The following is a 55,637-nucleotide window of genomic DNA, read 5'->3' as shown; positions in this document are numbered from 1 at the left end:
CCATGGGCGGGCGCGGGTCCTGGAACCAGTCCTTGGCATAGGCATTCACCAAGGCAGAAATGGCCACCAGCACCAGCAGGCGGTAGAACACGGTCTTGCTGGCACTCCAGTAGCCGATGGCCATGAAGAACATGATGAAGGTGGCTTAGCCGAGCCACGACAGGCCGAAGGCGAGCTGGGTCAGCAGCTCGGTGCGGTAGGGGACGATCCAGGCGACGTCGTGCCAAAGGTTCATGCTTGCTCCTCTATTTGTAGCTGTCTACGCAATATCCACAAGGGCTATCGCTTGATTTCGTCGATGACGGTGGCGCGCTCGAACAGCTCGGTGGCGTTCTTGGCGACCTGTAGGGTATCAAAGTAGGCGTAGGCACCCACGGTAGCGGCGCCCAGGAAGGGTACGAAGCGCGAGGCACTGCGCTTGAGCAGCGTCTTGGACAGTGCCAGGCCCAGCTGCTGGGTGATGCTCTGCAGCATCTTGTAGGTGGTTTGCTGCACCACGGCGCGCTCACCCACGCGCACGATCACGTCGCGGAACAGCTGCGCGGCCACGTGCTTGAACAGGCAATACAGCATCTGTTCACGGCCCAGCTGGCTCTTCTTGCCGTATACCGATGCAATGTCGGCCACCATCTGGGCCTGCACCTTCCACACGCCCAGCAACTCGGGCAGTACGGTCAGCCAGCCCAGGATGCCGGGCGGCAAGGCCATGGAGGCTGCAATCAGGCTGGTCTTGCGCGCGGCATCGCGGGCGATCGCCTGCGCACGCACAGCGGGGAGCTCCACGGGCTGCTCCGTGCTCTCGGGTATGGCCACCACCAGGTCCAAGATGGCGCTCTGCACTTTTCCGAGTTCGTCAGCCGGTGAATTCACCATGGGTTGTCCTTGTCCACAGGAATAGGTGGGGGTCGTGCTTGAGCGTGGGCAGTCGCTTTTGCAGCACGCGGAACACTTCGACGTCGAATGGGCGCTGCGCGGCCCGTTCGGTGTGCAGGTCCAGTTGCTGCAGTTCTTCCTCGCTCTGTGCACTGCCCAACCAGCGCCACTGGTCAAACACGTGCACGGCACTGCGTTCGCTGCCCGGGTGGTATTCGCGGATGGCCAGCGGTGCCGACAGCGGCCAGGCGGGCAGGGTAGCCAGGGTGAACTCCAAGGTGGCGCGCTCGCGCTTGAGCAGCCGGTTGTGGTGGGGCTGCAGTTGGGCCACCAGGCGGTTGCGCTCGATCAAGGCCCCCAGTTCACCGGCGGTCGGGTGTGCGTCGATGGTGACGGTCTGATCCGTCAGTTCACGGTCCTTGGCTACCGTCTTGGCGCTTTGGATGTGCTTGAGCACGCGCTGGCGCAGGTGGGCTGCCTTGCCTACATAGATGGCTTGGCCTTGAGCATTGCGCAGCACGTAGGCCCCGGGCCCTTCGGGAAGGTCGGTCAGCGGGGTCTGCAGGTGGGCAGGCAGGTAGCCGTTGCCTTGCAGCAGACTTTGGGCTGCCGCTTGCACGGCTTGCGCTCCGAGTTCGCGGGTGGCAATGTCCAGCCAGGCCAGCACGGCGTCCACGTCGCCCATGGCGCGGTGCCGGGCTTCGTTGAGCAGCCCGTGGCGCTGGCTCAGTGCATCCAGGCCATGCCCCTTGAAATGCGGGTACAGCCTGCGTGACAGGCGCACCGTGCACAGGGTCTGCACGTTGAGCAGGGCGCCGGCGCGTTCCATTTCCTTGGCGAGAAAGCCATGGTCGAAGCGTACGTTGTGCGCCACCAGCACGGCGCCGTGCAGGAGTTCCTGCACCCGAGGCAGCAGTTCGGCAAATGGGGGGGCGTCCGCCACCATGGCGTCACTGATGCCGGTGAGCGATTCGATGAAGGGCGGTATGGGCTTTCCCGGGTTGACCAGGCTGCTCCAGCGCTGTGTTGGTGTGCCGTCCTCGACCCGCACCATGGCTATTTCGGTGATGCGGTCGTGTTCGGCACTGCCCCCGGTGGTTTCCAGGTCGAGCATCACATAGCACGGCAGCATGGCGGGTGCGTCAGACAAGGTCGATGGTATGAAAGCGGAATTGGCCGCTCTGGCGGTCGGCAAAGTAGCGCTGAAGGGTTTGCTTGACGGTCTGGAATGCGATCTCGTCCCAGGGAATCTCGTCTTCATGAAAAAGCCGCGCTTCCAGCGTTTCCGAGCCGGGGTCGAACTGCTCGCTGGTCAGCCGCGCCCGGTAGAACAGGTGCACCTGCCCGACCACGGGCACGTTGATGAGCGAGAACAGGTCTTCCAGTTCGAACTGGGCACCGGCTTCCTCCACCGTTTCCCGGGCGGCGCCAGCGGCCGTGGTTTCACCCAGTTCCATGAATCCGGCCGGCAAGGTCCATTTGCCCCAGCGGGGTTCGATGTTGCGCTTGCAGAGCAGCACCCGGTCATCGAAGTAGGGCACCGTGCCCACCACATTGAGCGGGTTTTCGTAATGGATGGTCACGCAGGATGGACAGACGGCGCGCTCCTTGGTGTCGCCATCGTCGGGCAGGCGGTACACCACGGCCGTTCCGCATTCGCGGCAATGGCGGATGGGCTTGCGGTGCATGGTCTGGCCCTTTCAGGGAGTTGCCGGGTCGATGCGCACCGCGAGTGCGGGCAGGCCTTCGACCTGTGCCAACAGGGTGTCGCCGGGCTGCACGGCCGCGACACCGGCAGGCGTGCCGGTAAAGATGAGGTCGCCCGGCTGCAGGGCCCAGGCCTTCGAGATTTCTGCGATGGTCTCGGCCAGGTTGTAGATCATGTCGCTGATCCTGCCGCTCTGGCGCAGCGTGCCGTTGACGTGCAGGGTAATGGCGGCATCACCGAGTCCGGGCACCTGTTCGGCGGGTACCAGGGGACCGATGGGGGCGCTGTGGTCAAAACCCTTGGCAATGCACCAGGGGCGCCCCTGTTTCTTGGCCTCGGCCTGCAGGTCCCGTCGGGTCATGTCCAGCCCCACGGCGTAGGCCGCGATGTGGGATGCTGCATCCGCCACGGCAATGTTGGCGCCACCCTTGCCGATGGCGACCACGAGTTCGACTTCATGGTGCAGGTTGGCCGTCAGGCTCGGGTACGGCATGGCGGCCGGATGTTCCGCATTGCCGGGCAGCACCGCATCGGCGGGCTTCATGAAGAAGAAGGGCGCTTCCCGGCCACTGTGGCCCATTTCCTGGGCGTGCTCGGCGTAGTTGCGCCCCACGCAGTAGATGCGACGCACCGGAAACAATGCGGTGGTGCCGGCGATCGGCAGCGAGGGAATCGGCGTGGGAGGGATCAGGTAGTTCATGGCGAGCCTTCAGGCAGACTTGGTGACGAGTTCGAAGTGCTCGACCACTGGAGGTGCGGCAAAGAATGGTCCCACGATGGAACGCCATTGGGTGAATGCGTCGGACTGGCGAAAGCCCACGGTGTGGTCCTCCAGGGTGTCCCAGAAGATCTGCAGGATGTAGCGCTCACTGCTTTCGATGCCGCGGTTCACCTTGTAGCCCTGAAACCCTTTGGCTTTTGCGATGACCGTGGTCAGTCCGCGGGCAATGGCTTCTTCAAACGCGGCGTTCTGGCCGGGGTGGATGCGGATGTCGGCCAATTCGAGAATCATGGGGGCTCCTCTGCGGGGTAAAACGGGTTGGTGTCAATGGTAGCGGCTTGGCGTCATGGTTTTGTCGTGAGGCTGGTTTATCCTTCCTGCATGCACGTGTGTTCCCTGACCGAAGAAGCCATCCTGCGCCCCCAGTGGCCGGTGCCTGCAAACGTCCGCGCCGTGTTCACCACGCGCCAGGGGGGCTGCTCACCGGCACCCTACGAAAGTCTCAACCTCGGTACCCACGTGGGTGACGATCCTGCAGCGGTGGCCGCCAACCGCACCGCCCTGCGGCAGTGGGTGGGGTTGGCGCCAAATTACCTGGAGCAGGTCCATGGAACGGCGGTGCTGGAGTTGGTCGAGCCGCTGAACTTAGTGCCCTGTGCCGATGGCAGTGCCAGCGCAGCGGCCGGTGTGGTGTGCACCGTGATGGTGGCGGACTGCCTGCCCATACTCCTCAGTGACAGCCGGGGGCGTTGGGTCGCCGCGTTGCATGCGGGCTGGCGCGGTTTGCTCGGTACGGCCGGGGTGGGAGTCGTGGAGCAGGGTGTGGCTGCGTTTTCCACCTTTTTTCAGGCTGAATCCCGCCACGATGCTGCGTATCAAGCTTCTGAATTAATAGCGTGGCTGGGGCCGTGCATTGGCCCTGCGGCCTTCGAGGTCGGCGACGAAGTGCGCGCTGCGTTTGTGGCGAGCGATGCCGGAGCGGCCGCCTGCTTTGTTGCGCACCACGGCAAGTGGTTGTCAGACTTGCCTGCGCTGGCCAGAAGGCGACTCGCTGCCTGCGGTGTTACACGGGTCTATGGCAATGACGGTTCATTGCCGTGGTGTACGGTCAGCAACCCCGGTCGCTTCTTCAGCCACCGGCGCGACCGGGTCAGTGGTCGCATGGCCGCCTGCATCTGGCTCGATGCTGGCTTGTGAGAGGTACTGGGCCCGCTCGGCCGCTTCGCGTTCGCGCAAGGCGCGCTTGCGCGCCGGTGTGCCCATGAAGTACAGCATGAGCCCGATAGGTAGAAGCCCGTACAGCACGAAGGTGATGATGGCGCCCAGAATGGTGCCGTTGGTGTTGGTGGCTTCGGCGAAGGCCATGAGCAAGGCCACATACAACCAGCCGATGGGAAGGATGTACATCGTTGGTAACTTCTGTCAGGTTGGTGAGAGGTGAATGCAGTGATACTACGACTATTGTTCAGTACGCAGATTTGTGAGGTGGTGGTGTGAGTCAGTCTCCCAATGAATTCTGGGCCCAGGCAACGCAACAATTCCAGGACAGTCTTTCCACCGGGTGGACCAAGGCCTTGCAGTCCTTCCAGACCATGGACTTCGGTGGCGCCGCAGCGGGCAGCCAGCAGACTGTGCCGAACATTCAGTTCAATGCCAAGAAGCTCGAGACCTTGCAGAAGCAGTACATGACCGAGGCTATGGAGCTGTTCGGGCGGGGCATGCAAGGCCCCAATGTCGGCAATGACAAGCGCTTCGCCGATCCGGCCTGGGCGTCGAACCCGTTGGCCGCCTACAGCGCGGCCGTCTACCTGCTCAACTCGCGTACCCTCATGGGCCTGGCCGATGCCGTGGAGGCCGATGCCAAGACCCGCAACCGCATCCGCTTCGCCGTGGAGCAATGGTCCGCTGCCGCGGCCCCCAGCAACTTCCTGGCCTTGAATGCCGAGGCCCAGAAGAAGGCCATCGACACCAAGGGGGAGAGCATTGCCAAGGGGGTGCAGAACCTGGTGCATGACATCGCCCAGGGGCATGTGTCCATGACCGACGAGAGCCTGTTCGAAGTCGGCAAGAACGTGGCGACCACGGAAGGCTCCGTGGTGTTCGAGAACGAACTGTTCCAGCTCATCGAGTACAAGCCGCTCACGCCCAAGGTCTATGCCACACCGTTCCTGATGGTGCCGCCATGCATCAACAAGTTCTACATCCTGGATCTGCAGCCCGACAATTCCCTGGTGCGCTATGCCATCTCGCAAGGGCACCACACCTTCATCGTGAGCTGGCGCAACCCCGATGCGAGCCTGTCGCACAAGACCTGGGACGACTACATTGAGGACGCCGTCATCCAGGCCATCGCTGTCACGCGCGAGATCACCGGCGCACCGCAGGTGAATGCCCTGGGCTTCTGCGTCGGCGGCACCATGCTGGGTACGGCCCTGGCCGTGCTGGCGGCCCGCGGCGAGAAGCCGGTCAAGAGCGCGACCTTCCTCACCACTTTCCTGGATTTTTCCGACACCGGCATTCTGGATGTGTTCATCGACGAAGCCTTCGTGAAATACCGCGAGCAGGAGATGGGGAACGGGGGGCTCATGAAGGGGCAGGACCTCGCGTCCACGTTCAGCTTCCTGCGTCCGAACGACCTGGTCTGGAACTACGTGGTGGGCAACTACCTCAAGGGGGAGACGCCACCGCCGTTCGACCTGCTCTACTGGAACTCGGACTGCACCAACCTGCCGGGCCCGTACTACGCCTGGTACATCCGAAACACCTACCTCGAAAACAACCTCATCAAGCCCGGCCGTGCCACGGTGTGCGGTGTGCCCCTGGATCTGGGCAAGGTCGATACCCCCGTCTACATCTACGGCTCGCGTGAAGACCACATTGTTCCCATCGATGGCTCCTATGCTTCCACCCAGGTGCTCAAGGGCAAGAAGCGCTTTGTCATGGGCGCCTCCGGTCATATCGCCGGTGTGATCAACCCACCCGCCAAGAAGAAACGCAGCCACTGGATCCGTGCCGATGGCAAGTTGCCCAAGACCCACGCGCAGTGGATGGAAGGTGCCGTGGAGCATCCGGGCAGCTGGTGGACCGACTGGTCGGACTGGCTGCAGACCCATGCCGGCGCCCAGGTGCCAGCGCCCAAGCGCTATGGCAGGGGCAAGTACAAAGTCATCGAGGCCGCCCCCGGCCGCTATGTAAAGGCCAAGGCCTGATTCATTACCCTTTCCCGTGTTAGGAGACATTTCCATGGAAGACATCGTCATCGTTGCGGCGGCACGCACCGCTGTGGGCAAATTCGGCGGCACGCTCGCCAAGACACCGGCCCCCGAGCTGGGCGCAGCGGTCATCAAGAACCTGCTGGAGCGCACCAAGCTCGGTGCCGACCAGGTGGGTGAAGTCATTCTCGGACAGGTGCTGACCGCCGGAAGCGGCCAGAACCCCGCCCGCCAGGCCCTGCTCAAGAGCGGCATTGCCAAGGAAACGCCAGCATTGACGATTAATGCCGTGTGCGGCTCGGGCCTCAAGGCGGTCATGTTGGCGGCCCAGTCGGTCGCCTGGGGCGATAGCGAGATCGTGATTGCGGGTGGCCAGGAAAACATGAGTGCCTCGCCGCACGTACTGCTGGGCAGCCGTGACGGCATGCGCATGGGCGAGTGGAAGATGGCTGACACCATGATCGTCGATGGCCTGTGGGACGTATACAACCAATACCACATGGGCATTACCGCCGAAAACGTGGCCAAGGCACAGGGCATTACCCGCGAGATGCAGGACGCCCTGGCGCTGGCCAGCCAGCAAAAGGCTGCCGCGGCACAGGATGCGGGCAAGTTCGTCGACGAGATCGTGCCATTCAGCATTGCGCAGAAGAAGGGCGATCCGATCGTCTTTGCTGCCGACGAGTTCATCAACCGCAAATCGAACGCCGAAGCATTGGCCGGGCTGCGCCCCGCGTTCGACAAGGCAGGCAGCGTGACCGCCGGTAACGCGTCGGGCATCAACGACGGCGCGGCTGCCGTGATGGTCATGACGGCCAAAAAGGCTGCCGCCCTGGGCCTGACACCGCTGGGTCGCATCGCCAGTTTCGGCACCACCGGGCTGGATCCGGCCCTGATGGGCCTGGGCCCGGTTTCTGCCACGCAACGGGCCTTGGCGCGTGCGGGCTGGAAGGCGTCCGATGTCGACCTGTTCGAGCTCAACGAAGCCTTTGCAGCCCAGGCCTGCGCCGTGAACAAGCTGCTGGACATCGACCCCGCCAAGGTCAACGTCAATGGCGGCGCCATTGCCATCGGTCACCCCATCGGCGCCTCGGGCTGCCGCGTGCTGGTGACGCTGCTGCACGAGATGCAGCGCCGCGGTGCAAAGAAGGGCGTTGCCTCGCTGTGCATCGGTGGCGGCATGGGCGTGGCCCTGACCATCGAGCGCTGAACCGAAATACGGGGAATTGGCCGCCTGCCCCCGTACAGCAAGCGCAGGCAGCTATACAAACTGTAGCAACAACCCAAGAGGAGCAAGTAATGAGTCAACGTGTCGCGTATGTCACCGGAGGAATGGGCGGAATTGGGACCGCCATCTGCCAGCGTTTGCACAAGGATGGTTTCAAGGTCATTGCTGGCTGCGGCCCGACCCGCGACTTCACCAAGTGGCTGGATGAGCAAAAGGCCCTGGGTTACACCTTCTACGCATCGGTGGGCAATGTGGGGGACTGGGATTCCACCGTGGAAGCGTTTGCCAAGGCCAAGGCCGAGCATGGCACCATCGATGTGCTGGTCAACAACGCCGGCATCACCAAGGACCGCATGTTCCTGAAGATGAGCAAGGAAGACTGGGATGCCGTCATCGGTACCAACCTCACCTCCATGTTCAACGTCACCAAGCAAGTCGTGGCCGATATGGTGGAAAAGGGCTGGGGCCGCATCATCAACATCTCGTCGGTGAACGGTGCCAAGGGCCAGGCCGGGCAGACCAACTACTCGGCAGCCAAGGCCGGCATGCACGGTTTCTCCATGGCCCTGGCCCAGGAACTGGCCACCAAGGGCGTGACGGTAAACACCGTGAGCCCTGGCTACATCGGTACCGACATGGTCAAGGCCATTCGTGCCGACGTGCTGGAGAAGATTGTCGGTACCGTGCCGGTCAAGCGTCTCGGTGAGCCGAGCGAAATTGCCTCCATCATCGCCTGGCTGGCGTCGGACGAAGGTGGCTACGCCACGGGCGCCGAGTTTGCCGTCAACGGCGGTTTGCACATGAGCTGATGCTCAGGTGGCCATGCGCAATGGCGCATGGACATGCCTGCTCCAAAGACCCCGGTTTGCCCAGGCTGCCGGGGTCTTTTGCATGGTCGGGCCGGCGACATACCGGGGGTGGTACGCTAGGAATATGCGAGCGCAGCAAAGCCTTGCAATTCGTGGTAATTTCGGCCAGTATCACCACTTGGATGTGTGACGGTCACCAGGGAGCCGGGTCCAGTCAGGGCCCAGTATTGAATGCACAAAGACGTTTTTCCATCCGTTGATATCGACGACCTGCGCTTGGGTATGTTTGTCATGCTCGATATCGGCTGGTTGTCACACCCCTTTCCCACCAATCGGTTCAAGCTTTCCCAGACGCACCAGATCGAGACACTGCGTCGACTGGGATTGCGCAAGGTTCAGATCGACCCTTCCCGCAGCGACGTCGGCGATGCAACGCCCGCTGGCGTGTCTGCGTCCGCCGCGCTGGCCAGTGCGCAGGCCGCGGCGCAGGCTGCGGCAGCACAGTTGGCCGCCGAGCGGGCGGCGCGTCAGGCCCTGGAGCGTGCCGAGCGGGCACAGTTGCTCGCGGCGCAGCAGAAGAACCTGCAGGCGTGCGAAAAGCGTTTTCAGGAGAGCAGCCGGGTCTACCGAAAAGTCGCTGACATCAGCGCGGCCAAGCCCAAGGAAGCTGCGGAACAGACCCAGGTGCTGGTGGCGGGATTGCTTGCAGACATGGCTGGCGCTGGGGAGCTCTCCATCCGTCTGCTTTCCGAGTCGGCCGGGGAGAAGTCCGCGCAGCATCCGGTCAATGTCACGATCGTGTCCTTGCTGCTGGCCCGTGCCATGGGTATGCCCCTGGCCGACCAGCAGGAACTGGGGGTTGCAGCCTTCCTGCATGACATAGGCAAGCTGCAGATTCCAGAGCGTGTGCGTTGGCCAGTGGATGGCTTCAACGCCACGGAAACCCGCATGTACCAGGAACATGTGGCCTGCAGCGTGCAGGCGGCAAAGCTCATGGGGCTGTCCGGTGCTGCCACACTCGCCATTGCACAACACCACGAGGGGCACGACGGGGGCGGATTTCCGAAACGCAGCAAAGGCGATGAAATCGGTGCCCTCGGACGCATCCTGTCGGTGGTTAACCGTTACGACAGCCTCGTCAACCCCGTGCGGCCAGCAGCGGCACTGACGCCGCACGAAGCGTTGGCGGCGATATTCAGCCAGTTCAAATCCCAGTGCGAGCCTACGGTGCTGTCTGCATTCATTCGGATGATGGGTATCTACCCCCCGGGCTCGGTGGTTCAGTTGTCGGATGACCGCTATGCCATGGTGGTAGCAGTCAATTCCAGTCGCCCACTCAAACCCAGCCTGGTCATCCATGATCCGCGAGTTCCCCGGCACGAAGCCTTGATGGTCGATCTGGAAAAGCTCCCCGACATCAGCATACGCCGCAGCATTCGGCCGCAGCTGTTGCCAGCAGAGGCACTGGACTACCTTGCGCCGCGCCTGCGTGTGAACTACTTCTTTGAAGGTGCAAGCGAGTTGCCGACACCCGCAGAGGATAGTGCGGCATGAAGGACATGCTGCAGTCCTGGCTCTCTGCATTGACCGATGCAGCTTGGCTGGTCGACCCGCATACCCTGCGAGTGGTCGTGGCCAACCAGGCAGCATCCCAGTTGCTGGGTATCGGGCCCGAGGAACTGATCGATCGTCCCGCGATCGAGCTCATGGCCTCTCCCGAGGATATGTACTACTGGGAGGATGTTGCGGCGGGTCACGCTGAAGGCATTCACTCCCAGACCCTGGTGCGTTCCATCCAAGGCGTGGGCATTGCGGTTGAGCGCAAGGTCAGCCGGGTATGGCTGGACGCAGGGACCCCGTTTTTCCTTGTGGTGTTGCGTGACATGCGCTCGCAGCTCGCGCGTGAGGCGCTGCTTGAAGAACGATTGGATGACCTGCGCGCGACGCTGGAATCCAGTCACGACGCGCTGCTGGTGCTCGACCTGCACGGGGGCGTCAAGCATTTCAACCATCGCTTTGCCCAGATGTGGCAGCTTCCCGATGCGATGCTGGACGACGCCAAGCTCGCGGCATTGGGTACCCATCTCGAGTCATGGATGTCTGATCCCGATGCGTACCGCGCCCGGTGGCAAGTGATTGCACAGTTGCCGGAGCAGGCTGCATCGGATCATCTCTACCTGCGTGACGGGCGTATCGTGGAGCGACGGGTGGTACCGAAGTTCAGCCGTGGACGCGTGATGGGGCGCGTGTGTTCCTACCGCGATGTCACTGCCCAGGTCGATGCCGAGCGACGACTGCAACTGGCTGCCAAGGTGTTCGATTGCAGCCCGGATGCGATTTTCATTACCGACGCAGGGCATCGCCTGGTCCAGGTTAACCCGGAGTGCGAACGGCTGGTCGGGAGTCCCCTTTCGGAGTTGATCGGGCGCGAAGCCACGTCACTGTTTTCCGACCCATTGCGGCCCGATTATTTTGTCGGCGTAGCGCGCGCCCTGGACGAAGAAGGTATCTGGAGTGGCGAACTGGTGCATGAGCGACAGGGTCGTCGGTTCCATGTGCAGGTGTCGTGGGTGGCGTTGCGCGATGAGCACGGACACCTGGTCCATACCGTCGGCTTCGTGCAGGACCTCACCGCCCGGGTCGAGGCAGAAAAGCGTATCGACGTGCTGGCCAGCACCGATCTGCTGACCGGACTGCCCAACCGTCTGATGCTGGCGCAGCGGGCCGAACTGATGCTGGGGCTGAGCCAACGCCAGGGCATGCCCTGTGGGGTGCTGTTTGTCGACCTTGACCGATTCAAGAGCATCAACGAGTCTTTCGGACATGCCCTTGGTGACCGGGTCCTGGTGGAAGTGGCACAGCGCATCCGGCTATGTCTGCGCGAAGTGGATACGCTCTCCAGGCTCGGTGCCGACGAATTCGTGGTGTTCCTGCAGGAAGCAGACGCGTTTGGGGCAGAGATTGCCGCACGGCGCATCATTGCCGCATTGGGGCAGCCGTTTGAAGTGCAGGACATGGACTTCTCGCTGGGTTGCAGCATCGGCATCGCGCTCTATCCCGACGACGGACGTACCGTGGATGAACTCATCCAGTGTGCCGACACCGCCATGCAGGGTGTCAAGGAGCGTGGCCGGGGCTCGCTGCGCTTTTACCAGCCGCAGATGAACGTGGACTGGCTCTCGCGCATCCGCATGGAGCATGCCATGCGGCAGGGGCTGGAACGGCAGTTGTTCAGGCTCGTGTACCAGCCCCAGATATCCTTGGAAACCGGGCAGTTGGTCGGGGCCGAAGCGTTGTTGCGGTGGCACGACCCGGAACTGGGGCAGGTGCCGCCGTCGACCTTCATTCCCTTGGCGGAGGAGTCCGGCTTCATCATCAACCTGGGCAACTGGGTGTTGGGGGAGGCGGTACGCCAGGCAACGCTGTGGCAAAAGCAGGGCATGCCGGTGGTGGTTTCCGTGAACGTGTCGGCCTTGCAGTTCCACCAGGCCGAATTCGTGGAGCGGGTGGCCGACTCAATCCGTGGTGTCGGGCTGGATCCGGCCTTGCTCGAACTGGAGCTCACCGAATCCATCCTGGTCAAGGACGCCGAGGAGGCGCTCGCCAAGCTCGACGCGCTGGCTGCCTTGGGCCTGAGCCTGGCCATCGACGATTTCGGTACTGGTTACTCGAGCCTGGCTTACCTGAAGAAGTTTCCTATCTCCAAACTCAAGATTGACCGAGCCTTTGTCATGGGGCTGCCCGAGGACGAAAGCGACAAGGCCATTGTCAGCGCCACCGTGGCGATGGCGCGGGCTCTGAAGCTCGCAGTGGTGGCAGAAGGCGTGGAAACGGACGCGCAGCGCAGCTACCTGCACAGTGTGCAGTGCGCCAGCTTCCAGGGCTACCTGTGCTCGCCAGGCCTGGATGCCGATAAGTTCACCGAACTCGTTTCAAGGCTGCCAGGCAACGGCTGACAGCGCCCTGGCGCGTCAGCCGTGCAGACCCTTGTAGCCCATGTACAGGGCCAGTCCGTAGAGCAGGACAGCAAACACCTTCTTGAGCTTCGCCACCGGCAGGCGGTGGGCCGTCTTTGCGCCCAGTGGAGCCGTCAGAACGCTGGCTGTGGCAATCGCGGCCAATCCGGGTAGCCAGACATAGCCCAGCGAGCCCACCGGCAGCCCGCCAACCCCTTGGCCGCTGGCGATGAAGCCGGCGCTATTGGCCAGCGCAATCGGGAACCCCAAGGCCGCGCTGGTGGCTACGGCATTGATGACCGGCACGTTGTGCGCCACCATGAACGGTACGCTGATAAAACCGCCACCCGCCCCCACGAGACCGGACAGGAAGCCGATGCCGCTGCCCCAGCCCAACTGCCCTGCGGTGCCTGGCATCTGGCGCGAAGGTTTGGGCTTCTTGTCGAGGAACATCTGGGTGGCCGAAAAGCCCACGAAGACTGCAAAGAACAGGGCCAGCGCCGTGCCCTTGAGTATGCTGAACACGCCCACGCTGGCCAGCATGGCGCCCAGCACGATGCCGGGGGCCAGGCGCCGAACGATGTCCCATCGGACACCACCGCGCTGATGGTGGGCCCGCACGCTCGAAATGCTGGTGAACACGATGGTCGCCATGGAAGTGGCAATGGCCATCTTGACGGCGAGGTCGGCAGGCACACCGCGGGCGGAAAGGATGGCGGTGAGGAACGGGCCCAGGAGCATGCCCCCGCCAATGCCCAGCATGCCAGCAAGGAAACCAGTGACCAGGCCCAGCGAGACCAGTTCAATGAGCAAAGAGGGTTCGAGCATGGCGGAGCGGGGGAGAGCGGGCTACGTAGGTGCTGCCCGGTGTGAAAGAGGGTGTCTGCGAGCGCCACCGGGCCGCATCCTGAACCGGAGTTCAGGTGGGCGAGGTCAACTGCACATTGGGTCCATCTAACGCGAGACGGTCACGCTTGCACAGTGATGTTCCAAGCCCGGGCGCTATGCGCATTGGTTCAAGGAAATATAAAGCCCGGCAGCATCGCAGACAGGCGTGATTCTACGCCTGTGCGGCCAGCTCAGAGCAATTGCCCGTCCTCACCCAGTGCAGCGTCCAGGCGCTCGAGCAGCGAGGTCAGCAACATCGACGACTCCGCCGGTGTAACGGTCGTCGAGGGCACGGCAGCCATGCTGGAGGTAGATGGCGTGGGGGCAGGCACGGGGTCGAGATCGAAGGCCAGGTTCAATGCAGCCAAGACAGCGATGCGGTCGCGTGCACGCACCTTGCCTGCGTCGCGGATCTTGCACATGGCGGTGTCGACGCGCTCGACGGCATCGAGCAGGCGACTTTCGCCACCTTCGGGGCAGCCCAGCAGGTAGCTTTGCCCCATGATTTGTACTTCGAGTTGCTTCATGGCGATGGCGTGGTCGAAGATTCAGGCAGCCGTTGGATCAGGGCGTCCACCCGCGCACGGGCAGCCTGCAAGCGCGAGCGCAGCGAGTCGCGCTCGTGCGTGAGTGCCGCTACCTGCTCGTTGAGCAGGGCGTTGGTGCGCCGCAGTTCCTCGTAGCGCAGCAGCAGGCGCTCGACGCGCTCGGCGACCTGGTCGATTTGGCTTGGATTCGACATAAGCCTGCCATTGTAGGGTTTGTGCAAGCGCCATCGGCGTAGAATCGCCCCCGTTGGTGCTCGCGGTGTGGTTCACACGCCGCAGTTCAACGGGAAGCAGGAGGGTATGCCCCACTCAGGGGAGTACCTAACCTGCGCTGCCCCCGCAACGGTAAGTGGACGAGCCAGCCGGCTCCGCTTCCATCACAGCCACTGGGTGTTTGAACACATGCCCGGGAAGGCGATGGAGGTTGATTCCACCAGCCCGGATACCGGCCAACACGGTGGTAGTGCGCCTGGCGTACTGCCGTTTTGCCCAAGGCTGTCGGGGACGACGGCGCGGGTGTTTAGCCAGTCTTTCTTCTCTATGAAAAGCTCATTGAGCGTGGCGCGTTGGAGCGCTGTGTCCTTGGCCGTGGGTACCTTGTGCCCGGCTTTTTCCCAAACTACCTTGCCGGAGGTGGTGATCACCGCGACCCGATTTGAGGAGCCGGCCAAGGGAGCCCCCTATGCGGTCAGTGTCATCACGGCTGACGATTTGCGAGCCAGCGGTGCGAGCTCGGTCAGCGAAGCGCTGGCCCGGATGCTGGGTGTACCTGGGCGGCTCGATACATCCGGAGGGGGCAACTACACCATGGATCTGCGGGGTTTTGGCTCAACTGCCGATCGAAATCAAGTGGTGGTGGTGGATGGGCGGCGCCTCAAGGACGACGATTTGTCGGCGACCAATCTGTCCGTGATTCCGATTGAAACCGTCGAGCGGATTGAAGTGCTTCGGGGCAGCGGAACGGTCCAGTACGGTGAAGGTGCGACGGGCGGTGTCATTGTCATCACGACCAAGTCAGGCAAGGGTCTACAGCAACAAAACTCCGCTACCGTGGGGGCAACGGTTGGATCCTTCGACACGCGGGAAGTGCGCACCTCTGCGGTACTGGCCAGTGGCGGTTTTCTTGTAGACGTCGCTGCCAAGGATTTCAAAACCAACGGCCATCGTCAGAATTTCGCCTCGACGGTGAACAATTTGTCCTCGACGCTGCAGTGGAGTGGGGATGATCTGCGAGTAGGGCTGTCTACGGGCCGTCAGCTGATGCAGAGCGGCTGGCCAGGATCGTTGACCGCGGCACAGTACGCCGCAGATCCGTCCCAGGCATCTTCCCTGATCAACTTCGGTACTGCCAAAACCGAATATGCGGGGGTGTTTGCCCAGTACCTAGTCGGCGACTGGGAGTTTGGTTGGGATACGAATTCGCGCAGCAAGGTTTCCCGCAGCCGAACCTGGGGCATTGACGTCAGCGCCATGAACACAAACGTGCGGGCGCGGCACGAATACACGACGGATGCGGTGTCCAATGCGTTCACCGTGGGTGTCGACACCATGCAATGGTCTGGTCAGGACATCAACGCCGTCCTGTCTGACAGCCAATCGTCGGCCCTGTATCTGACTGACGACGTTACGCTGTCACCGACAAAGACGCGATTCAGCGTGGGCGTGCGCACAGAAGCTGATACCAAGAAGCGTTCTTCCTCCAACGTAAGGGTTGACGAACGACCATTGGCTTGGCATGCGGGTGTCAATCAGGAGTTGGCGCCTTCTTGGGCGGTGTATGGGCGGGTCGGTTCCAGTTACCGGCTGCCGACGGCCGATGAGTTCACCTACGTGCTCTCGGGTGTCGTGCTGCAGATGCAGACATCCAAAGATTTTGAGACCGGTTTGCGTTGGATGGAAGGCGCCGACAAGGTTGAGATTCGCTACTACCGAAATGAACTGACCAATGAGTTGGGGTTCGATCCCGTGGTCAACGGTGGGAATGGAGCGAACGTCAACTTTGATCCATCCCGGCGCCAGGGTATTGAACTGGAAGTCCGTCGTGCGATGACAAAAACGTTGGATGCTCGCGCGAACGTCGCCTGGCGTGAAGCCAAATACGTTGCTGGCACCTACGCAGGCAATGATGTTGCTCTGGTGCCGCGACAGACCGCTTCATTCGGTGCCAACTGGCGACCGGCCGCTGGGCATTCTGTGGATGGTGTGCTTACTTGGGTGTCCAGCCAAAGCCCAACCTTCACCAACCAATGTGAAATGCCCGCGTATACGACCATGGATGCGCGCTATGCCTACCAGACGACTCGTTGGGAACTTGCGTTGGGTGTCAAGAACCTTGCGGATGCAAAGTACTACACGCAGGCATTTCGCTGTACTGGCGGTGTGACAGCATCCATCTATCCGGAAGCGGGTCGGGCTTTTACCGCGTCTGCACAATGGCGTTTCTGAAGAGGATAGGCTAGAGACGAAAGGATACGCACCGGAAAATGACCACCTCCTGCCCCGCCATCCTCATTGCCGCCCCGGCCTCCGGCCAGGGCAAGACGACCATCACCTCGGCGCTGGCGCGCCTGCACACGCGCCTGGGGCGCAAGGTGCGGGTGTTCAAGTGTGGGCCGGACTTTCTGGACCCGTACTGGCACCAGTTGGCCAGCGGCGCACCGGTGTACCAGATGGACCTGTGGATGACGGGCGAGGCCGACTGCCGCGCCCGTCTGCATGCCGCGGCGCAGGAGGCGGACCTGATCATCGTGGAGGGTGTGATGGGCCTGTTCGACGGTGAACCCAGCGCAGCCGACCTGGCGCAGCGCTTTGGTCTTCCGGTGCTGGCGGTGGTCGACGCGTCCAGCATGGCGGGCACTTTCGGCGCCTTGGCCTTTGGTCTGCAGCACTACCGCCCCGACATGCCTTGGGCTGGGGTGCTGGCCAACCGGGTCGCCAGCGAGCGCCATGCCGCCATGCTGGCCCGAAGCGTGCGTGACCCTGCTCACTACCTGGGGGCCGTGATGCGTGATGCGGGCATGACGCTGCCGGAACGCCACCTGGGTCTGACGGTGGCGAGTGAAGTGGGGGACGCGATGGCGCGCCTGGATGCGGCGGCCGATGCCTTGGCCTCCACGCCGCTGGGGCGGATGACGCTGGATGATCTGCAGCGGTGGGCCGTGGACTTTGCTGCGCCCGAAGTCTCGGCAGAAGGATGGGGGGCCGGGCTTTTTGCGCAGGTAAAGGAGGAGCCCGCAACGCGGGCGGGGGACACGGAGCAAAGAGCCCGGTCTCCCAGCCGTTTCATAGGTTTGCAAGGCAAGACCATTGCCGTGGCCCGTGACGCCGCCTTCTGTTTCCTCTACGCCGCCAACCTCGACACCTTGCGTGCGCTGGGTGCCGAGCTGGTGTTCTTCTCGCCTTTGGCGGACGCGGCATTGCCCGCGTGTGATGCGGTCTGGATTCCCGGTGGTTACCCGGAATTGCACGCGCAGAGCTTGGCCACCAACACCGGCCTGCGCGACAGCCTCGCCGCCCATGTGGCCGCAGGCAAGCCCGTGTGGGCCGAGTGCGGCGGCATGATGGCCTTGTTTGACACCCTGACGCTGGTGGACGGCGAACGCGTGCCGATGTGGGGCCTGCTGTCTGGCGAGGTCACCATGCACAAGCGCCTGGCGGCCCTGGGGCCGCAGCAACTGGCACTGGCCAGTGGCACCCTGCGCGGGCACACCTTCCACTACTCCACCACGGCAAGCCCCTTGCCGCCGGTGGGCCGCACCGCGCGGCCCGACACCGATCCGCTGCCCGACGCTGGCGAAGCGCTGTGGCAGCAGGGGGCGGTGCGCGCCAGCTACTTCCATGCCTGGTTTCCGTCTTGCCCGCAGGCGGTGGTGGAACTGTTTACCGCGACCGCTGGAGGCACCCCATGAACCACGACTGGCGAGCCGCCCCGCAGGGTCCGCAGCGCATTGTCTGCATGACCGAGGAAACCACCGAGTGGCTGTACTTGCTGGGGCAGGAGCAGCGCATCGTCGGCATTTCGGGTTACACCGTGCGTCCGCGCCGTGCCCGCGAAGAAAAACCCAAGATCAGCGCCTTTACCAGCGCCAAGATCGACAAGATTCTGGACCTGCAGCCCGACTGCGTGCTGGGCTTTTCGGACATGCAGGCCGACATTGCTTCCGAGCTGGTGCGCCGGGGCGTGCAGGTCACCATCTTCAACCAGCGCAGCGTGGCCGAGATCTTTTCCACGCTGGCCCAGATTGCTGCCATGGTGGGGCAGTCGGCGCAGGGCGCGCAGCACATCGCGGCGTGGCAGGCCCAGTTGCAGGCCATGGAAGCGGCCGTAGCCCAGCGCGTGGCCGCCGGTGCGCGCCGCCCCAAGGTGTATTTCGAAGAGTGGGACGAACCGCCTATCAGTGCCATCCGCTGGGTGTCTGAACTGCTGGGCATTGCGGGTGGTGACGACTGCTTTCCCGAGCTGGCACGAGAGCGTGCGGGCAAGCAGCGCATCATTGCCGACAGCGCGGAAATCGTGCGCCGCAACCCCGACATCCTTATCGGCTCCTGGTGCGGCAAGAAGTTCCGCGCCGAGAACGTGGCGGCGCGCGCAGGCTGGCAGGCGGTGAACGCGGTGCGCCACGGCCAGCTGTTCGAGATCAAGTCCTGCGACATCCTGCAGCCCGGCCCGGCCACGCTCACGGATGGGGTGGCGCAGCTGCATGCCATCGTCACGCGCTGGATGGAAGCCGACCAACGCGGAGAGTTCGCATGACGATCAGCACCATTGCCAGGAGTGAACTGATCCTGGGTGGCCAGAAAAGCGGCAAGTCGCGCCGGGCCGAGTTGCTGGCGCGCCAGTGGCTGGAGCAGGGCGCCGACCACCGCGCCGTGCTCATTGCGACCGGACAAGCCTGGGACGACGAAATGCGCTCGCGCATCGCGCGCCACCAGGCTGACCGCGCCGATCGCGTGCCGGGCATGGCCACGGTGGAAGAGCCCTTGGCGCTGGCGCAGGCCATTGCGCAGCACAGCACCCCCCAGACCTTGCTGGTCGTGGATTGCCTCACGCTGTGGCTCACCAACCTGCTCATGCCCGCCGATGGACAGCCAAATGTGCGTTTGGCCCGCATGGAAACTGCGCAGACAGGTTCTCTTTTGGTAGCAATTGAAAATGCCCCCGGCCCTGTGGTGCTGGTCGGCAACGAGATTGGTCTGGGGGTGATTCCGCTGGGCGCCGAGGTGCGGGCTTTTGTGGACGCGCTGGGCCAGCTCAACCAACGGGTGGCGCAGGTGTGCCAGCGCGTGACCCTGATGGCAGCTGGGTTGCCACTGACCTTGAAGGATGCTCCATGAAACGAATGCAATGGATGCTGGCGGTGCTGCTGTGTTGCATGGCCAGTGCGGCAACGGCGCTGCAGGTCACCGACGACCGGGGCGTGACTGTGACCCTGCCCGGGGTGCCGCAGCGCATTGTCAGTCTGCTGCCCTCGCTCACCGAGACCGTGTGCGAACTGGGTTACTGCAACCGCCTGGTGGGGGTGGACCGTTATTCCACCTTCCCCGTCGAGTTGCACAATCTGCCGCAGGTCGGGGGCGGCATCGACCCGAATGTCGAAATGGTGCTTGCCCTGCGGCCCGACGTGGTGCTCATGGCGAAGTCCTCGCCTGCGGTGGCGCGCCTGGAGTCTTTGGGGCTCAAGGTGCTGGCGCTCGAGCCCAAGACCCATGCCGACGTGCAGCGCGTGATGCTCAGGATCGGCCAGTTGCTGCAGGTCCAGGATGCCCAGCGCATCTGGCGCGCCATCGATGCCGGGGTATCGGCGGCGGCCCAGTCCTTGCCAGCCAGCGTGCGCGGCACCCGGGTCTACTTCGAGGTCAACCCCGGCCCCTATGCGGCCAGTGAAGCGTCCTTCATTGGCGAGACGCTGACGCGACTGGGGGTCAAGAACATCGTTCCGGCATCGCTGGGGCCCTTCCCCAAGCTCAATCCCGAATACGTTGTGCGGGCCAACCCGGACATCATCCTGATTGGCCAGAGCAGCGCGGCCTCGCTGGCTACGCGCCCGGGCTGGACGGGCATGCGGGCCATGCGAGAGCAGCGCATCTGCGACTTCGCTCCGGACGAAGCCAATGTACTGGTGCGGCCCGGGCCGCGCATGGCCGAGGCGGCGCGCATCATGGCGCGCTGCCTGGAGGCCAAGGCCCCGCGCACGTCGGCGGGCGTATCGGGGGCGAAGCCTTGAACGACCCGCGCGCATTCTGGCTCGGTGGTGCGGGCCTGGCAGTTGCCCTGGCACTGCTGGCTGTGGGCGTGTGTGTGGGAAGCACCGGTTGGGAAAACCTGATCGGCCCGCTGCTGCAACCCGACCGTCACCCGGACATGGCCGCCATGGCGCAGCAGATCGTCTGGGAAATCCGCCTGCCGCGCACCCTGGGCGCCTGGGCGGCCGGGGCCTTGCTGGGCCTGGCCGGGGCTGTGGCGCAGGGCCTGTTCCGCAATCCGTTGGCCGACCCGTATCTGCTGGGCAGCGCCTCAGGCGCGTCGCTGGGTGTGGCCCTGGCGCTGGCGGCGTTGGGCGGTGGCGCCGGCATGCTCGGGGGCGGCAGCATGATGAACGGGGCCGTGGCCGTGAGCCTGTTTTCCAGCAGCGTCTGGGTGCGCCTGGGGCTGACTGGGGCTGCCTTTGCCGGTGCCGTGCTGGCGGTGCTGCTCACCTTGCTGCTCTCGCGCGGCGTGGGCCACACCCTGCGCCTGCTGCTCGCGGGCGTGGTGGTGGGCGTGGTGCTGGGCGCCATGACGCATCTGGTGCTGCTGGTCTCGCCCGATTCGCTGCAGGCCATGCAGGCCTTCATGCTGGGCTCCACCGCGTTCGTGGGCTGGACGGCGGCCTCGCTCATGGCCGGCGTGTGGCTGCTGTGTGTGCTGGCCGCCTGGCTGCTGGCGCGTGTGCTCGACGGGCTGAGCCTGGGCGACGCCACCGCTGTGAGCCTGGGGCTGCCGGTGGCGCCCATGCGCGCGGCGCTGGTGGCGGTGCTGGCCCTGGCCACCGGCACGGCGGTGGCGCAGACCGGGCTCATCGCCTTTGTCGGCCTGGCGGCACCGCACCTGGTGCGTTCCCTGGTCAAGACCACCCACGCGCAGCTGATGCTGCTCTCCAGCCTGGTGGGCGGCGTGCTGCTCATGGCGGCCGACACCCTGGCGCGCTCGATCCTCGCGCCGCAGGAGCTGCCAGTGGGCGTGCTCACCGCGGTGCTCGGTGGCGGCTACCTGCTCTGGCTGATGCACCGGGGCGGTGTCCAAGGTCGGGGGCATGCATGATGCTTGCTATGAATAACGTAGCTGTATACGCGAATTCTGTAAGGGCTAGCCTCGGAATTGGCGCTGCAAAGCGCGAGGTATTGCACGGTGTGTCGCTGGACCTCGCGGCGGGGCAGTGGACCAGCATCGTCGGCCCCAATGGCGCGGGCAAGTCCACCCTGCTCAAGTGCCTGGCGGGCGTGCTGCCCTACAGCGGTACGGTGCAACTGCTGGGGCAGGACCTGCACGCATTGCCTGCGCGCGAACGCGCCCGCACCCTGGCCTGGCTGGGCCAGAACGAATCGTCCGCCGACGACCTGACAGTGTGGGATGTGGCCATGCTCGGTCGCCTGCCGCACCAGCCCTGGCTGGCCGCACCCAGTGCTGCTGACCACGCCGCCGTAGAGCAGGCCCTGCGTTCCACCCAGGCCTGGGATTGGCGCTGCCGCACCCTTGGGCAACTTAGCGGTGGCGAGCGCCAGCGCGTGCTGCTGGCGCGTGCATTGGCCGTGCAGGCCCAGGTGCTGCTCATGGACGAGCCCTTGGCCAACCTGGATCCGCCGCACCAGGCCGACTGGTTGGCCGTGGTGCAGGGCCTGGTGGTGCAGGGCGTCACCGTGGTGAGTGTGCTGCACGAGATCGGCATGGCCCTGCACGCCGACCGTGTGGTCGTCATGGCCGAAGGTCAGTTGGTGCACCACGGTGCCAGCGGCGACCCTGCTACCCATGAAGCGCTGGTGCGCGTGTTTGACGGGCGCATCGCGATCCACGCCCTGGCCGGGCAGTGGGTGGCGTTGCCAGTCACCGCGCCAGGGCCCCAGACCCACTCCCAGGAATCCGAATGAACGTCGATACTCCCAAGCCCTCCATCAACCCCTTCAAGCACTACGCGCTGGTGTGCACCGGTCCGCGCTGCGGTGCAGACGGCGCGGCGCAGGCGCTGTACGACAGCCTGTGGGGCAAGCTCAAGGCGGCGGGCATCCATGAGGGGGCGCACCGCACCAAGTTCAACGCGGTGGGCTGCTTCGGTGCCTGCAAGGGCGGGCCCATCTTGTGCGTGCAGCCGGACAACACCTGGTACTACAACGTCACGCCGGCCAACCTGGACCGCATCATCGAAGAGCACCTGATCGGCGGCCAGCCGGTGCAGGAACTGGTGTTTCACCAGGGCGGTGAGGCCTGCGCCGCCCAGGAACCCCGGTAGACCAAGCCAAGAGAACACCATGCAGATCGAAACACCTCCCAGCGAAAAGCCCTACGAGAAGCCCGAGGGCGAGCGCCGTGGCATCGTCATCGTGAACACCGGCGACGGCAAGGGCAAGAGCACCGCCGCCTTTGGCCTGGCGCTGCGTGCCCATGGACGCGGCAAGAAGGTAAAGATCTTCCAGTTCATGAAGGTGCCTTCGGCGCGCTTTGGCGAGCACCGCATGTTCGAGCAGTTGGGCATTCCCATCGAAGGGCTGGGCGACGGCTTCAGTTGGAAGAGCCAGGACCTGGAGCACAGCGCCCAGCTGGCCCGCAACGGCTGGGAGAAGGCCAAGGCCGCCATCCTCAGTGGCGACTATTTCATGGTAACGCTCGACGAGGTGACCTACCCGCTGATCTACGGCTGGCTGCCGCTGGACGATGTGTTGCAGACCCTGCGCACACGTCCCCGCGAAGTGCACGTGGTGCTGACCGGGCGGCGCTGCCCGCCCGAACTGGTGGAGCTGGCCGACACCGTGACCGAGATGCAGATGGTCAAGCACGCCTTCAAGGCCGGCATTCCCGCCCAGCGCGGTATCGAAGACTGAGCCGTGGCCATGGGCTGGGCACTCTCCCTGCATGCCGCCCCGTTGGGCGCGGCCATCGTGGGCGTGTCCCTGCTGCTGGCCCTGGCAGTGGATCGTTGGTGGGGGGAGCCACCGGTGCGCTGGCACCCCGTGGTGTGGATGGGCAACTTTCTCGGCCGCTCGGGCGGCTGGCTGCAAGGCCATGCCCTGCAGGATCCGATAAAGCGCGACTACAAGGCGTTTTGGCTTGCAGCCCTCGTATGGATTGCGGGGGCAGCTCTTTTTTCCATAGCGGGCTGGTGGCTGCAACAGGGGCTGTTGGCACTGCCGTGGTGGCTCGCCGCGCTGGGCCTGGGCCTGCTGCTCAAGCCCATGCTCGCCTGGGCCCTGCTGCGCCAGGAGGTGCAGGCGGTGGAGTCGGCGCTGGGCGAGTCGCTGGAGGCGGGGCGCGAGCGCCTGCGCACCCTGGTGAGCCGCGACGTCAGTCAGCTGGACGCCACCACGGTGCGCGAAAGCGCCATCGAGACCCTGGCCGAGAACCTCAACGACTCGGTGGTGGCACCCGTCTTCTGGTTTGTGCTGCTGGGCCTGCCGGGTGCGGTGCTGTTTCGCTTTGCCAACACGGCGGACGCCATGTGGGGCTACCCCGGCATCTACCACGGCAAGAACTGGGCCTGGGCCGGCAAATGGGCGGCGCGGGCCGACGATGTGCTGGGCTGGGTGCCGGCGCGCATCACGGCCCTGTTGCTGATGCTGGTGGGGCGGGGCAGGGGGCTGAGGCAACTGCGTGCCGAGGCCGCTCGCCCCCCCTCGCCCAACAGCGGCTGGCCCATGGCGGCCATGGCCCTGGTACTGGGTGTGCGGCTCGCCAAGCCCGGCGGCTACGTGCTGCATGCAAGCGGGCGCTCGGCCCAGGCTGCAGACACCGCACAAGCCTTGGCGTATGCATCAAAATCGGTGCTGGCCCTTATGGTAATTGCGCAGGCAGCTATGGTTTGTATAGCGGTTAGGGGTGGCTCGTGAGTTCCACTGCGGGGCAGCGGGTCCACGGCGGCACGGATGGGCTGGGCGCAGCGCCATACGACTTTTCCACCAACAGCCATCCCGCCGGGCCGTGCCCACAGGCCTTGGCTGCCGTGCAGGCGGCCGATGCCACACGCTACCCCGACCCGGCCTACACCCGACTGCGGGCCGCGCTGGTGGCCTTCCATGGCGTGGTGCCCGGGCGCATCGTACTGGCCAGCAGTGCCAGTGAGTTCATCTTCCGCCTCAGTGCCTGGGTGGCACGCCAGGGCGGGCGGCATGTGCATGTGCCAGCCCACGCCTATGGCGACTACCTGCACGGCGCGCAGGCCTGGGGGCTGGAGCCGGTGGCCTCGCCGGACGCTGCCGACCTGGTGTGGGCCTGCGAGCCATCGAGCCCGCTGGGGCAGGCGCATACGGATTGGCCACGTCGCCTGGACCACCCGCAGGCACCGCTGTTGGCCCTGGACTGTGCGTACGCTCCCCTGCGGCTGCAGGGCCAGCCCACCTTGGGCACCGCACAGCTGGAGCGCGTGTGGCGGCTGTACTCGCCCAACAAGTCGCTGGGCCTCACCGGCGTGCGGGCGGCCTATGCCGTGGCGCCTGCCGATGCGCAGCCAGCCGCTGCCGCGCTCGATGCCCTGGCCCCCAGCTGGGTGATCGGTGCCCATGGCGAGGCCATGCTGCGGGCCTGGACCGAGCCCGGGGTACAGCAGTGGCTGCAGGCCAGCCTGGACCCGCTGCGCCAGTGGAAAGCCCGACAACTGGAGCTGTTGCAAGGCCTGGGCTGGGACTGCCAGCCCAGCGATTCCCACTACTTCTGCGCACGAACGCCCCAGGCTCTGGACCTGGGGGCGCTGCGCGCTGCGGGCATCAAGCTGCGCGACGCCACTTCCTTTGGGCTACCCGGCTGGTACCGGCTGGGTACGCTCCCACCGCAGGCGCAAGACGCCCTGGCCGCTGCATGGCGGGCCCAAGGCGGCGACAATACGCACCCCCCAGTTCCCGTTTGAGTGCGTGCATGACCTACAGCGTCAAGGAAATCTTCTATACCCTGCAAGGTGAAGGCCACCATGCGGGGCGCCCGGCCGTGTTCTGCCGTTTCGCCGGCTGCAACCTCTGGAGCGGGGTGGAAGAGGGCCGCGCCAGCGCGGTGTGCCAGTTCTGCGATACCGACTTCGTGGGTACCGATGGTGAAGGCGGCGGCAAGTTTGCCGATGCCGCCAGCCTCGCTGCGCGCATCAACGCCCTGTGGCCCGCCGATTACCCCGCGCAGAAGTACGTGGTGTGCACCGGTGGCGAGCCGCTGCTGCAGTTGGACGAACCCTTGATCGACGCCCTGCATGCGGCCGGGTTTACCGTGGCCATCGAGACCAACGGCACCATTGCGGTGCCAGCGGGCGTGGACTGGGTGTGCGTGAGCCCTAAAATGGGGGCTGATCTCGTCGTGCGCAAGGGCAATGAAATCAAGGTCGTGATCCCGCAGCCGGGGCAGCCCTTGGAAGACTATGCCGCGCTGGACTTTGAACACCATTTCGTGCAGGCCATGGATGGGCCGCTGCAGGCGACCAACCTCAAGTTGGCGATTGACTACTGCAAGGCGCATCCGCAGTGGAATTTGTCGGTGCAAACCCACAAACTGCTCCAAATTCCCTGATGCCAAACACCAGGACCGCAACATGCTGACCATTACCCGCAAGATGGAATTCGATGCCGGGCATCGCATTCCCGACCACGCCAGCCAGTGCCGCAACCTGCACGGCCACCGCTACACCCTGCTTGTCACCCTGACCGGCGATGTGGTGCAGAAGGACGGCGAGTCCGACAACGGCATGATCATGGACTTCGGTGACATCAAGGCCCTGGCCAAGGAACACCTGGTCGACCTCTGGGACCACGCCTTCATCGTCTACGAGAACGACACCGCCGTACGCGCCTTCCTGGACAGCATGCCCAACCACAAGACCGTGGTCATCGACCGCGTGCCCACGGTGGAAAACCTGGCGCAGAAGGCGTTCGACATCCTCAAGGACGTGTACCACGACCGTTTTGGCCGGCACCTGTCGCTCACCAAGGTCACCCTGTACGAGACCCCCAACTGCTGGGCCGAGATCGACGGCTGATGCTTGCCAAGTGCGTGATGGTGCTGGGCACCACCAGTGGCGCGGGAAAAAGCTGGCTGACCACGGCCCTGTGCCGCTACTACGCACGCCAGGGGCTCAAGGTGGCGCCGTTCAAGGCGCAGAACATGAGCAACAACGCCCGGGTAGTGGCGTCCGAAAACGGCCAAGGCGAGATCGGTTCCGCCCAGTATTTCCAGGCCCTGGCCGCTGGCGCCGTTCCCGACGTGCGCATGAACCCGCTGCTGCTCAAGCCTGAAGCCGACACCCACAGCCAGGTGGTGCTCATGGGGCAGGTGAGCGAGCAGCTCTCGCGCATGCCCTGGCGGGGGCGCAGCGCGCACGTTTGGCCGCAGATCGGCGCCGCATTGGACGCCTTGCGAGCCGAGAACGATGTGGTGGTGATCGAGGGTGCCGGTTCCCCGGCCGAAATCAACCTGCACGCCAGTGACATCGTCAACATGCGCGTGGCGCTGCATGGCGATGCCGCCTGCCTGCTGGTGACCGACATCGACCGTGGTGGTGCCTTTGCCCACCTGTACGGTACCTGGGCGCTGTTGCCTGAGGATGAGCAGCGGCTATTCAAAGGCTTTGTGCTCAACAAGTTCCGGGGCGACGCCACGCTGCTGGCCCCGGCGCCGCAGATGCTGCAGGACCTGACCGGCGTACCCACCGTGGCCACGCTGCCCATGTGGTGGCACCACGGGCTGCCCGAAGAAGACGGTGTGTTCGATGACCGCAGCGTATCCGCTGGGCGCGTGACGCGCACGGTGGCGGTGGTGGCCTACCCGCGCATCAGCAACCTCGACGAATTCCAGCCACTCAAGAACATTCCCGGCGTACGCCTGCAGTGGGTGCGCAGCCCCAAGGAACTGGCAGGCTTGTCCCAGGACGACTGGATCATTCTGCCGGGCTCCAAAGCCACGGCGGCCGACCTCGCCTGGCTACGCAGCCAAGGGCTGGACGCTGCCATCGCCCAGCATGCGACGCAGGGTGGGGCGGTATTGGGCATTTGCGGCGGATTGCAGATGCTGGGGCAGGAACTACGTGACCCGCATGGTATCGACGGCAATGCGGTGGGCTTGGCGCTGCTGCCGCTGGTGACCGAGTTTGCGCAGGACAAGACGGTGTGCCACACCAAGACGGTTTTCTCCGCACAGTGGCCGCAAGGTGGTGCACGCTGGTCCGCGCTGGCAGCTACGCCCGTGGCGGGCTACGAAATCCACCACGGTCAGACCCGCTCTGTGGACACGAGCGCCCATACGGTGCTGCCCGACGACCTGGGCTGGTGCAACGATGCGGGCAACGTGCTGGGCGTCTATCTGCACGGCCTGTTCGAAGAACCCGCTGTGCTGCAAGCGCTTTTCGGTGCCGATGCGCCCACGCTGGACCGCGTATTCGATGGTCTGGCGGACTACATCGGAACCCACTTCACACCGGGCTTTCTGGACAGCTTGGTGCGCTGAATCGGCGCGGAACTGCAGGCGAGGGCGCTGGTATCATCGCCAGCTTCAGGTGCCCGCTGGTTACGGCCGCGGGAGAATCGGGAAGACGGTGCAAATCCGTTGCGTGCCCAACGCTGTAAGGACGATGCCCACCACGTAAACCACTGGCTGCCAGGCCGGGAAGGTGTGGGAAGGCAGATGACTCCAAGCCAGAAGACCGGCCTGATGCTTTTCTTGGTGCTGCAAGGCCGGGCAGCGCTCCAGGACACGCTTAGCGTGTCCTCAACCATTCATGCACAGGGGACTGCCTTGAATACATCACTTCCTGTCCTGTCGGACATCGCTACGCCTGCTCTCACCACCGCACTGCAGGACAAACTCAACAACAAGACCAAGCCGCTGGGCTCGCTCGGCCGCATCGAAGAGCTGGCGCTGCAGATCGGTCAGATTCTTGGTACAGAAGCCCCCGTGCTGGACCAGCCGCAGATGGTGGTGTTTGCAGCTGACCACGGGCTGGCCGCACGCGGCGTATCGGCCTTTCCGAGCGACGTGACCTGGCAGATGGTCGAAAACTTCCTCGCGGGCGGCGCAGCCGTGAGCGTGCTGGCACGCCAGCATGGGCTGGCGTTGACCGTGGTCGACTGCGGCGTCAAGCACGACTTCCTGGCTGGCTTGCCTGCGGGCAGTACGCGCCCAGGCTTGCAGGTGCGCAAGGCCGCTTCGGGCACGGCGGACTCCAGCCAAGGCCCGGCCATGACCCGCACCGAATGCGAGGCGGCGCTGGCCCATGGCATGGACCTGGTGCGCGGCCTGCCAGGCAATGCCTTGCTGTTGGGTGAAATGGGCATTGGCAACACGTCGGCCGCTTCGCTGCTGCTGGCCAAGCTCACTGGGCTGGGCATCGTGCAATGCACCGGCGCCGGTACCGGGCTCGATGCCCCGGCGGTAAAACGTAAGGCCGCCATCCTGCAGGAAGTTCTGGACCGCCACGCCGACCAGCGCGAGCCACTGGACGTTCTGGCAGCGGTGGGTGGTCTGGAAATTGCCACGATGGTCGGCGCCGTGCTGCAGGCCGCACACGAGCGCCGCGTGGTGCTGGTGGACGGCTTCATTGCCACCAGCGCTGTGCTCGTGGCCCACGCGCTGCAGCCGCTGGTGCTGCAGCGCTGCGTGTTTGCCCACCGCTCGGGCGAGCGTGGCCACGAGTTCATGCTGCAGCACCTGGGCGTGTGTCCGCTGCTGGACCTGGGCCTGCGCCTGGGCGAAGGCTCGGGCGCAGCACTGGCCTGGCCGCTCCTGCAGTCGGCGTGCGCCGTTCTGCGCGAGATGGCCAGCTTTGCCTCGGCCGGGGTGTCGGACAAGTCGGGCGAGGTGCCCACCGAAGCGCCCGCGCAGGCCTGATGCAGCCCATTCGCCATTACCTGCTGGCTGTCCAGTTCTTTACCCGCATCCCGGTGACGGGGCGCCTGGCTGAATGGGTGGGCTACAGCCCCGCCATGCTGCGGGCCAGTGCTGCGCACCTGCCGGGCATTGGTGTGCTGGTGGGTGGGCTGGTGGCGCTGCTGTCCTGGGGCATGCTGCAGGCCCTGCCCCCGGGCCCATTCAGCCCGCTGGTGGTGGCGGTGCTGGGTACCGTGTTCACGGTGCTGCTCACCGGCGGCTTCCATGAAGACGGGCTGGCCGATGTGGCCGATGGCCTGGGCGGCAGCTACGACCGCAACCGCGCGCTGGAGATCATGAAGGACTCGCGCGTCGGGGCCTTTGGTGCCATGGCGCTGGTGCTGGCACTGCTCTCCAAGGTGAGCTTGCTGGCGCTGCTGGGCAGCCACGGGGCGAGCTTGATGGCGCTGGCCTTGCTGGCCGCCCACGCGGTGTCTCGCACCTGGCCGCTGCTGGTCATCCGCCTGCTGCCGCATGTGGGCGATGTGGCTGGCTCCAAGTCCAAGCCGCTGGCCGACCAGATCAGCCTGGGCGCGCTCGCGGCCGGTTTTCTATGGTGTTTTTGCCTTGTTGCCGGCGTATTCATTGCGTGGCCAGCTATGGTTTCAGTAGCATCTGCGGGATGCGTGCTGGGTAGCGCAGTAGCGGGCTCGGCACTGGCAGCGGCGGCCATGGCCTGGCGCCTGCAGCGTCGTTTGCAGGGCTTCACGGGGGATGGTCTGGGGGCCACCCAGCAACTCGGTGAAATCGGCTTCTATCTGGGCTTGGCCTTGGCGCTATGAGCGTAGCGCCGGGCCGCCCCAAGCACACTCGCACCGCAGTGCGCAGCACGGAGGTTTTCCAGTGAAGCTGTGGCTGCTGCGCCATGCGCGCCCTCTGGTGGACAGCGGCGTGTGCTACGGCGCCCTGGACGTGGCCGCTGACGCGCAAGCCACGTTGGAAGCCGCCCAGCAGGCGGCTACGGCGCTGCCCGCAGACCTGCTGGTCTGGTACTCGCCGCTACAAAGATGTGAGCGGCTTGCGCATGTTCTGCAAGGACTGCGGCCTGATTTGACCATGCAGTCCGAGCCACGCCTGCGCGAGATGGACTTCGGAAGCTGGGAAGGCGTGCGGTGGGGCGCGATCGGCCTCGAGGCCATGGATGCCTGGACGCAGGATTTCGGCAACTACCGTTGTGGTGGCGCTGAGTCTGCCAACGCCATGCTTGCCCGGGTGGGGCAGGCGCTGGAGGACTTTGGCCGTCAGCTGGCAGCCTTGCAGTGCGACCAGGGTCTGTGGATCACCCATGCGGGCGTGGCACGCTGTGTACAGCTGTGGACGAAGGGGCTACGCCAGCTTGAATCGGCCGCCCAGTGGCCCAAGGATGCCCTGGCCTGGGGCGCCCTACACCAGGTTCATGTCCACGAATGACTCGGGGTCGGGCCGGGTGGCCTGCAGGTCGGCAACGTCAAGTGCCAACGTATCGACCAGCACAGCCGGTAGCTCAGATACTGGATCCGGCGTTTCCGGTGGCATATCGGCCAGCATCGATGCCAGGTGAATGATGGCGGCCAAGGTGGAAAACGGGCGCGCAGCGATGGGTTGGCCCAGGTGCGAGAAAGCCGCCACCACTTCGTCGGGGAAGTCCCAGCGGCGTGCCACTTCGGCCATGAGCTGGCCTTCGTCGAACCCGAGGACGGTGCGTTCCCGCAGCCAGCGTTCGCCTGGCAGGGAAGGCGGGTTTTCTATCTGATCGACCAACTGCGGGGAGCTCAGGGCGATGACCAGTTCGCCCAATCGGTGCATCATGCCCGCCATCCAGGCCTGGGCTTCGTCCTGGTGCAGCTTGTGGGCCAGCCATGCCGCATACCCGGCGCTGACCATGCTGTGGCGCCAGAACACCAGGCGATTGAGATTGCTTGGCAGTTTGAAGGTCTGCGTCATGCAGATCGACAGCGCTCGTGCTCGGATGTGCGACATGCCGACCACCTGGACGGCGTTGTCCAGGGTACTGACCGAGCGAGAGAGGCCAAACATGGCGCTGTTGGCCATGCGCAGCAGGGTTGCAGTGAGGGCAGGGTCCTTGGCAATGATGTCGCGAACCGTCACGATATCGGCATCATCGTCCTTTAAAGTGCGCATTAGCGCTTGGGCAGCTTCTGGCATGGCGGGAAGCTTGAGGGCGCGCAGGAATTCGGACGGAGAGGCCATGGTGTTAGCGTAACGCAATCTCAGGGTTTTGGCGAATGCGAAAGCTTAAATCGGCATAGCGAAGCCACCGCGCAGGCATTGCATTTTGGAGTGCTTGCCTTACAAACGTAGCGTCCGTGCAGGATGAGCCAGTGGTGGGCATGCTGCAGGTAGGCGGGAGGAACCTGCTTGAGCAGCTTTTTCTCCACTTCCAGCGGCGTTTTGCCCGGGGCCAGGCCGGTGCGGTTGGCAACACGGAATACGTGGGTGTCCACCGCCAGCGTGGGCTCACCGAATGCAATGTTCAGCACCACGTTGGCCGTTTTGCGCCCGACGCCGGGCAACGCCTCCAGGGCCTCGCGGTCGTTGGGTACCTGGCCACCATGTTCCCGAACCAGGATTTCACAGGTCTTGAGCAGGTTCTTGGCCTTGGTGCGGTAGAGGCCGATGGTCTTGATATGTTCTTCCAGCTGTTCCAGACCCATGTCCAGCAGCGCCTGCGGTGTGTTGGCTTTGGCGAATAGCACCCGGGTTGCCTTGTTCACGCCCACGTCGGTGGCCTGGGCCGACAGCAGGACGGCGGCCAGCAGCTCGAAGTCGCTGCTGTATTCCAGTTCGCTGCGAGGGTGCGGGTTGGCCGCCTGGAGGGTGGCAAAGAACTGTTCAATGGCTGGTTTTTTCATCAGGTGCTGGCGGCGATGACGGCTGGAATTCTCGAATCCTTCGGCGACAATCCATGCTATCCGCTTTTTGCTGCGGTGCACGCGGGCGCCACAAGCGCCCCGTTTCGATTACCTGCATCCATCCCTCACACAACCATGCAATTTGCCGACCGCCTCAACAACGTAGAAACCTCCGCCATCCGCGAACTGTTCAAGCTGCTGGGCAAGCCCGGCATCATCAGCTTTGCCGGCGGTTTCCCCGACCCGGCCCTGTTTGACGCCGAGGGCATTGCCCTGGCCAGTGACGCGGTTCTCAAGGGAGCCCCCGGCGCCGTGCTGCAGTACGGCGCGACCGAAGGCTACCAGCCATTGCGTGAGGCGCTGGTAGGGTTCATGGGCGCCAAGGGCGCCACTGTTGCTTCCGACGGCCTGATCGTCACCACCGGCTCCCAGCAGGCGCTGGACCTGATCGGCAAGACCATGATTTCACCGGGCGACAAGGTCATCGTCGAGGCACCGACCTTCCTGGCCACCATCCAGTGTTTCCGCCTGTACGGCGCCCAACTCATCAGCGCACCGGTCGATGCCAATGGAGTGGACGTGGACAAGCTCGAAGCACTGATTGCCGAGCACAAGCCGAAGCTTGTGTACCTGATCCCGACCTTCGGCAACCCCAGCGGTGCCACCCTGAGCCTGGAGCGCCGCAAACGCGTGTTGGAACTGGCTGCCAAGACCCAGACCCTGGTGGTGGAAGACGACCCCTATGGCGAACTGTATTTCGACCAGGCGCCGCCTGCCAGCCTGCTGGCCCTGAGTGACCAGGTTCCCGGCAGTCGCGAGTGGCTGGCCCATTGCGGCTCGTTCAGCAAGATCCTGTCGCCGGGGCTGCGTGTGGGTTGGCTCATTGCCCCCACCGCATTGCTGGCCAAGGCCACCATGTGCAAGCAGTTCAGCGATGCGCACACCAGCAACCTCACCCAGGCCATTGCCGCCCAGTACCTCTCCATGAACCGGTTGGCCGGTGCACTGGCGGTCGTGCGCCGCACCTACGCCGAACGCGCCAGCGTCATGGCCGAGGCGTTGCGTCGTGAACTGGGTGATGCGATTGCCTTCAACCAGCCTCAGGGCGGCATGTTCTTCTGGGCGCGGCTCACGGGGGCGCATGGCCGGCAGAGCGACGCCAACGTGTTTGCCAAGGCTGCCATCGACAAGTTGGTGGCCTTTGTGCCCGGCGCGCCGTTCTTTGCCAACAACCCCGATGTCTCGACGCTGCGACTGAGCTTTGCCACCGCGGACAAGGACAAGATCAACGAAGGCATTGCGCGCATGGCGCAGGCACTCTGAACCCTCGCTATCGGGGAAACCCCTAGAAGGTCAGGCTTCTAGAGGGTTTCCACCAATCGGGTCTTTCCCATGGAAAAACCCCCATTCCTGTCTGATCATTCCTGCGTTTATCGCAGTAAATGAATTCATGACGTCCCCTGCCACTCCTGTCGCGTCTGCACACCAAGGCCCCGGCTGGGCCTTGTTCATGCGGCGCTGCACCGATTACCTGTCTTCTGATTTTCTGGGCGGTCCGCGCCCCTGGAAGTTCTCGTGGGTGATCAACTTCCAGAAGGGTGGCACCTTCGTCTTCCTGGGCTTGCTCATGGCGCTGTACGGCAATACGTCGACGGCAGCGTGGGTCTATCTGGCCCTGCATGGCACCTATGGACTGGTCTGGTTGCTCAAGGACTTTGCCTTTCCCGACCCCAACTGGCAAAAGCGCATCACCATTGGGGGCGGCATCAACGCCTTCCTGTTCGTACTGGGCCCGTACTGGCTGTTTGGCTGGTTGCTGATTTCGGGCACATCGCAGCCGCGCTATCCGCTGCCTGAATACGCCTGGTATTGCCTGTGCATCAGCCTGTGCATGTTCGGCAGCGTGCTCATGATTGCGGCGGATGCCCAGAAGTACTTCACGCTGCGGGTCAAGCGCGGCCTGATCACCGATGGGGTGCACCGCTACATTCGCCACCCCAACTACCTGGGCGAAATGATGATCTACGGCAGCTTTGCCCTGATGGCCTGGCATTGGCTGCCGGTGCTGGTACTGGCGTGGGTGTGGGGCTGCCTGTTTGCCGTGAACATGGTCCTCAAGGAGGCCAGCATGTCGCGTTATGCCGAGTGGGCGGCCTACAAGCGGCGCAGTTGGTGGCTGGTGCCCTTCGTGCTGTAAGGAGTTGTCTATGCCCGTCAAGGTGAAGATCGATTTCGTGTCCGATGTGGTGTGCCCGTGGTGTGCCATCGGCCTGAGCTCGCTGCTGCAGGCCATGCGCGCAGTGGAGGAGGAGATTCAGGTCGACCTGCACTTCCAGCCGTTTGAATTGCATCCCGACATGGGGCCTGAAGGCGCGGACATCAACGAGTACCTTGCAGCCAAGTACGGCATGAATGCGGAACAGCTGGAGCAATCCCGCCGCACCATTGAAGAGCGCGGTGCAGCCGTGGGCTTTACGTTCCGTCTGAACCAGCGCTCGCGTACCTGGAATACCTTCGATGCACACCGCCTGCTGCACTGGGCCGGGTTGCAGGGGCACCAGCTGGCGCTCAAGCGCTTGCTGCTCGGGGCTTATTTCAGCGAAGGCAAGAACCCCAGCGACGCGGATACCCTGGTGGCGCTGTGCGTGCAGGCCGGCCTGGATGCCACCTTGGCGCGCCAGGTGCTGGAGCAGGGCACTTACGGCAAGGAAGTGCGGGCCATCGAGCAGTACTACCAGCAGCGCGGTATCCACTCGGTGCCGGCCATCGTCATCAACGACCGCCACCTGATCTCCGGTGGTCAGCCGCCTGAAGTGTTCGAGCAGGCCCTGCGCCATATCGCTTTGCGCGAACAGGAACACGCTCCCAGTGGAGCTTGAGTCAGCCTCACTGCTGTTGCAGCGTCGGCGTTGGCTGGCTTTGGCGGCAGCATCGGCGGCGGGTGGGGTGTTTCCCTCAAAGGCATGGTCCCAACCCCGCTGGCGCAGTGACCCGTTTGCCCTGGGCGTGGCCAGTGGCAACCCGGCGGCAGACTCGGTCGTGCTGTGGACGCGTATTGCACCGCAGGCCCTGCCTGCCGATGCCGGCAACGGCGTGGTGGTGCAGTGGGAGCTGGCTGACGATGCGGCTTTTTCCCGCATCCGCCAGCGTGGCAATACCCAGGCCCTGGCGGAACTGGGTTGGAGCGTGCACGTGGAGCCCGCAGGGCTGGAACCGAACCGCCACTACTTCTACCGCTTTCATGCTGCCGGTGCCACCTCGACGGTAGGGCGCACGCGCACGCTGCCCGCCAGCACCCAGTTGCAGCCACTCACCCTGGCCTACGCTTCCTGCCAGAAATGGGAAGACGGCTACTTCACGGCCTGGCGCCATCTGCGCCAGGATGCCCCCGACGTGGTGCTGTTCCTGGGCGACTACATCTACGAATACCCGGGTACCAGCAGCAAGCTGCGCACACCGGGTGGCGGTTGGGTGCTCACCCTGCAGCAGTACCGGGCGCGCTACGCCCTGTACAAGACCGACCCGGACCTGCAGGCCATGCACGCCGCCTGCCCCTGGGTGCTGACCTGGGACGACCACGAGGTACAGAACGACTATGCGGGCGTGAACCCTGGCGACGGCGTGCCGCCCGGTGGTTGGGATGCGCTGGGCTTCCTGGGCCGCCGTGCTGCCGCCTACCAGGCCTACTACGAGAACATGCCGCTGCGTGCCTCGGTGCTGACCAAGGCGGTCGCCGGGCTGGCGCAAGGGGCAGAGATGCGCATCTATGGGCGGCTGGACTGGGGACGCTTGGCTTCGCTCTATTTGCTCGACACCCGCCAGTACAAGGATGCCCAGGCCTGCACCAAGGATGGCAAGTTGGGCTCGGGCTTGGTTTCACCGGGGCGTTGCCCGGCATGGGCCGACCCGCAGCGCAGCATGCTGGGTCTGGCGCAGGAGCAATGGCTCCAGGCGCAGTGGGCGCAGGCGGCTAGCCGCGGTAGCGTGTGGAACGTGCTGTGCCAGTCCACCCTGTTGGGCCAGCGCGACTTCGCCGCCGAGGGTTCGGGTCAGCGCTTGTGGAACGATGGCTGGGACGGCTATGCAGCAGCACGCAGCCGGCTAACCCAGGCACTGCAGACGCATCGCGTTGCCAACCCGGTCGTGCTGGGGGGCGATGTGCACGAAAACTGGGTCGGCCATGTGCTGGCCGACTATGCAAGACCGGATAGCGCGGTGGTGGGCGTGGAGTTCTGCGGCACCAGCATCACCTCCCATGCGGGCAGGGAAGACCGCACCGCCCAACAGCTGGAGCGCAACCCCCATTTTGTGTTTGCCGACTCTCGTCACCGGGGCTACGGCCTGGCCCGTTTCGACGAGCGCCAACTGTCGGTGCAGCTTCGGGTGCTGGACGACGTGACGCGCCAGGACGCGTCCATTTCCACGCTGGCGGGTTTTCGGGTGCTGGCGGGGGTGCCACGGGTGGAACGCACGGGCTGAGGTGCCTGCACTCAACACGACGCTCGCGATGCGTTTGCCTGACCATCATGGTCATAAGGGATGCATCCGCACCGTCTTGCGGCTAGACCGCGAGTGATCCACTCATCGCCATGGGGGCATGGTCAATTGCTTGCGTGCGTCGCAGCTCTGCGCAGTGCCGCGCGGGCCAATAGACGTGTAGAGTCCAGCGTTGGCAAAGGGGAGTTCTTGTCGTCAATGATCAGCGGGATCTCGGTACACCCCAAGACAACGGCATCACAGCCCCGCTGCTTCATTCCGTGGATGACCTGCTGAAAGCGGGCGACGGTTTGTGGGCGGAAGACGCCATTGACGAGCTCATCCATGATGAGGCGCCCCATGTCGTCACGCTCCGTGTCCGTGGGGCGCACGTACTCTAGCCCCCGAGCTCGCAACTTCTCGGGGTAGACCTCGCTGGAAACCAACCAGCGCGTACCGGTAATGCCAAGCTTGCAATAGCCGCGCGCAACTGCTTCTGATGCGACCACGTCGGCGATGTGTAGCCAGGGAAGCGGCGACGAGGCGGCGACCCGTGAGAAGGCGCTGTGAATCGTGTTGTCCGGACAGATCAGAAAGTCGGCACCAGCCGCTGCCAGCTTTCTGGCGGAAGTGAGCATCAGGTTCGCAACGCCGTCCAGGTCATTGGCTTCCAAACACGCTACGTAGTCCGCCAGTGATAAGGAGTGAAGGGAAACCTCCGGGTGAGCATGTGGACCGAGAAGCGCAGCGCCTTCTGCGCAGATCGTGCGATAGCAAAGGGCCGCACCTTCGGCAGAGCAGGCAACAATTCCGATGTGTAGAGGAGTGGGCATCCCACGGGCTCCCTCAAGTCGCCCGCAGCTTGGTCGGCTTGCGCTTCTTCTTGCCCACGCCCATCATGCCCCAGACCTGCTTGGCAAACACCCACAGGCCCGGTTCCTTGGGTTTGGTGGGCTGGCCGCGGCCGATGCGCTTGAGCTGGCCGGTGTACCAGCTGATCTCCAGCAGGCCCATCTTGTCGATGGCGGAAATGCCGGTCCTGATGGGGCGCACCACTTGTTCCGGGTTCTTGCCAGCCAGCAGGCGGTTGGGCACATCGGGCTCCACCGCCATGATGCGGGCGATGCCCACCATGTCCACCGCACCGGAGTCGATGGCCTGGGCCATGCCCTTGGCGGTGCGGAAACCACCCGTCACCACCAGCGGCGTGTCGACCGCAGCGCGGGCTTTTTCCGCGAACTCCAGAAAGTAGGCTTCGCGCGCCTTGGTGCTTTCCTTCACCGGCTCCTTGGAGGTCTTCACGCCCGTCATGGCCGGGGCCTCGTAGGTGCCGCCCGAAATCTCGATCAGGTCGATGCCTGCGGCCGCCAGGGCGCGGATGGTGTCGAGCGACTCTTCCTCGGTAAAACCACCACGCTGGAAATCGGCCGAGTTGAGCTTGATGCCCACCGGGAACTTTGACCCCACGGCTTCGCGGATGGCGCGGTACACCTCCAGCACGAAGCGGCGGCGCTTCTCGGGCGTACCGCCCCAGGCGTCGGTGCGCTGGTTGTGGTGGGGAGAGAGGAATTGGCTGACGAGGTAGCCGTGCGCGCCGTGGATCTGCACGCCGGTAAAGCCAGCGTCCTTCACGGTTTTGGCCGCGAGGGCAAAGCGGTCCACCAGGGCTTGCACCTCGTCCGCCGTCAGTTCTCGCGGAGTCGGAAAGAAGGCCTGCATGTCCTTGCGAAACGGAATCGCCGATGGCGCGACGTTTTCCCGGTTGAGCCCCTTGGGTGCCTGCTTGCCGGGGTGGTTGAGCTGCACCCAGCACTGCGTCTTGTTGGCCGTGGCAGCCTTGGCCCAGGCCTGCAGTTCCTTGAGGTGCTGCGGTCCTTCGATGATCACGTTGCCGGGCTCGCCCTTGGCACGCTTGTCGATCATAACGTTGCCAGTGATGCACAGGCCGATGCCGCCAGCAGCCCAGGCGCCATACAGGCGAACCAGTTCCGGCGTGGCCGCACCGTCACGGGTGGCCAGCGCTTCGGACATGGCGGACTTGAGCAGGCGGTTCTTGACTTTGACGCCGCAGGGCAGGGTGAGTGATTGGCTAAGCGTAGTGGTGGCAGGCATGGCGCGGCTTCCAATTCAGGCGGTTTGCAGGACTTCGAGCAAGCGGTCCAAGCCGCCGCTGTTGATGGCCACCTGCGCTTTCACCCGGACCGAGGGTTTGGCGTGGTAGGCCACGGACAGGCCGGCCACACCCATCATCGGCAGGTCGTTGGCACCGTCACCCATGGCGATGCACTGGGAGGGCGCAATGCCCAGCAGGGTGGACACTTCCAGCAGGGTGCGGCGCTTTTCGGCGCCGTCACAGATGTCGCCCCAAGGTTGGTCAACCATGCGCCCGGTCAGCTGGCCACAGTTGGGGCCACTTTCCACTTCGAGCACGTTGGAGCGGGCAAAGTCGATGCCCAGCCGTTCACGGATGCGGTCGGTGAAGAAGGTAAAGCCGCCGGACACCAGCAGCACCTTCAGGCCGGCGGCCTTGCAGGCCTTCACCAGCGCCTCGGCACCGGGGTTGAGTTGCAGGCGCTGGGTGTAGACCTCTTCCATGTGGGCCACGGTCACGCCCTTGAGCAGCGCCACGCGCTGGCGCAGGCTGTCCTTGTAGTCGGTGATCTCGCCGCGCATGGCCGCTTCGGTGATGGCCGCCACTTCGGCCTTGCGCCCGGCGGCATCGGCAATCTCGTCCACGCACTCGATGTTGATGAGGGTGGAGTCCATGTCGAAGGCGATGAGCTTGTAGTCGCTCAGCTTCAAGGCTTGGGGCAGGTTCTGGACGACGAGGCCGGGGGCAATTTCCTGGGGTGTGGACATGGTTCTTGGTTCAAGTTGCTATGTTTTGGGTAGCTGCTTACGCAATGGATATGCGGGCTGGAGGCAGATTTTTCATGTTATTCAGGCTGCGGCTACGGGCGTGCCCAGCGAGCGCAGCACATCGCGCACCATCTGCACGCGGGCTTTCACCTCGGGCAGCTCACGCTCCACGCGCAGCTTTTCGTTGCCCACCAGCTTGATGTGCTTGTTCTTTTGAATGAGCGCAATCACGCCCATGGGGTCGATGGGCGCGTCTTTCTTGAAGGTGATGTTGATGACGCCCGGCGCCGCATCCACCTTCACCACACCATAGGGCTGGCTGATGACGCGCAGGCGGTGGGTGTCGATGAGCGTCTGGGCCTGGGCGGGCAGCTTGCCGAAGCGGTCCACAATTTCTTCCAGCAGGCTGTCCACCTGGGCAGTGGTCTTGGCCGTGGCCAGCTTTTTGTAGAACGACAGGCGCAGGTGCACGTCGCCGCAGTAGTCGTCGGGTAACAGCGCCGGGGCGTGCAGGTTGATTTCGGTGGTGGCGTGCAGCGGGGCCAGTAGGTCGGGCTCCTGGCCGGCCTTGAGGCAGCGCACCGCTTCACTGAGCATTTCGTTGTACAGCTGGAAGCCCACTTCGAGCATGTTGCCGCTCTGGTTTTCACCCAGCACCTCACCGGCGCCACGAATTTCCAGGTCGTGCATGGCCAGGTAAAAGCCGCTGCCGAGTTCTTCCATCTGCTGGATCGCGTCCAGCCGCTGCTGGGCCTGCTTGGTCAGGCCTTCCACATCGGGCACCAGCAGGTAGGCGTAGGCCTGGTGGTGGCTGCGGCCCACGCGCCCGCGCAGCTGGTGCAGCTGGGCCAGGCCGAACTTGTCGGCGCGGCTCATGACGATGGTGTTGGCCGTGGGCACGTCGATACCGGTTTCGATAATGGTGGAGCACAGCAGCAGGTTGGAGCGCTGCGCCGTGAAGTCGCGCATCACGGCCTCCAGCTGGCGCTCGGGCATCTGGCCGTGGGCCACGGCAATCCGCGCTTCGGGCAGCAGCTCTTCGAGCTTGGCACGGCGGTTCTCGATGGTCTCGACCTCGTTGTGCAGGAAGTAAACCTGGCCGCCACGCTTCAATTCACGCAGCACGGCTTCGCGGATGACGCCATTGCCCTCGGTACGCACAAAGGTCTTGATGGCCAGGCGCCGCTGCGGCGCGGTGGCGATGACAGAGAGGTCGCGCAGGCCCTCCAGCGCCATGCCCAGCGTGCGCGGAATGGGCGTGGCCGTGAGCGTGAGCACGTCCACCTCGGCGCGCAGGGCCTTCATCTGCTCTTTGTGGCGCACACCGAAGCGGTGTTCCTCGTCGATGATGAGCAGGCCCAGGTTCTTGAACTGGGTGGCCTCGCTTAGGAGCTTGTGCGTGCCGACCACAATGTCCACCGTACCGTCGGCCACGCCCTTGAGCGCAGCAGTGATTTCCTTGGCACTGCGAAAACGGCTCATCTCGGCAATCTTGACCGGCCATTTGCTGAAGCGGTCTACCAGCGTTTGGTAGTGCTGTTCGGCCAGCAGCGTGGTGGGTGCCAGGAATGCCACCTGCTTGCCGCCGGTCACGGCTACAAAAGCCGCACGCAGGGCCACTTCGGTCTTGCCAAAGCCCACGTCGCCGCACACGAGGCGGTCCATGGGGCGCGGCGAGATCATGTCCTGGATGACGGCGTGAATGGCCGCCTTCTGGTCGGCGGTTTCCTCGAAGCCGAAGTCGTTGGCAAACGCCTCGTAGTCGTTCGGGCTGTAGCGGAAGGCGTGGCCTTCGCGGGCGGCGCGGCGGGCGTAGATGTTCAACAGCTCGGCGGCGCTGTCGCGCACCTGTTCGGCCGCCTTGCGCTTGGCCTTGTCCCACTGGCCCGAGCCCAGCTTGTGCAGCGGCGCTTCGTCGGCGCTCACGCCGGTGTAGCGGCTGATGAGCTGCAGCTGGCTCACGGGCACGTAGAGCGTGGCCTTGTCCGCGTACTCCAGGTGCAGGAACTCCTGCAGGGCCGGGTTGCCCGCTTCGTCCTTGTTGCCCACATCCATGTTGATGAGGCCGCGGTAGCGCCCGATGCCATGGGCGCTGTGCACCACGGGGTCGCCCACATTGAGCTCGCTCAGGTCCTTGATGAGCGCTTCGACGTCGCTGACCTGTTCCTGCTTCTTGCGTCGGCGCGTGGTGGCGCTGGCGGCGAACAGCTCGGTCTCGGTGACGAAGTCGATACCCGCTTCCACCCACGAAAAACCGGCGCCCAGGGGCGAGGTGGCAATGCCCAGCTTCTCGTCGCTGGTGCGGAACTCGTCGAGCGAGTCGAACGCGGGTGGGTCGAGTTTGGATGCGCGCAGGAAGTCGAGCAGGCTTTCCCTGCGTCCGTCGCTCTCCACCAGGATCAGCACGCGCTGCGCCGTGTTCGCCAGGTGGCGTTGCAGCTTGGTCAGCGGCTCTTCCACGCCGCGCAGCACGGCCAGGTCGGGCAGGGGGGCCAGCTCCGCGAACGGGCTTTCGGTGCCAATTTGGCCTTCAGCCTCTGTGGATACTGCGTGAGCAGCTCCTGCTTTGATAGCGAGCTGGGCGTAGGCCCGGGTCAGGCCGTAAAACTGCTCCACGCCCAGGAACAGGCTCTCGGGCGGTAGGGCCGGGCGTTCCGGGTCGCCTTGCACTAGGCGGAAGCGTTCCTTGGTGTCCTGCCAGAAGTGCTGGATGGCGGCTTCCAGGTCGCCGTGCAGCACCACCGTGGCCTCGGCGCCCACGTAGTCGAACACCGTGGCGGTTTTGTCGAAGAACAGCGGCAGGTAGTACTCGATGCCGGCCGTAGCGACACCGTTGCCCATGTCCTTGTAGATGCGGCTCTTGGTCGGGTCCCCGTCCAGCAGTTCGCGCCAGCGGCTGCGGAACTTGGCGCGGGCCGCGTCGTCCATGGGGAATTCGCGCCCGGGCAGCAGGCGCACTTCGGGCACCGGGTACAGGCTGCGCTGGCTGTCGGGGTCGAAAGTGCGGATCGAGTCGATCTCGTCGTCGAACAGGTCCACGCGGTAGGGCACCAGCGAACCCATGGGGAACAGGTCGATGAGGCTGCCACGCACCGCGTATTCGCCGGGGCTGACCACCTGGCTTACGTGGTTGTAGCCGGCCATGGAGAGCTGGGCCTTGAGCTTGGCCTCGTCAAGCCGCTGCTTGGCCTTGAACTCGAAGGTGTAACCCGCCAGGAAGGACGGCGGCCCGAGCCGGTACAGCGCCGTGGTGGCCGGCATGAGGATCACGTCGGCCGAGTCCTTGCCGCGCTGACCATCCCGGTTCAATATGCGCCACAGGCTGGCGAGTCGCTCGCTGACCAGGTCCTGGTGCGGGGAAAAGGTGTCGTAGGGCAGGGTTTCCCAGTCGGGGAACAGCACACAGCGGATGTCGGGTGCGAAGAAGGCAATCTCTTCCACCAGACGCTGCGCATCGGTGGCATCGGCCGTCACGATGGCCGTGGTGCGGCCGTGGGCATTTTCACGTTGGGCCAACTGGGCCAGCAGCAGGGCGTCGGCGTTGGCCGGGGGGTGGGGCAGGGTGAAGCGCTTGCCGGCTTGAAGTTTGGGTAAATCCATGTCGGGGGTGATTTTAGAATGGGGGGCTTGGCCCCTGAGCGCGCCCAACTACCTACTTCTCTGCCTTCCGCCGTGAACCCACCCACTGATACCGTCGCTCCACGCCTGTGGGCCTTGCTCCCCTGTGCCGGCAACGGTTCGCGCTCAGGTGCCGCCGGCCCCAAGCAATATGCCCCGGTGGCCGGGCAGCCCATGGTGCTGCATACCCTGGCCGCCTTTGCGGCAGTCGAACGCTTGGCGGGGGTGCTGGTGGTGGTGAGCCCGGGAGACGAATTTTTTGACAAGCGTCCATCGGCTACGTTTTTTGTAGCGCCTTGCGGAGGTTCCACGCGGGCCCAGAGTGTTTTGAACGGTCTGGGGGCACTGTCGGCCCAGGGTGCCGCGGAAACGGACTGGGTGCTGGTGCACGATGCCGCACGCTGCCTCGTCACACCGGCCCAGATCAATGCCCTGATCGACGCTTGTCTGCCCGATGCCGTGGGTGGATTGCTGGCCTTGAAGCTGCCCGACACGCTCAAGCGCGAAGAGGGGGGGCGTGTGGCCGAGACGGTGGACCGCTCCGACAAGTGGCTGGCGCAGACCCCGCAGATGTTCCGCCTGGGCGCTCTGCGCGATGCACTGGTGGCGGCCGGTGATGCGGTGACGGATGAGGCCAGTGCCATGGAACTGGCGGGCCACGCCCCCTTGCTGGTGGAAGGCAGCGCCCAGAACTTCAAGGTGACTTACCCGCAGGACTTTGCGCTGGCCCAGGCCATCCTTGCGCAGCGCTAGCGGCTCAGGGTGTGCGGAGGCGCACCAAATTGGTGTGTCTTTCACGGATTCTCCGGTGTTCTGCTGCAAGATCCGTTATCGTTGCTGCCGTCGTTGTTGTTTCAGTTACAAGCTTTGGGAGCCCGTTCGATGCGATTGAAGACACGCCTTTATGTTTTGCTGGTGGCAGCCATTCTCGGGCTGGTGTTTGTCGGCGCGGTTGGTGTCTATAACGCGCGCCAGCAGGCCAGGTTTGGGGAGCAGGCGGCCAAGGTGACGAGCGTGGTACGGGCCCACATGCAGGCTGACATGATGCACGACGCCATCCGGGGAGATGTGCTCAATGCCTTGCGCCTGTCCGGCACCAGGTTCACCCCCGATGATCGCAAGGCTGTGGAAGCAGAGCTGGCAGAGCACCGCAAGACGATTGAGGAGTCGATTGCGTTCGTCGGTAAGGAGGGCGTGGGTGGCAATGGTGCTCAGCTGGACCCTGTGGTGGCCGCGCTCAAGCGCTACGAAGAAGCTGCAGCCCTGGTCGTCGATGCGGCTTTCAGGGACAAGTTCTCTGCCGAAGCGCTCTGGCCGGAATTCGAGGAACAGTTCGGTGCGCTCGAGGATGCGATGGGCAAGCTCGGTGACTCGATCGAACAGCGGGCAGCGCTGGTGCAGGTTCAAGCGCATGAGCAAGGTCAGCAGTTGCTGGCTCTCAACTGGGGTGTCATCGCGGTTGGCGCTGCTTTGCTGGTGGTTCTGGGGCTGCGCACCGTGGCGTCGATCTACCTCCAGTTGGGGGCCGATCCCATGGTGGCAGCAGCTTTGGCCCAGGAAGTGACGCAGGGCAATCTGGACCAAGCGCACCTGCGTGCCAATGCCAAACCCGGCAGCCTCATGGATTCTCTGCACCAGCTCGCGACCCGGGTGCAAGCCATTGTCGAAGGCGTCAATTCCCTGGCGCAGGCGCAGCAGCGTGGTCAGTTGCAGGCACGCATGGATGCCGGCAGCCTTCCCGGCCAATTTGGGCGCATGGCTGAGGAAGTCAATGCACTGGTGGCAGCGCAGAACCGTGATCTGCAGACCGTCAGTGCGCTGGTGGAAGCCTATGGCTTGGGTGATTTTTCGCAGTCGTTGCCGGCTCAGCCCGGAGACAAGGCAGCCATTGCGCACCAGCTGGAGCGGGTGCGCCAGGCTTTGGAGAGGAATGCGAAAGATGCCGAATACAACGCCCGCATCAAGAGTTCACTGGACAGCGTGAGCTATCCGGTCCGGGTGTGCGATTCCGATGGAACCATCATCTACATCAACAAGGCGCTGGAGCAGCGTTTCCATGCAGACCGGGAGGCATTTGCGCGGCAGGTTCCGGGCTTCGATCCAGAGCGCATCATAGGCAGCAGCATCGGTGCTTTCTATGCCGAACCATCGGCTGCACTGGCCCGTCTGCGTGGATTGCGGGAGACGGTGAAGACCCAGATGGTCCTCGGAGGGCGGACTTACGAAATCACCACCAGCCCCGTGGTGGATGGGCAGGGTGTTTCGATCGGTTCGGTCGGCCAGTGGAACGACATCACCGAGCAGCTTGCCACGGAAAAGGAGATCAACGCCCTGGTGGAGGCGGCTGCACGCGGTGATTTCAGCCTGCGAATCGATGCCGGCAACAAGGACGGGTTCCTCGGTACTCTGGGACGTGGAATGAACACCCTCATGGACACCAGCGAGCAGGGACTGCGCGACGTCTCCAAGGTACTGACCGCGATGGCGCAGGGAGACCTGACGCAGCGGGTGTCGCGCCAGTACGAAGGGCTGTTTGGGGAACTCAAGGACAGTGCCAACACGACTGCGGACAACCTGACGCGCGTGCTGGGCCAGGTGCGCAGTGCTGCAGATGCCCTGATGGATGCCTCCGGTCAGGTGAATGCAACGGCCCAGGCCCTGAGCCAGTCGGCCAGCGAGCAGGCTGCCAGTGTCGAGGAGACCACGGCACAGATGGATCACATGGCTGCATCGGTGGACCAGAACAGTGACAACGCCCGGGTGACGGATGCCATGGCGTCCAAGGCCAGTGCCGATGCGTCGGAGGGTGGCAGGGCAGTAGGCGCCACGGTGGTGGCCATGAAGCAGATAGCGGGCAAGATCAGCATCGTTGACGACATAGCCTACCAGACCAACCTTCTGGCCCTCAATGCGGCCATCGAAGCTGCGCGTGCAGGGGAGCATGGAAAAGGATTTGCCGTGGTGGCGGCCGAGGTGCGCAAGCTGGCCGAGCGCTCCCAGGAGTCGGCCAAGGAGATCAGTGAATTGGCGACCCAGAGTGTGTCCACGGCCGAACGTGCAGGAAAAATGCTGGGCGACATTGTTCCGGGTATCCAGAAGACCAGCGAGTTGGTGCAGGAGATCGCAGCGTCGAGCAAGGAGCAGAGCGAGTCCGTGTCCCAGATCGGCTCTGCCATAGGGCAGCTCTCGCGCATCACGCAGCAGACCGCGAGTGCATCGCAGCAGCTTGCTGCTACCAGCGAGCAGCTCAATGGTCAGGCCGAACAGCTGCAAAGCAGTGTCGCCTTCTTCAAGACCGAACAAACTGCCGCGGTGCGTCCAGCGGTTCCCCACCTGCGTGAGCGCCGCTCTCCCAGCCCCCGAATTGGCCACTCCGGCGTCCTGTCGTCCGGTTCACGCGCCGCAAGCGCAGGAAACTTCAAGCCCTATTGATGCCCCAAGCGGAGCGGGGTTGAGCGCCACCTACCGTGTGGCGTCTCGCGGGAAAAGCCGGTGCAGGTCGACGAGTCCTTCAGGCCAACGCGACTTGCTTGCCCATCCATTTCAGGACATTGGCGAAGATGGTTTCCCGGTTCTCTTCGTTGAAGTTTTCGTGGAAGTTCTTTGGGTAGTAGTGGAATTCCAGCAGGGCTGCCGGGATGGTTGCCAACAGCGTTTGCGATGCCTGGGGGTTGGCGAGCTTGTCATCGCCAGCCACCACGGCAAATACCGGATGGCGCACGGAGGACAGCCCGCCTTGCAGCGCTGACTGGGCCTTGAGCAAGGAGGTTGCAAAACGGAAGCTTGCTTCGCTGGCGCGGATATTGTCCTTCTCGTCGGTGTAGTGGCGCGCAGTGATCTCCTTGTCATGGGTCAGCACATCGGTGACCGGTTCCATCGGTACCTTGGCTGTGGGGAATAGCGCGGCCAGCACCCCGGAGAGGGCCAGCATGATCTTGGGTACCTTGACGGCGTTGACGTAGTAGGGCGAGGATAGGATGAAGCCCCGGATGTCTGCATCATTGTTGAATCGCCCCAAGGCCAGATGGGTAGCAATCAGCGCGCCCATGGAGTGCCCCATGACGAAGATCGGCAGCCCGGGGTATTGCGACTTGATCCATTGCAGCAGCAAGCCTGCATCGCTCAGGAAGGTGTCGAACCCCGGTATGTCGACGCGCTTCTTGCCATCGTGCCCATGCATGTCGAAGCTGACCGTGGCAATGCCATGGGGGCGGAAGTACAGAGCGGGTGTCACGTAGTCACCGGCATGCGCCATGCCACCGTGGATGGCCAGGATCACGGCCTTGGGAGATTCGGGTTGCCAGATGTGGATAGGTCGCTGTACGCCGTCGCTGCAGGTCAGCTTGTCAAGCTTGTCTTCGGAAAAACGCATGGGGGAGATCCTTTCGTGCGCTACAGTCTATCCGTGCGCCCGCCGAAAGATTAGGGCGTTTTCCCTGATGAAGTGAGGCAGAAGGCATGGTTCAGATGCGCGTTGGTGAAGGATGGGACATTCATGCCCTGGTCGAGGGGCGGCCTTTGGTACTAGGTGGCGTCACGATTCCGTACCACAAGGGCTTGCTTGGACACTCCGATGCCGACGCCCTGCTGCATGCGATCACGGATGCGATTCTGGGGGCCGCCGGGCTGGGTGATATCGGACGCCACTTTCCCGACACCGACCCGCAGTTCAAGGGTGCGGATTCCGGCGTGCTGCTGCAGGAAGCGGTGCGGCGGGTGGCTGAGCGCGGCTTTGCCATTGTCAATGTGGATTCCACCGTGGTTGCGCAGGCACCCAAACTGGCGCCGCACATGCCGGCCATGCGCTTGCGCATCGCCGGGTTGTTGGGGGTCGACGCGGATCAGGTGAACGTGAAAGCGAAAACGGCCGAGAAGATGGGGCCGGTCGGTGCGGGAGACGCCATGGAGGCCCGCGCCGTTGCCCTGCTGTGCAAGCCCTGAATCAGCCCGACTTCTTCAGGCGGATGCGCACCGCCAATCCACCACCGGTGGAGTTGGCAAGCCACAACTGTCCGCCCATGCGCTGCACCGTCTTTTCCACGATGGCCAGGCCCAGGCCAGCGCCATTGGCTGCCGTGCGTGCCGTCTGGCCACGGAAGAATGGCTGTGTCAGGTGGGCCAATTGTTCCGGTGCCACACCCAGACCATGGTCGCGCACCTTGATGTGCACCCACTCGCCCTCCGGGCGTGCCGTGATGTCGATGTTGGCCACGCCGGTATCGGGGGACTTGCCGTAGCGGCAGGCGTTTTCCAGCAAGTTGGATACCACGCGGCCGAGCTCGACCCGGTCTGCCATCACCTGCAGCCCTGGCAGCGTGTCGACGTGGACGTTGACGTTGTCCTGCTTTTCGAACGGGAATGCTGCATTGAAGATCACATCATCGACGTCGACGTTCTCCAACGCGGTCTTACCGGGACGCGCGTAGTCGAGGAACTTGTCGATCACGGCGTCAAGCTGGGCGATGTCGGCTGCCATGTGCGCGCGGGCGTCGAGGTCGCTGACGCTGAGCTCGGTCTCAAGCCGCAGGCGAGCCAGCGGTGTGCGCAGGTCGTGGGAGATGCCTGCCAGCATGACGGCACGCTCCTGCTCCACCTTGGCCAGTTGCTGGGCCATGCGGTTGAAGCCCATGTTGACCTCACGAATCTCGCTGGTATAGACCTCCTCGTCCAGCATGCTGGCGTCGAAATCCCCTTCGCGCACCCTGCTGGCAGCGAAGGACAGCTGCTTGAGCGGTCGGTTGATCAGGCTGGCGATGGCTGCTGCCCCCGCCAGGGACAGTGCCGCGGCTGCGAACAGCCAGATGGTCCATGTCTTGCCACCTGCTGTGTCGAAGCGTGCCTCATCGGCCAGCAACCAGTAATCATCGCCATCGATGTCGAAACCGATCCACAACCCTTTCTGACCATTGACTGCGCTGGCCATCGTGGTGTTGGCCCCCAGGCGTTGAAGCAGCTCCTTGTGGATCGTGTGTGACAGGGTGTCGCTGCCAAAGGCGTCGATGCGGTCATCCGGTTCCCGAACCACGATACGCAAACCTTCCTCCTGGGCCATGGTCTTGAGCAGTGAAATGCGTGCGATGGCGTCTGCATGGACCAGCGCGGCACGGCTCAGGTTGACCTGGGACGCGAGCTGCTGGGCGGTCTGGCGGGCGCGCGGTTCAAGTTCCAACGATCGCCACGTCTGCAACCACGCCAGAATGCTCCCCAACAACAGCACTGCGAGCAACAGGAACGTGCGCCAGAACAGGCTCATGGCCCCGGCGGGGGGCTTGATGGCACTGGCAAGCGAGTGCGCCGCAGGGTGGGCGTCAAGCGGGACAGCGTCGGTGTCGTCCACCACGGTGGTCGGTGTGCGGTGCTTAGCCATGGGCCGTTCAGGAGGCCGCGCCGCCGTCCGGGACGAAGACGTAGCCGACCCCCCACACGGTCTGGATATAGCGCGGCGAGGCCGGGTCGTCCTCCAGCATCTTGCGCAGGCGCGACACCTGCACGTCCAGGCTGCGATCAAAAGGCTCGAATCCCCGTCCGCGGGAAAGCTGGGCCAGTTTTTCCCTGGACAGCGGAATGCGGGGGTGCCTGACCAGGGTCTTGAGCATGGCAAATTCACCCGTGGTCAGGTTCAGGGCCTGCTCGCCACGGTGCAGGGTGCGCGCTGCCAGATCCAGCGTGAACGGGCCGAACTGGACGGTTTCGGGTTCGGTGGAGGGGGCGCCCGGCACTTCAGAGGCGGGCTTGCGCCGCAGTACGGCATGGATGCGGGCCAGCAGTTCGCGTGGGTTGAAGGGCTTTCCCATGTAGTCGTCGGCGCCGATCTCCAGGCCTACGATTCGGTCCACGTCTTCCCCTTTGGCCGTGAGCATGATGATGGGAACCTGTTCGTTGGCGGCGCGCAATCGGCGGCAGATCGACAGGCCATCTTCGCCCGGCATCATCAGGTCCAGGACCACCAGGTCCATGGTCTCACGCTGCAGGATGCGGTTGAGCGCGCGGCCATCTTCAGCCGTGAGCACCTCGAAGCCTTCCTGCTCCAGAAAGCGCTTGAGTAGTTCACGGATGCGGGTGTCGTCATCGACGACCAGGATTCGGCTGGGGCGTTTGGGCGGCGTATGCATGATGTTGGACAATTCTGGGACGAAGTATGCCAATGCGCGCCAGCCCTGTCGGTGCACAGTCTGGGGCCTTTGCATGCAGTTACAAAAGGTGCATTGGATTATGCGCGCGGGTGCCCACACTGTGGGTAATCTCACGCAATGGGGTACGTAGGACTATGAGGCAGATTTTGGTCGGACTGGTGTGCTGCATGGTGGCCATGGGCTGGGCGCAACCGGGTCCCGGTGGTGGCCATCCGAGCGGCGGTGATCGTTCCCAGTCGATCGAACGCTCGCCTTCCCACCAGCGTGAGGAACTCCGGGAGTTGATCCGCGCCCAACGCGTGGCCACACGCGACGAAGAGCGGGCCCAACGCCCGCAGGAGCGACCTCCGCGTCAGCTCAGTCCACAGGAAAGGGAGTTGTTGCGAGAGCAACTGCGCCAGCAGCGCCGAGAACAGCGCAGCCAGCCATAATAAGCCCGCTGTACCCGTTGGAGTTTCGCTCTTTTTTGGGTCTTTCCAAGTTTCGCAGCAGACATACCGGTGTCATACTCGGGTCTTCTATCTCCCGTAGTCTGACCGATGGCTGAGTCACCGCAGTTTTCCAACTCCCGCCCCAATCCTGCCGCGGTACGTGGGGCCGCTTTGGGGCGGTTCGAGTTGCGCAAGCGCTTGGGGCAGGGGGCCCAATCCACCGTCTACCTGGGTTTCGACCCGCGCTTGGAGCGCGAAGTCGCGATCAAGGTCATGCGCCTGGGCTCGGGGTCCGACGAGCATGCGGTGTCCCAGTGGCTGCAGGAAGCCCGCAGTGCCGGGCGTGTCACACATCCGAACATCGTCCCGGTCTACGAGGCGGATATCCAGGACCGCCAACCTTACCTGGTGTTTGAGTACGTTGATGGCCGGACGCTGGCAGCGATGCTGAAGGAGTCCGGCGCCATGCCTGCGCCGGCGGCGGTAGCCCTGGTGTTGGACGTTCTGGATGCGTTGGCCGCTGCGCACACGGCGCAGGTTGTGCACCGCGATCTCAAGCCCAGCAATATCCTGGTCGACAAGGCGGGTCGAGCCCGCGTCATGGACTTTGGCATTGCCGCGCGCATTCGTGACGCGAGCAGCATGGCTCCAGATACCCCCAGCGGCGGAACGCCTGGGTACCTCTCGCCCGAGGCTGCCAGCGGCGCAGCCCCCGCGCCGTCAATGGATATCTTCTCGGTCGGGATGGTATTGGCCGAGATGCTGCTCGGTGCCCCATTGATCGCCGAGCAGGATCCGTATCGGGCGATCTACCGTGTCCTGCACGAACAGCTGATGTTTCCTGCCCAGGCAGGCCTGGACGTGGATGAACGGCTGCGCTCGATTGTCACGCGGGCCCTCGCCAAGGATCCACGCCAACGCTACCCGAGTGCCCGGGCATTCATGGCCGAGTTGGAATCCTGGTCGAAGTCGGGCACCGACGCCCAGCAGCTCGAATCCCAGACCAAGTCTGCCAACAACCGTGACACACTCGATTTCCTGCTGCGGCGGATGCGCCACAAGAGCGACTTTCCTGCCTTGTCCGAGTCCATCGTGCGTATCCAGAGCATGGCCACGTCCGACAAGGAAAGCATCAATTCGGTCACCAACGAGATCCTCAAGGATGTGGCGCTGACCAACAAGCTGCTACGGCTGGTCAACAGCGCCCAGTTTGCGCGGGGTGGCAGCATTTCCACGGTCTCCCGTGCCGTTTCCCTGGTGGGATTCAACGGCATCCGCAACATGGCGCTGAGCTTGGTTTTGCTGGAACACATGTCAGATAAGGCGCATGCGGCGCAGCTCAAGGAAGAATTCCTGCGCTCGCTGATGGCAGGTTCCATCGGAGCCGAGCTCTGCCCAACCGTTCGCGAGAGCGAGGAGACCTTCATCGGCGCCATGTTCCAGAACCTGGGAAGGCTGCTGGTGCAGTACTACTTTCCCGAGGAAGCCAGGGCGGTACGCACTTTGGTGCAGAACACCCGGGAACCCGTGACCGAACAGGCCGCTGCGATCAACGTGCTGGGGATGAGCTTCGAGGATCTGGGGCAGGGCATTGCCAAGGCCTGGGGTCTGCCGACCTCGCTGGTGCGTTGCATGAGCAAACCGCAAGGGGCACCGCCGCAAACGGCCCCGGCGGATGCCATGGAGCGTCAGCGCTGGGTGGCCATGGCGGCCAATGACATTGCTGATGTGCTGCTGCATGCCGAGCCCCAGGACGTGGAGCGCAAGATCGAACAGGCCGCAGCGCGTTACGTGCGCGCCATGGGCCTTTCGCCCAAAGACGTGCAGGCGGCTACGGTGAAGGCCCGCAAGAAGCTGGTCGAGTTGGCTTCGGCCATGGAAATCCGCGTGGCGCCGCAGTCTGCCGCCGCCAAGCTGCTCCAGGTGCCGGCCGAGTCCACTGAACAGGGGAGCGCGGAGGCGTCGCCAGCTCATGGGTCCTTGTCGGGCTTGGAACTGCAGGCGACCCACACCCGTATGGCGGACGCAGCGCATGCTGGTGCGGACGCAGCGGTGACTAGTTTGCGCGCAGCAATGGGCGAAACTCTGGCTGCCGGCATTCAGGACATCACCAATGCCATGGTCGAAGACTTCAAGCTCGTCGATGTGTTGCGCATGATCCTGGAAACCATGTTCCGGGCCATGGAACTGGACCGCATCATTTTCTGCATGCGCGATGCGAAAACGGAAATGATGACCGGGCGCTTTGGCTTGGGGCAGGGTGTGGATGCGCATGTCAAGACCTTCCGCACCCACCTCAAGGCCCCCACCCCGGACCTGTTTGCCATTGTCTGCAGCAAAGGGGCAGACACCATGATCAGCGACGCATCAGAGGCCCGCATTGCACAGCGGCTACCGAACTGGTACCGCGCTGGGTTGAACGCACCCGCCTTCCTGTTGCTGCCGTTGCAGATCAAAGGTGGGCCTTTCGGACTGATCTATGCCGACAAGGTGCAGCATGGCAGCCTGGTCCTGGATGAAAAGGAACTGGCCCTGTTGCGCACCCTGCGCAACCAGGCTGTGATGGCCTTCAAACAATCGCAGTGATTTTTGTGACTGCTATCAGTTTGGTAGCTTCACGCGCAATTTTTGCGTTGGTTGTCGGCTGAAAGTCCTCGAAAAAGTGGCCTGGTGGCGCTATTGGGCGGTCCAGCCGCCATCCATGTTCCAGGCCACACCGCGCACGTTGTTGCCGGCCGGTGAGCAGAAAAACACGGCCAGGGCTCCGAGCTCCTCGGGCGTGGTGAACTGCATCGAGGGCTCCTTCTCTCCCAGCAACTTCTTGGTCGCTTCCTCGTTGCTGATGCCCAGGGCCTCGGCTTTGGCATCGACCTGCTTCTGCACCAGCGGTGTCAGCACCCAACCCGGACAGATCGCGTTGCAGGTCACGCCCGTGGTGGCGTTTTCGAGCGCAGTGACCTTGGTCAGGCCCACCACGCCGTGTTTGGCAGCCACGTAGGCAGACTTTTCGGCAGACGCCACCAGGCCATGGATGCTGGCGACGTTGATGATGCGGCCCCAGTTCTGCGCCAACATGGCGGGCAGGGCCAGGCGCGTGGCGTGGAATGCGCTGCTGAGGTTGATGGCCAAGATGGAGTCCCAGCGTTCCACCGGGAAGTTCTCGATACGCGACACATGTTGGATACCGGCGTTGTTCACCAGGATGTCGACGCGGCCAAACTCCTGGGCGGCGTAGGCCATCATGGCCTCGATCTCCTGGGGTTTGCTCATGTCAGCGCCGTGGTAGCGTACCTGCACGCCGTGGGCTGCGATGGCTGCTTTTGGTCCCTCGGCGTCGCCAAAGCCGTTCAGGACAATGTTGGCCCCCTGCGCCGCCAGTGCGTGTGCGATGCCCAATCCGATGCCGCTGGTGGAGCCGGTAACGAGTGCAGTTTTTCCTTGAAGCATGGTGTCTCTCTCGTGAAGTTTGCGGAAGTGATCCGGTACGATGGCAACATTATCAAAGGCCCCATTGCACCATGCCTGAACCTAAGCTGAATTACGTACTTTGCCCTGACAGCGGTGCAGGGCACCGCATGGCGTATTGGTCCTGGGGTGCTGACGATGCGCCGCATACCGTGGTGTGTGTGCATGGCCTGTCGCGCCAGGGGCGGGATTTTGACGTCCTGGCCCAGACCCTGCTGGAGCGCAGCAAGGGCCGTTGCCGCGTGATTTGCCCGGACGTGGTCGGGCGCGGCCAGAGCGACTGGCTGGCGGATGCCATGGGCTATCAGGTTCCTACCTACGTGGCGGACATGGCGGCCTTGTTGGGCCAGTTGCGGGCACTATCGGTGGATTGGGTCGGCACCAGCATGGGGGGGCTGATCGGCATGGGCGTCGCTGCGTATGGTCCCGCCCTGGGGGTGCAGGTTAATCGTCTGGTGCTCAACGACGTGGGCCCGACCTTGCAGTGGGAAGCGATCCAGCGCATTGGTCAGTATCTGGGCAGGAATATGGAATTTGCCAACCTGCAGCAGGCCGCCGATGCCATGTGGGCGGTGTCGACCTCTTTCGGCCCGCACACGCCAGAGCAATGGCTGGCGCTGTCGCGCCCCATGGTCAAGTCCCTCGGCGATGGCAGTGCGCGTGTGCGCTTGCACTATGACCCGGCCATTGCCGAACCCTTCCGCCACGTCACCCAGGCATCGGCGGCCGACGGTGAAGCCTTGCTGTGGCAGACCTACGATGCGATTCGCGCATCCACGTTGCTGTTGCGCGGAGCAGATTCGGATCTGCTGTCACCTGCCACCGCGTCTGCGATGACCCAGCGTGGACCGAAAGCCCGTCTGGTGGAGTTTGCAGGAGTAGGCCATGCGCCTACGCTGATTGCTCCTGAGCAGGTCGAGGTCGTGGTGCGCTTTCTACTTCAGGAACACGGTTTTTCATGAGAAGTCTGTACACCGAGCCGTCGCTGGAGCGCCCTGCTGCGGTGATTGCGGCCACGGCCGATAGCCTGCCAGCGCACAGTGGTGCGCTGGAGCGTGCCCGCGCATTCGCTGAACCACTGATTGCCAGTGAGGTGCTGGACACGGGCGAAAACATCCTGGCCCACGCCGATGCCGTGGCGGCGATCCTGCGCCAGATTGGTGGCTCGGAAGCGATGCAGGCGGCGTGTTACCTGGTCTATGCCTGTGACCATCTGCACAAGCCCCACGAGGTGATCTCCAAGGCCTTTGGCGACAGTTTTGCGGACTTGGCCGTTCAGACGACCAAGCTGGTGCAGTTGCAGCGCATGGCCCGGGTGGCACAGAACGCAGCCACACGCACCAACGCGCCCATGGCGCAGACGTCAGCTACCCAGACCGAGAGCGTGCGCAAGATGCTGCTGGCGTTTTCGCGCGATCTGCGTGTGGTGATGCTGCGACTGGCCTCGCGCATGCAGACGCTGCGTTTCTATGCAGCCAGCAAGCAGCCGGTGCCTCCAGGCCTGGCGCAGGAATCGCTGCAGGTCTTCGCGCCGCTGGCCAACCGCCTGGGCATCTGGGAAATCAAGTGGGAAATGGAGGATCTGTCATTCCGTTTTCTGGAGCCGCAGACGTACAAGGAAGTGGCCCACCTGCTGGAGGAAAAACGGGTGGAGCGCGAGGCCAGTGTTGAAGCCTTGCGGCAGGAACTTGCCCAAGAATTGGAACGCCATGGCATCCACGCCAAGGTGCAGGGGCGCCCCAAGCACATCTATAGCATTGTCAAGAAGATGCGTGGCAAGT

General features: G+C 64.1%; 54 protein-coding genes and 2 riboswitches (2 of these 56 cut by a window edge). Of the genes, 34 read left to right on the top strand and 20 right to left on the bottom strand.

The genetic code is table 11. The features are described 5' to 3' along the window. The 6 genes from RQP54_RS13055 to RQP54_RS13030 all read right to left on the bottom strand — a co-directional run. Positions 1-133, bottom strand: the 5' end (the start) of a protein-coding gene (locus tag RQP54_RS13055; protein ID WP_315678777.1) for a phosphatase PAP2 family protein. It extends 656 nt beyond the left edge of the window; only the first 133 of its 789 coding nucleotides appear in the window; its start codon is at positions 131-133; its stop codon lies beyond the left edge, outside the window. Positions 134-279: 146 nt separating this feature from the next. Then, the gene (locus RQP54_RS13050) at positions 280-873 is read right to left on the bottom strand and encodes an EcsC family protein (RefSeq protein WP_315678775.1); all 594 of its coding nucleotides are present in this window, start codon (positions 871-873) and stop codon (positions 280-282) included. Next, positions 854-2,023 (bottom strand): exonuclease domain-containing protein, encoded by a 1,170-nt coding sequence (locus tag RQP54_RS13045; RefSeq protein ID WP_315678774.1) that lies wholly within the window; start codon positions 2,021-2,023, stop codon positions 854-856. Before RQP54_RS13045 ends, RQP54_RS13050 begins: the two co-directional genes overlap by 20 nt. After that, the gene (locus tag RQP54_RS13040; RefSeq protein WP_315678773.1) at positions 2,016-2,561 is read right to left on the bottom strand and encodes an NUDIX hydrolase; all 546 of its coding nucleotides are present in this window, start codon (positions 2,559-2,561) and stop codon (positions 2,016-2,018) included. The genes RQP54_RS13045 and RQP54_RS13040 overlap by 8 nt, the downstream gene beginning before the upstream one ends. 12 nt (positions 2,562-2,573) lie before the next feature. Beyond that, positions 2,574-3,281, bottom strand: coding sequence for a fumarylacetoacetate hydrolase family protein (locus RQP54_RS13035; RefSeq protein ID WP_315678772.1), 708 nt, complete (start codon positions 3,279-3,281; stop codon positions 2,574-2,576). Positions 3,282-3,290: 9 nt separating this feature from the next. Then, positions 3,291-3,593: an antibiotic biosynthesis monooxygenase gene (locus RQP54_RS13030; RefSeq protein WP_315678771.1), complete on the bottom strand. Its 303-nt coding sequence runs from the start codon at positions 3,591-3,593 to the stop codon at positions 3,291-3,293. A gap of 90 nt (positions 3,594-3,683) precedes the next feature. Between RQP54_RS13030 and pgeF the strand changes: the two genes are divergently transcribed. After that, positions 3,684-4,499: a peptidoglycan editing factor PgeF gene (pgeF, locus tag RQP54_RS13025; protein ID WP_315678769.1), complete on the top strand. Its 816-nt coding sequence runs from the start codon at positions 3,684-3,686 to the stop codon at positions 4,497-4,499. On the opposite strand, the gene RQP54_RS13020 is transcribed toward pgeF, so the two are convergent. After that, positions 4,392-4,709: a hypothetical protein gene (locus tag RQP54_RS13020; protein WP_315678768.1), complete on the bottom strand. Its 318-nt coding sequence runs from the start codon at positions 4,707-4,709 to the stop codon at positions 4,392-4,394. The two genes, pgeF and RQP54_RS13020, sit on opposite strands and share 108 nt — an antisense overlap. 86 nt (positions 4,710-4,795) lie before the next feature. Between RQP54_RS13020 and RQP54_RS13015 the strand changes: the two genes are divergently transcribed. The 5 genes from RQP54_RS13015 to RQP54_RS12995 all read left to right on the top strand — a co-directional run bounded on the left by RQP54_RS13015 (position 4,796) and on the right by RQP54_RS12995 (position 12,507). Further along, positions 4,796-6,511 (top strand): class I poly(R)-hydroxyalkanoic acid synthase, encoded by a 1,716-nt coding sequence (locus RQP54_RS13015; protein WP_315678766.1) that lies wholly within the window; start codon positions 4,796-4,798, stop codon positions 6,509-6,511. A gap of 34 nt (positions 6,512-6,545) precedes the next feature. Continuing rightward, positions 6,546-7,724, top strand: a complete 1,179-nt coding sequence (locus tag RQP54_RS13010) for an acetyl-CoA C-acetyltransferase (RefSeq protein ID WP_315678764.1) — start codon at positions 6,546-6,548, stop codon at positions 7,722-7,724. Between the two features lie 89 nt (positions 7,725-7,813). Continuing rightward, positions 7,814-8,551: an acetoacetyl-CoA reductase gene (phbB, locus tag RQP54_RS13005; protein WP_315678762.1), complete on the top strand. Its 738-nt coding sequence runs from the start codon at positions 7,814-7,816 to the stop codon at positions 8,549-8,551. A 231-nt stretch (positions 8,552-8,782) separates the two neighbouring features. Further along, on the top strand, positions 8,783-10,105 hold the full coding sequence (locus RQP54_RS13000) for an HD-GYP domain-containing protein (protein WP_315678761.1): 1,323 nt from the start codon (positions 8,783-8,785) through the stop codon (positions 10,103-10,105). Beyond that, positions 10,102-12,507: an EAL domain-containing protein gene (locus tag RQP54_RS12995; RefSeq protein WP_315678760.1), complete on the top strand. Its 2,406-nt coding sequence runs from the start codon at positions 10,102-10,104 to the stop codon at positions 12,505-12,507. Before RQP54_RS13000 ends, RQP54_RS12995 begins: the two co-directional genes overlap by 4 nt. 15 nt (positions 12,508-12,522) lie before the next feature. Here the strand turns inward: RQP54_RS12995 and RQP54_RS12990 are convergent, their stop codons facing one another. From RQP54_RS12990 to RQP54_RS12980, 3 genes are all read right to left on the bottom strand, one after another. After that, positions 12,523-13,335, bottom strand: coding sequence for a sulfite exporter TauE/SafE family protein (locus tag RQP54_RS12990; RefSeq protein WP_315678759.1), 813 nt, complete (start codon positions 13,333-13,335; stop codon positions 12,523-12,525). A gap of 251 nt (positions 13,336-13,586) precedes the next feature. Further along, a complete protein-coding gene (locus RQP54_RS12985) occupies positions 13,587-13,922 on the bottom strand; it encodes a cell division protein ZapA (RefSeq protein WP_315678758.1) in 336 nt (111 codons plus the stop codon). Beyond that, positions 13,919-14,137, bottom strand: a complete 219-nt coding sequence (locus RQP54_RS12980; protein WP_315678757.1) for a DUF904 domain-containing protein — start codon at positions 14,135-14,137, stop codon at positions 13,919-13,921. The genes RQP54_RS12985 and RQP54_RS12980 overlap by 4 nt, the downstream gene beginning before the upstream one ends. A gap of 37 nt (positions 14,138-14,174) precedes the next feature. Further along, positions 14,175-14,412: riboswitch (cobalamin riboswitch) on the top strand. A gap of 71 nt (positions 14,413-14,483) precedes the next feature. Between RQP54_RS12980 and RQP54_RS12975 the strand changes: the two genes are divergently transcribed. The 17 genes from RQP54_RS12975 to RQP54_RS12895 all read left to right on the top strand — a co-directional run bounded on the left by RQP54_RS12975 (position 14,484) and on the right by RQP54_RS12895 (position 30,432). Continuing rightward, positions 14,484-16,388, top strand: coding sequence for a TonB-dependent receptor (locus RQP54_RS12975; RefSeq protein WP_315678756.1), 1,905 nt, complete (start codon positions 14,484-14,486; stop codon positions 16,386-16,388). 38 nt (positions 16,389-16,426) lie between these two features. Then, positions 16,427-17,851 (top strand): cobyrinate a,c-diamide synthase, encoded by a 1,425-nt coding sequence (locus RQP54_RS12970; protein WP_315678755.1) that lies wholly within the window; start codon positions 16,427-16,429, stop codon positions 17,849-17,851. Beyond that, positions 17,848-18,696, top strand: coding sequence for an ABC transporter substrate-binding protein (locus tag RQP54_RS12965; protein ID WP_315678754.1), 849 nt, complete (start codon positions 17,848-17,850; stop codon positions 18,694-18,696). Before RQP54_RS12970 ends, RQP54_RS12965 begins: the two co-directional genes overlap by 4 nt. Further along, a complete protein-coding gene (locus RQP54_RS12960; RefSeq protein WP_315678753.1) occupies positions 18,693-19,277 on the top strand; it encodes a bifunctional adenosylcobinamide kinase/adenosylcobinamide-phosphate guanylyltransferase in 585 nt (194 codons plus the stop codon). Before RQP54_RS12965 ends, RQP54_RS12960 begins: the two co-directional genes overlap by 4 nt. After that, positions 19,274-20,167: a helical backbone metal receptor gene (locus tag RQP54_RS12955; RefSeq protein ID WP_315678752.1), complete on the top strand. Its 894-nt coding sequence runs from the start codon at positions 19,274-19,276 to the stop codon at positions 20,165-20,167. Before RQP54_RS12960 ends, RQP54_RS12955 begins: the two co-directional genes overlap by 4 nt. Then, on the top strand, positions 20,164-21,243 hold the full coding sequence (locus RQP54_RS12950; protein ID WP_315678750.1) for an iron ABC transporter permease: 1,080 nt from the start codon (positions 20,164-20,166) through the stop codon (positions 21,241-21,243). The genes RQP54_RS12955 and RQP54_RS12950 overlap by 4 nt, the downstream gene beginning before the upstream one ends. Positions 21,244-21,251: 8 nt before the next feature. Beyond that, complete coding sequence (locus RQP54_RS12945; protein ID WP_315678749.1) at positions 21,252-22,067, top strand: ABC transporter ATP-binding protein; 816 nt, start codon at positions 21,252-21,254, stop codon at positions 22,065-22,067. Then, positions 22,064-22,426 (top strand): (2Fe-2S) ferredoxin domain-containing protein, encoded by a 363-nt coding sequence (locus RQP54_RS12940; protein ID WP_315678748.1) that lies wholly within the window; start codon positions 22,064-22,066, stop codon positions 22,424-22,426. Before RQP54_RS12945 ends, RQP54_RS12940 begins: the two co-directional genes overlap by 4 nt. A gap of 19 nt (positions 22,427-22,445) precedes the next feature. Further along, positions 22,446-23,015: a cob(I)yrinic acid a,c-diamide adenosyltransferase gene (gene cobO, locus RQP54_RS12935; protein ID WP_315678747.1), complete on the top strand. Its 570-nt coding sequence runs from the start codon at positions 22,446-22,448 to the stop codon at positions 23,013-23,015. 9 nt (positions 23,016-23,024) lie between these two features. Then, a complete protein-coding gene (gene cbiB, locus RQP54_RS12930; protein ID WP_315678745.1) occupies positions 23,025-24,017 on the top strand; it encodes an adenosylcobinamide-phosphate synthase CbiB in 993 nt (330 codons plus the stop codon). Beyond that, a complete protein-coding gene (locus RQP54_RS12925; protein ID WP_315678744.1) occupies positions 24,014-25,030 on the top strand; it encodes an aminotransferase class I/II-fold pyridoxal phosphate-dependent enzyme in 1,017 nt (338 codons plus the stop codon). Before cbiB ends, RQP54_RS12925 begins: the two co-directional genes overlap by 4 nt. 8 nt (positions 25,031-25,038) lie before the next feature. After that, a complete protein-coding gene (gene queE, locus RQP54_RS12920) occupies positions 25,039-25,674 on the top strand; it encodes a 7-carboxy-7-deazaguanine synthase (protein ID WP_315678743.1) in 636 nt (211 codons plus the stop codon). 22 nt (positions 25,675-25,696) lie between these two features. Next, complete coding sequence (gene queD, locus RQP54_RS12915; RefSeq protein WP_315678742.1) at positions 25,697-26,140, top strand: 6-carboxytetrahydropterin synthase QueD; 444 nt, start codon at positions 25,697-25,699, stop codon at positions 26,138-26,140. Further along, the gene (locus RQP54_RS12910; RefSeq protein ID WP_315678741.1) at positions 26,140-27,603 is read left to right on the top strand and encodes a cobyric acid synthase; all 1,464 of its coding nucleotides are present in this window, start codon (positions 26,140-26,142) and stop codon (positions 27,601-27,603) included. Before queD ends, RQP54_RS12910 begins: the two co-directional genes overlap by 1 nt. Before the next feature lie 30 nt (positions 27,604-27,633). Then, a riboswitch (cobalamin riboswitch) is annotated at positions 27,634-27,823 on the top strand. Positions 27,824-27,891: 68 nt separating this feature from the next. Continuing rightward, positions 27,892-28,983 carry a nicotinate-nucleotide--dimethylbenzimidazole phosphoribosyltransferase gene (gene cobT, locus RQP54_RS12905; protein WP_315678739.1) on the top strand — a complete coding sequence of 364 codons (1,092 nt, stop codon included), beginning with the start codon at positions 27,892-27,894 and terminating at the stop codon, positions 28,981-28,983. Further along, positions 28,983-29,804 (top strand): adenosylcobinamide-GDP ribazoletransferase, encoded by an 822-nt coding sequence (locus RQP54_RS12900; RefSeq protein ID WP_315678737.1) that lies wholly within the window; start codon positions 28,983-28,985, stop codon positions 29,802-29,804. Before cobT ends, RQP54_RS12900 begins: the two co-directional genes overlap by 1 nt. A gap of 61 nt (positions 29,805-29,865) precedes the next feature. Then, the gene (locus RQP54_RS12895; protein ID WP_315678736.1) at positions 29,866-30,432 is read left to right on the top strand and encodes a histidine phosphatase family protein; all 567 of its coding nucleotides are present in this window, start codon (positions 29,866-29,868) and stop codon (positions 30,430-30,432) included. On the opposite strand, the gene RQP54_RS12890 is transcribed toward RQP54_RS12895, so the two are convergent. Together RQP54_RS12890 and nth are read right to left on the bottom strand one after the other, a co-directional pair. After that, the gene (locus tag RQP54_RS12890; RefSeq protein WP_315678735.1) at positions 30,406-31,212 is read right to left on the bottom strand and encodes an HDOD domain-containing protein; all 807 of its coding nucleotides are present in this window, start codon (positions 31,210-31,212) and stop codon (positions 30,406-30,408) included. The two genes, RQP54_RS12895 and RQP54_RS12890, sit on opposite strands and share 27 nt — an antisense overlap. A gap of 20 nt (positions 31,213-31,232) precedes the next feature. Next, positions 31,233-31,874: an endonuclease III gene (gene nth, locus RQP54_RS12885; RefSeq protein ID WP_315678734.1), complete on the bottom strand. Its 642-nt coding sequence runs from the start codon at positions 31,872-31,874 to the stop codon at positions 31,233-31,235. 135 nt (positions 31,875-32,009) lie between these two features. Here nth and RQP54_RS12880 point away from each other — a divergent pair, with 135 nt between their 5' ends. From RQP54_RS12880 to RQP54_RS12865, 4 genes are all read left to right on the top strand, one after another. Next, positions 32,010-33,197, top strand: a complete 1,188-nt coding sequence (locus tag RQP54_RS12880) for a PLP-dependent aminotransferase family protein (RefSeq protein ID WP_315678733.1) — start codon at positions 32,010-32,012, stop codon at positions 33,195-33,197. Between the two features lie 127 nt (positions 33,198-33,324). Then, positions 33,325-34,071, top strand: coding sequence for a DUF1295 domain-containing protein (locus RQP54_RS12875; RefSeq protein ID WP_315678732.1), 747 nt, complete (start codon positions 33,325-33,327; stop codon positions 34,069-34,071). 10 nt (positions 34,072-34,081) lie between these two features. Next, positions 34,082-34,753, top strand: coding sequence for a DsbA family oxidoreductase (locus tag RQP54_RS12870; protein WP_315678731.1), 672 nt, complete (start codon positions 34,082-34,084; stop codon positions 34,751-34,753). Next, positions 34,743-36,353, top strand: coding sequence for an alkaline phosphatase D family protein (locus tag RQP54_RS12865; protein ID WP_315678730.1), 1,611 nt, complete (start codon positions 34,743-34,745; stop codon positions 36,351-36,353). Before RQP54_RS12870 ends, RQP54_RS12865 begins: the two co-directional genes overlap by 11 nt. Positions 36,354-36,475: 122 nt before the next feature. Here the strand turns inward: RQP54_RS12865 and RQP54_RS12860 are convergent, their stop codons facing one another. The 4 genes from RQP54_RS12860 to mfd all read right to left on the bottom strand — a co-directional run bounded on the left by RQP54_RS12860 (position 36,476) and on the right by mfd (position 42,809). Beyond that, positions 36,476-37,183 carry an aspartate/glutamate racemase family protein gene (locus RQP54_RS12860; protein ID WP_315678729.1) on the bottom strand — a complete coding sequence of 236 codons (708 nt, stop codon included), beginning with the start codon at positions 37,181-37,183 and terminating at the stop codon, positions 36,476-36,478. Between the two features lie 13 nt (positions 37,184-37,196). Then, a complete protein-coding gene (locus RQP54_RS12855) occupies positions 37,197-38,462 on the bottom strand; it encodes an NADH:flavin oxidoreductase/NADH oxidase family protein (RefSeq protein ID WP_315678728.1) in 1,266 nt (421 codons plus the stop codon). A gap of 15 nt (positions 38,463-38,477) precedes the next feature. After that, positions 38,478-39,209 (bottom strand): phosphoserine phosphatase SerB, encoded by a 732-nt coding sequence (gene serB, locus RQP54_RS12850; RefSeq protein ID WP_315678726.1) that lies wholly within the window; start codon positions 39,207-39,209, stop codon positions 38,478-38,480. A gap of 81 nt (positions 39,210-39,290) precedes the next feature. Next, a complete protein-coding gene (gene mfd / locus RQP54_RS12845) occupies positions 39,291-42,809 on the bottom strand; it encodes a transcription-repair coupling factor (RefSeq protein ID WP_315678725.1) in 3,519 nt (1,172 codons plus the stop codon). Positions 42,810-42,827: 18 nt separating this feature from the next. Between mfd and ispD the strand changes: the two genes are divergently transcribed. Beyond that, entirely contained in the window at positions 42,828-43,580 is a 753-nt protein-coding gene (gene ispD, locus RQP54_RS12840; RefSeq protein ID WP_409997566.1) for a 2-C-methyl-D-erythritol 4-phosphate cytidylyltransferase, read from the top strand. 129 nt (positions 43,581-43,709) lie between these two features. After that, positions 43,710-46,259 (top strand): methyl-accepting chemotaxis protein, encoded by a 2,550-nt coding sequence (locus tag RQP54_RS12835; RefSeq protein WP_315678723.1) that lies wholly within the window; start codon positions 43,710-43,712, stop codon positions 46,257-46,259. Between the two features lie 79 nt (positions 46,260-46,338). Here RQP54_RS12835 and RQP54_RS12830 read toward each other — a convergent pair whose 3' ends face one another. Further along, on the bottom strand, positions 46,339-47,199 hold the full coding sequence (locus tag RQP54_RS12830; RefSeq protein WP_315678721.1) for an alpha/beta fold hydrolase: 861 nt from the start codon (positions 47,197-47,199) through the stop codon (positions 46,339-46,341). A gap of 95 nt (positions 47,200-47,294) precedes the next feature. Here RQP54_RS12830 and ispF point away from each other — a divergent pair, with 95 nt between their 5' ends. Further along, positions 47,295-47,768, top strand: a complete 474-nt coding sequence (gene ispF, locus RQP54_RS12825; protein WP_315678835.1) for a 2-C-methyl-D-erythritol 2,4-cyclodiphosphate synthase — start codon at positions 47,295-47,297, stop codon at positions 47,766-47,768. 1 nt (position 47,769) lies between these two features. Here ispF and RQP54_RS12820 read toward each other — a convergent pair whose 3' ends face one another. Beyond that, a complete protein-coding gene (locus RQP54_RS12820) occupies positions 47,770-49,194 on the bottom strand; it encodes an ATP-binding protein (protein WP_409997565.1) in 1,425 nt (474 codons plus the stop codon). Between the two features lie 7 nt (positions 49,195-49,201). Continuing rightward, positions 49,202-49,939, bottom strand: a complete 738-nt coding sequence (gene ompR, locus RQP54_RS12815; protein ID WP_315678720.1) for a two-component system response regulator OmpR — start codon at positions 49,937-49,939, stop codon at positions 49,202-49,204. Between the two features lie 155 nt (positions 49,940-50,094). Here ompR and RQP54_RS12810 point away from each other — a divergent pair, with 155 nt between their 5' ends. Then, a complete protein-coding gene (locus RQP54_RS12810; RefSeq protein WP_315678719.1) occupies positions 50,095-50,391 on the top strand; it encodes a hypothetical protein in 297 nt (98 codons plus the stop codon). A gap of 108 nt (positions 50,392-50,499) precedes the next feature. Continuing rightward, positions 50,500-52,977 (top strand): protein kinase domain-containing protein, encoded by a 2,478-nt coding sequence (locus RQP54_RS12805; RefSeq protein ID WP_315678718.1) that lies wholly within the window; start codon positions 50,500-50,502, stop codon positions 52,975-52,977. Positions 52,978-53,067: 90 nt separating this feature from the next. On the opposite strand, the gene RQP54_RS12800 is transcribed toward RQP54_RS12805, so the two are convergent. Then, entirely contained in the window at positions 53,068-53,838 is a 771-nt protein-coding gene (locus tag RQP54_RS12800) for a 3-hydroxybutyrate dehydrogenase (RefSeq protein WP_315678717.1), read from the bottom strand. Positions 53,839-53,909: 71 nt separating this feature from the next. Between RQP54_RS12800 and RQP54_RS12795 the strand changes: the two genes are divergently transcribed. Together RQP54_RS12795 and RQP54_RS12790 are read left to right on the top strand one after the other, a co-directional pair. Then, positions 53,910-54,818 carry an alpha/beta hydrolase gene (locus RQP54_RS12795; RefSeq protein ID WP_315678716.1) on the top strand — a complete coding sequence of 303 codons (909 nt, stop codon included), beginning with the start codon at positions 53,910-53,912 and terminating at the stop codon, positions 54,816-54,818. Further along, positions 54,815-55,637: the 5' end (the start) of a bifunctional (p)ppGpp synthetase/guanosine-3',5'-bis(diphosphate) 3'-pyrophosphohydrolase gene (locus tag RQP54_RS12790; RefSeq protein WP_315678715.1), read on the top strand. The gene runs 1,409 nt beyond the window's last position; only the first 823 of its 2,232 coding nucleotides appear in the window; its start codon is at positions 54,815-54,817; its stop codon lies off the right edge, out of view. The genes RQP54_RS12795 and RQP54_RS12790 overlap by 4 nt, the downstream gene beginning before the upstream one ends.

This window comes from Curvibacter sp. APW13, assembly GCF_032337135.1.
In the GTDB taxonomy this organism is placed as follows: Bacteria; Pseudomonadota; Gammaproteobacteria; order Burkholderiales; family Burkholderiaceae_C; genus Allorhodoferax.
This window is presented reverse-complemented; position numbering and strand designations above follow the sequence as displayed.

Excerpts from the sequence above, each read along its gene's own strand:
- RQP54_RS13050 (WP_315678775.1), bottom strand. The coding sequence starts at position 873 with ATGGTGAATTCACCGGCTGACGAACTCGGAAAAGTGCAGAGCGCCATC.
- RQP54_RS13040 (WP_315678773.1), bottom strand. The coding sequence starts at position 2,561 with ATGCACCGCAAGCCCATCCGCCATTGCCGCGAATGCGGAACGGCCGTG.
- RQP54_RS13035 (WP_315678772.1), bottom strand. The coding sequence starts at position 3,281 with ATGAACTACCTGATCCCTCCCACGCCGATTCCCTCGCTGCCGATCGCC.
- RQP54_RS13030 (WP_315678771.1), bottom strand. The coding sequence starts at position 3,593 with ATGATTCTCGAATTGGCCGACATCCGCATCCACCCCGGCCAGAACGCC.
- pgeF (WP_315678769.1), top strand. The coding sequence starts at position 3,684 with ATGCACGTGTGTTCCCTGACCGAAGAAGCCATCCTGCGCCCCCAGTGG.
- RQP54_RS13020 (WP_315678768.1), bottom strand. The coding sequence starts at position 4,709 with ATGTACATCCTTCCCATCGGCTGGTTGTATGTGGCCTTGCTCATGGCC.
- RQP54_RS13010 (WP_315678764.1), top strand. The coding sequence starts at position 6,546 with ATGGAAGACATCGTCATCGTTGCGGCGGCACGCACCGCTGTGGGCAAA.
- phbB (WP_315678762.1), top strand. The coding sequence starts at position 7,814 with ATGAGTCAACGTGTCGCGTATGTCACCGGAGGAATGGGCGGAATTGGG.
- RQP54_RS13000 (WP_315678761.1), top strand. The coding sequence starts at position 8,783 with ATGCACAAAGACGTTTTTCCATCCGTTGATATCGACGACCTGCGCTTG.
- RQP54_RS12995 (WP_315678760.1), top strand. The coding sequence starts at position 10,102 with ATGAAGGACATGCTGCAGTCCTGGCTCTCTGCATTGACCGATGCAGCT.
- RQP54_RS12990 (WP_315678759.1), bottom strand. The coding sequence starts at position 13,335 with ATGCTCGAACCCTCTTTGCTCATTGAACTGGTCTCGCTGGGCCTGGTC.
- RQP54_RS12985 (WP_315678758.1), bottom strand. The coding sequence starts at position 13,922 with ATGAAGCAACTCGAAGTACAAATCATGGGGCAAAGCTACCTGCTGGGC.
- RQP54_RS12980 (WP_315678757.1), bottom strand. The coding sequence starts at position 14,137 with ATGTCGAATCCAAGCCAAATCGACCAGGTCGCCGAGCGCGTCGAGCGC.
- RQP54_RS12975 (WP_315678756.1), top strand. The coding sequence starts at position 14,484 with ATGAAAAGCTCATTGAGCGTGGCGCGTTGGAGCGCTGTGTCCTTGGCC.
- RQP54_RS12970 (WP_315678755.1), top strand. The coding sequence starts at position 16,427 with ATGACCACCTCCTGCCCCGCCATCCTCATTGCCGCCCCGGCCTCCGGC.
- RQP54_RS12965 (WP_315678754.1), top strand. The coding sequence starts at position 17,848 with ATGAACCACGACTGGCGAGCCGCCCCGCAGGGTCCGCAGCGCATTGTC.
- RQP54_RS12960 (WP_315678753.1), top strand. The coding sequence starts at position 18,693 with ATGACGATCAGCACCATTGCCAGGAGTGAACTGATCCTGGGTGGCCAG.
- RQP54_RS12955 (WP_315678752.1), top strand. The coding sequence starts at position 19,274 with ATGAAACGAATGCAATGGATGCTGGCGGTGCTGCTGTGTTGCATGGCC.
- RQP54_RS12945 (WP_315678749.1), top strand. The coding sequence starts at position 21,252 with ATGAATAACGTAGCTGTATACGCGAATTCTGTAAGGGCTAGCCTCGGA.
- RQP54_RS12940 (WP_315678748.1), top strand. The coding sequence starts at position 22,064 with ATGAACGTCGATACTCCCAAGCCCTCCATCAACCCCTTCAAGCACTAC.
- cobO (WP_315678747.1), top strand. The coding sequence starts at position 22,446 with ATGCAGATCGAAACACCTCCCAGCGAAAAGCCCTACGAGAAGCCCGAG.
- cbiB (WP_315678745.1), top strand. The coding sequence starts at position 23,025 with ATGGGCTGGGCACTCTCCCTGCATGCCGCCCCGTTGGGCGCGGCCATC.
- queE (WP_315678743.1), top strand. The coding sequence starts at position 25,039 with ATGACCTACAGCGTCAAGGAAATCTTCTATACCCTGCAAGGTGAAGGC.
- queD (WP_315678742.1), top strand. The coding sequence starts at position 25,697 with ATGCTGACCATTACCCGCAAGATGGAATTCGATGCCGGGCATCGCATT.
- RQP54_RS12910 (WP_315678741.1), top strand. The coding sequence starts at position 26,140 with ATGCTTGCCAAGTGCGTGATGGTGCTGGGCACCACCAGTGGCGCGGGA.
- RQP54_RS12900 (WP_315678737.1), top strand. The coding sequence starts at position 28,983 with ATGCAGCCCATTCGCCATTACCTGCTGGCTGTCCAGTTCTTTACCCGC.
- RQP54_RS12890 (WP_315678735.1), bottom strand. The coding sequence starts at position 31,212 with ATGGCCTCTCCGTCCGAATTCCTGCGCGCCCTCAAGCTTCCCGCCATG.
- nth (WP_315678734.1), bottom strand. The coding sequence starts at position 31,874 with ATGAAAAAACCAGCCATTGAACAGTTCTTTGCCACCCTCCAGGCGGCC.
- RQP54_RS12880 (WP_315678733.1), top strand. The coding sequence starts at position 32,010 with ATGCAATTTGCCGACCGCCTCAACAACGTAGAAACCTCCGCCATCCGC.
- RQP54_RS12875 (WP_315678732.1), top strand. The coding sequence starts at position 33,325 with ATGACGTCCCCTGCCACTCCTGTCGCGTCTGCACACCAAGGCCCCGGC.
- RQP54_RS12870 (WP_315678731.1), top strand. The coding sequence starts at position 34,082 with ATGCCCGTCAAGGTGAAGATCGATTTCGTGTCCGATGTGGTGTGCCCG.
- RQP54_RS12860 (WP_315678729.1), bottom strand. The coding sequence starts at position 37,183 with ATGCCCACTCCTCTACACATCGGAATTGTTGCCTGCTCTGCCGAAGGT.
- RQP54_RS12855 (WP_315678728.1), bottom strand. The coding sequence starts at position 38,462 with ATGCCTGCCACCACTACGCTTAGCCAATCACTCACCCTGCCCTGCGGC.
- serB (WP_315678726.1), bottom strand. The coding sequence starts at position 39,209 with ATGTCCACACCCCAGGAAATTGCCCCCGGCCTCGTCGTCCAGAACCTG.
- mfd (WP_315678725.1), bottom strand. The coding sequence starts at position 42,809 with ATGGATTTACCCAAACTTCAAGCCGGCAAGCGCTTCACCCTGCCCCAC.
- ispD (WP_409997566.1), top strand. The coding sequence starts at position 42,828 with ATGGGGGGCTTGGCCCCTGAGCGCGCCCAACTACCTACTTCTCTGCCT.
- RQP54_RS12835 (WP_315678723.1), top strand. The coding sequence starts at position 43,710 with ATGCGATTGAAGACACGCCTTTATGTTTTGCTGGTGGCAGCCATTCTC.
- RQP54_RS12830 (WP_315678721.1), bottom strand. The coding sequence starts at position 47,199 with ATGCGTTTTTCCGAAGACAAGCTTGACAAGCTGACCTGCAGCGACGGC.
- ispF (WP_315678835.1), top strand. The coding sequence starts at position 47,295 with ATGCGCGTTGGTGAAGGATGGGACATTCATGCCCTGGTCGAGGGGCGG.
- RQP54_RS12820 (WP_409997565.1), bottom strand. The coding sequence starts at position 49,194 with ATGGCTAAGCACCGCACACCGACCACCGTGGTGGACGACACCGACGCT.
- ompR (WP_315678720.1), bottom strand. The coding sequence starts at position 49,939 with ATGCATACGCCGCCCAAACGCCCCAGCCGAATCCTGGTCGTCGATGAC.
- RQP54_RS12810 (WP_315678719.1), top strand. The coding sequence starts at position 50,095 with ATGAGGCAGATTTTGGTCGGACTGGTGTGCTGCATGGTGGCCATGGGC.
- RQP54_RS12805 (WP_315678718.1), top strand. The coding sequence starts at position 50,500 with ATGGCTGAGTCACCGCAGTTTTCCAACTCCCGCCCCAATCCTGCCGCG.
- RQP54_RS12800 (WP_315678717.1), bottom strand. The coding sequence starts at position 53,838 with ATGCTTCAAGGAAAAACTGCACTCGTTACCGGCTCCACCAGCGGCATC.
- RQP54_RS12795 (WP_315678716.1), top strand. The coding sequence starts at position 53,910 with ATGCCTGAACCTAAGCTGAATTACGTACTTTGCCCTGACAGCGGTGCA.